This is a genomic window from Aeromonas sp. s13 (genome assembly GCF_040907905.1).
Taxonomy (GTDB): Bacteria; Pseudomonadota; Gammaproteobacteria; order Enterobacterales; family Aeromonadaceae; genus Aeromonas; species Aeromonas veronii.
In genome coordinates this window covers 109,447-153,499 of record NZ_JBFOCS010000040.1, presented here as the reverse complement: position 1 = coordinate 153,499, position 44,053 = coordinate 109,447, and the positions used below count along the sequence as shown (strand labels likewise).

Annotated in this window: 43 protein-coding genes and 1 pseudogene (1 of these 44 cut by a window edge); 11 read left to right on the top strand and 33 right to left on the bottom strand. The window is 58.0% G+C overall.

Annotation, left to right across the window (positions count from 1 at the left end):
- Nucleotides 1–17 precede the first annotated feature (17 nt).
- The 3 genes from aceE to ampD form a co-directional block, all read right to left on the bottom strand.
- Nucleotides 18–2,678 carry a pyruvate dehydrogenase (acetyl-transferring), homodimeric type gene (aceE, locus tag AB5Y82_RS07375; RefSeq protein WP_040068936.1) on the bottom strand — a complete coding sequence of 887 codons (2,661 nt, stop codon included), beginning with the start codon at nucleotides 2,676–2,678 and terminating at the stop codon, nucleotides 18–20.
- A gap of 79 nt (nucleotides 2,679–2,757) precedes the next feature.
- Nucleotides 2,758–3,522, bottom strand: coding sequence for a pyruvate dehydrogenase complex transcriptional repressor PdhR (pdhR, locus tag AB5Y82_RS07370; RefSeq protein ID WP_159144446.1), 765 nt, complete (start codon nucleotides 3,520–3,522; stop codon nucleotides 2,758–2,760).
- Between the two features lie 278 nt (nucleotides 3,523–3,800).
- On the bottom strand, nucleotides 3,801–4,376 hold the full coding sequence (gene ampD, locus AB5Y82_RS07365) for a 1,6-anhydro-N-acetylmuramyl-L-alanine amidase AmpD (RefSeq protein WP_069554218.1): 576 nt from the start codon (nucleotides 4,374–4,376) through the stop codon (nucleotides 3,801–3,803).
- A 130-nt stretch (nucleotides 4,377–4,506) separates the two neighbouring features.
- On the opposite strand from ampD, the gene AB5Y82_RS07360 reads away from it, so the two are divergent.
- The 9 genes from AB5Y82_RS07360 to yacG all read left to right on the top strand — a co-directional run bounded on the left by AB5Y82_RS07360 (nucleotide 4,507) and on the right by yacG (nucleotide 12,329).
- The gene (locus AB5Y82_RS07360; protein WP_040068932.1) at nucleotides 4,507–4,977 is read left to right on the top strand and encodes a TIGR02281 family clan AA aspartic protease; all 471 of its coding nucleotides are present in this window, start codon (nucleotides 4,507–4,509) and stop codon (nucleotides 4,975–4,977) included.
- Between the two features lie 3 nt (nucleotides 4,978–4,980).
- The gene (gene nadC / locus AB5Y82_RS07355) at nucleotides 4,981–5,856 is read left to right on the top strand and encodes a carboxylating nicotinate-nucleotide diphosphorylase (RefSeq protein ID WP_042053539.1); all 876 of its coding nucleotides are present in this window, start codon (nucleotides 4,981–4,983) and stop codon (nucleotides 5,854–5,856) included.
- A 327-nt stretch (nucleotides 5,857–6,183) separates the two neighbouring features.
- On the top strand, nucleotides 6,184–6,609 hold the full coding sequence (gene tapA, locus AB5Y82_RS07350; protein ID WP_082182205.1) for a type IVa pilus major pilin TapA: 426 nt from the start codon (nucleotides 6,184–6,186) through the stop codon (nucleotides 6,607–6,609).
- 9 nt (nucleotides 6,610–6,618) lie between these two features.
- A complete protein-coding gene (gene tapB / locus AB5Y82_RS07345; protein WP_005336134.1) occupies nucleotides 6,619–8,325 on the top strand; it encodes a PilB family type IVa pilus assembly ATPase TapB in 1,707 nt (568 codons plus the stop codon).
- A 236-nt stretch (nucleotides 8,326–8,561) separates the two neighbouring features.
- Nucleotides 8,562–9,803, top strand: coding sequence for a type II secretion system F family protein (locus tag AB5Y82_RS07340; protein ID WP_005336136.1), 1,242 nt, complete (start codon nucleotides 8,562–8,564; stop codon nucleotides 9,801–9,803).
- Between the two features lie 61 nt (nucleotides 9,804–9,864).
- Entirely contained in the window at nucleotides 9,865–10,737 is an 873-nt protein-coding gene (locus AB5Y82_RS07335; RefSeq protein WP_368173807.1) for an A24 family peptidase, read from the top strand.
- Between the two features lie 13 nt (nucleotides 10,738–10,750).
- The gene (gene coaE, locus AB5Y82_RS07330; RefSeq protein WP_368173806.1) at nucleotides 10,751–11,365 is read left to right on the top strand and encodes a dephospho-CoA kinase; all 615 of its coding nucleotides are present in this window, start codon (nucleotides 10,751–10,753) and stop codon (nucleotides 11,363–11,365) included.
- Between the two features lie 37 nt (nucleotides 11,366–11,402).
- Nucleotides 11,403–12,125 (top strand): cell division protein ZapD, encoded by a 723-nt coding sequence (zapD, locus tag AB5Y82_RS07325; protein WP_005336141.1) that lies wholly within the window; start codon nucleotides 11,403–11,405, stop codon nucleotides 12,123–12,125.
- A 9-nt stretch (nucleotides 12,126–12,134) separates the two neighbouring features.
- Entirely contained in the window at nucleotides 12,135–12,329 is a 195-nt protein-coding gene (gene yacG / locus AB5Y82_RS07320) for a DNA gyrase inhibitor YacG (protein WP_005336142.1), read from the top strand.
- 76 nt (nucleotides 12,330–12,405) lie between these two features.
- Here yacG and mutT read toward each other — a convergent pair whose 3' ends face one another.
- The 18 genes from mutT to mraZ all read right to left on the bottom strand — a co-directional run bounded on the left by mutT (nucleotide 12,406) and on the right by mraZ (nucleotide 33,598).
- Entirely contained in the window at nucleotides 12,406–12,810 is a 405-nt protein-coding gene (gene mutT, locus AB5Y82_RS07315) for an 8-oxo-dGTP diphosphatase MutT (protein ID WP_368173805.1), read from the bottom strand.
- A 184-nt stretch (nucleotides 12,811–12,994) separates the two neighbouring features.
- A complete protein-coding gene (gene secA, locus AB5Y82_RS07310; protein ID WP_368173804.1) occupies nucleotides 12,995–15,715 on the bottom strand; it encodes a preprotein translocase subunit SecA in 2,721 nt (906 codons plus the stop codon).
- A 59-nt stretch (nucleotides 15,716–15,774) separates the two neighbouring features.
- Nucleotides 15,775–16,680 carry a M23 family metallopeptidase gene (locus AB5Y82_RS07305; RefSeq protein WP_005355107.1) on the bottom strand — a complete coding sequence of 302 codons (906 nt, stop codon included), beginning with the start codon at nucleotides 16,678–16,680 and terminating at the stop codon, nucleotides 15,775–15,777.
- A gap of 140 nt (nucleotides 16,681–16,820) precedes the next feature.
- A complete protein-coding gene (lpxC, locus tag AB5Y82_RS07300) occupies nucleotides 16,821–17,744 on the bottom strand; it encodes a UDP-3-O-acyl-N-acetylglucosamine deacetylase (RefSeq protein WP_005336146.1) in 924 nt (307 codons plus the stop codon).
- 99 nt (nucleotides 17,745–17,843) lie between these two features.
- Nucleotides 17,844–18,995 (bottom strand): cell division protein FtsZ, encoded by a 1,152-nt coding sequence (ftsZ, locus tag AB5Y82_RS07295; RefSeq protein WP_005336147.1) that lies wholly within the window; start codon nucleotides 18,993–18,995, stop codon nucleotides 17,844–17,846.
- A 39-nt stretch (nucleotides 18,996–19,034) separates the two neighbouring features.
- Nucleotides 19,035–20,294 (bottom strand): cell division protein FtsA, encoded by a 1,260-nt coding sequence (ftsA, locus tag AB5Y82_RS07290; RefSeq protein ID WP_005336148.1) that lies wholly within the window; start codon nucleotides 20,292–20,294, stop codon nucleotides 19,035–19,037.
- The gene (locus tag AB5Y82_RS07285; protein ID WP_005336149.1) at nucleotides 20,275–21,027 is read right to left on the bottom strand and encodes a cell division protein FtsQ/DivIB; all 753 of its coding nucleotides are present in this window, start codon (nucleotides 21,025–21,027) and stop codon (nucleotides 20,275–20,277) included. Before AB5Y82_RS07285 ends, ftsA begins: the two co-directional genes overlap by 20 nt.
- Before the next feature lie 97 nt (nucleotides 21,028–21,124).
- On the bottom strand, nucleotides 21,125–22,579 hold the full coding sequence (gene murC / locus AB5Y82_RS07280; RefSeq protein WP_005336150.1) for a UDP-N-acetylmuramate--L-alanine ligase: 1,455 nt from the start codon (nucleotides 22,577–22,579) through the stop codon (nucleotides 21,125–21,127).
- Nucleotides 22,580–22,690: 111 nt separating this feature from the next.
- Complete coding sequence (gene murG, locus AB5Y82_RS07275) at nucleotides 22,691–23,773, bottom strand: undecaprenyldiphospho-muramoylpentapeptide beta-N-acetylglucosaminyltransferase (protein WP_058057545.1); 1,083 nt, start codon at nucleotides 23,771–23,773, stop codon at nucleotides 22,691–22,693.
- The gene (gene ftsW, locus AB5Y82_RS07270) at nucleotides 23,773–24,954 is read right to left on the bottom strand and encodes a cell division protein FtsW (protein WP_005336154.1); all 1,182 of its coding nucleotides are present in this window, start codon (nucleotides 24,952–24,954) and stop codon (nucleotides 23,773–23,775) included. Before ftsW ends, murG begins: the two co-directional genes overlap by 1 nt.
- Nucleotides 24,951–26,234 carry a UDP-N-acetylmuramoyl-L-alanine--D-glutamate ligase gene (gene murD / locus AB5Y82_RS07265; RefSeq protein WP_100652531.1) on the bottom strand — a complete coding sequence of 428 codons (1,284 nt, stop codon included), beginning with the start codon at nucleotides 26,232–26,234 and terminating at the stop codon, nucleotides 24,951–24,953. The genes ftsW and murD overlap by 4 nt, the downstream gene beginning before the upstream one ends.
- Before the next feature lie 4 nt (nucleotides 26,235–26,238).
- Nucleotides 26,239–27,321, bottom strand: a complete 1,083-nt coding sequence (gene mraY, locus AB5Y82_RS07260) for a phospho-N-acetylmuramoyl-pentapeptide-transferase (protein WP_005356635.1) — start codon at nucleotides 27,319–27,321, stop codon at nucleotides 26,239–26,241.
- Entirely contained in the window at nucleotides 27,315–28,670 is a 1,356-nt protein-coding gene (gene murF / locus AB5Y82_RS07255) for a UDP-N-acetylmuramoyl-tripeptide--D-alanyl-D-alanine ligase (RefSeq protein WP_368173803.1), read from the bottom strand. Before murF ends, mraY begins: the two co-directional genes overlap by 7 nt.
- Nucleotides 28,667–30,199 (bottom strand): UDP-N-acetylmuramoyl-L-alanyl-D-glutamate--2,6-diaminopimelate ligase, encoded by a 1,533-nt coding sequence (gene murE, locus AB5Y82_RS07250; RefSeq protein WP_111899841.1) that lies wholly within the window; start codon nucleotides 30,197–30,199, stop codon nucleotides 28,667–28,669. The genes murF and murE overlap by 4 nt, the downstream gene beginning before the upstream one ends.
- Complete coding sequence (locus AB5Y82_RS07245) at nucleotides 30,132–31,886, bottom strand: peptidoglycan glycosyltransferase FtsI (RefSeq protein WP_019444792.1); 1,755 nt, start codon at nucleotides 31,884–31,886, stop codon at nucleotides 30,132–30,134. The genes murE and AB5Y82_RS07245 overlap by 68 nt, the downstream gene beginning before the upstream one ends.
- Nucleotides 31,883–32,197, bottom strand: a complete 315-nt coding sequence (ftsL, locus tag AB5Y82_RS07240; RefSeq protein ID WP_005336166.1) for a cell division protein FtsL — start codon at nucleotides 32,195–32,197, stop codon at nucleotides 31,883–31,885. Before ftsL ends, AB5Y82_RS07245 begins: the two co-directional genes overlap by 4 nt.
- 3 nt (nucleotides 32,198–32,200) lie before the next feature.
- The gene (rsmH, locus tag AB5Y82_RS07235; RefSeq protein WP_111899840.1) at nucleotides 32,201–33,139 is read right to left on the bottom strand and encodes a 16S rRNA (cytosine(1402)-N(4))-methyltransferase RsmH; all 939 of its coding nucleotides are present in this window, start codon (nucleotides 33,137–33,139) and stop codon (nucleotides 32,201–32,203) included.
- Nucleotides 33,140–33,598, bottom strand: a complete 459-nt coding sequence (mraZ, locus tag AB5Y82_RS07230; protein ID WP_013723406.1) for a division/cell wall cluster transcriptional repressor MraZ — start codon at nucleotides 33,596–33,598, stop codon at nucleotides 33,140–33,142.
- Nucleotides 33,599–33,712: 114 nt separating this feature from the next.
- On the opposite strand from mraZ, the gene AB5Y82_RS07225 reads away from it, so the two are divergent.
- Entirely contained in the window at nucleotides 33,713–34,162 is a 450-nt protein-coding gene (locus tag AB5Y82_RS07225) for a hypothetical protein (RefSeq protein ID WP_159144453.1), read from the top strand.
- Nucleotides 34,163–34,242: 80 nt separating this feature from the next.
- Nucleotides 34,243–35,250, top strand: coding sequence for a lytic transglycosylase domain-containing protein (locus AB5Y82_RS07220; protein ID WP_234888385.1), 1,008 nt, complete (start codon nucleotides 34,243–34,245; stop codon nucleotides 35,248–35,250).
- Here AB5Y82_RS07220 and AB5Y82_RS07215 read toward each other — a convergent pair.
- The 12 genes and pseudogenes from AB5Y82_RS07215 to AB5Y82_RS07160 all read right to left on the bottom strand — a co-directional run.
- Nucleotides 35,183–35,644 (bottom strand): hypothetical protein, encoded by a 462-nt coding sequence (locus AB5Y82_RS07215; RefSeq protein WP_076493178.1) that lies wholly within the window; start codon nucleotides 35,642–35,644, stop codon nucleotides 35,183–35,185. The genes AB5Y82_RS07220 and AB5Y82_RS07215 overlap by 68 nt on opposite strands.
- Before the next feature lie 6 nt (nucleotides 35,645–35,650).
- Nucleotides 35,651–36,577: a lateral flagellar motor protein LafU gene (gene lafU / locus AB5Y82_RS07210; RefSeq protein ID WP_111899839.1), complete on the bottom strand. Its 927-nt coding sequence runs from the start codon at nucleotides 36,575–36,577 to the stop codon at nucleotides 35,651–35,653.
- Entirely contained in the window at nucleotides 36,577–37,434 is an 858-nt protein-coding gene (gene lafT / locus AB5Y82_RS07205) for a lateral flagellar motor stator protein LafT (protein WP_019444796.1), read from the bottom strand. Before lafT ends, lafU begins: the two co-directional genes overlap by 1 nt.
- A 50-nt stretch (nucleotides 37,435–37,484) precedes the next feature.
- On the bottom strand, nucleotides 37,485–38,201 hold the full coding sequence (gene lafS, locus AB5Y82_RS07200; RefSeq protein ID WP_026034857.1) for a lateral flagellar system RNA polymerase sigma factor LafS: 717 nt from the start codon (nucleotides 38,199–38,201) through the stop codon (nucleotides 37,485–37,487).
- 7 nt (nucleotides 38,202–38,208) lie between these two features.
- Nucleotides 38,209–38,631 carry a lateral flagellar basal body-associated protein LafF gene (gene lafF, locus AB5Y82_RS07195; protein WP_272865864.1) on the bottom strand — a complete coding sequence of 141 codons (423 nt, stop codon included), beginning with the start codon at nucleotides 38,629–38,631 and terminating at the stop codon, nucleotides 38,209–38,211.
- 71 nt (nucleotides 38,632–38,702) lie between these two features.
- A complete protein-coding gene (locus AB5Y82_RS07190) occupies nucleotides 38,703–39,785 on the bottom strand; it encodes a flagellar hook-length control protein FliK (RefSeq protein ID WP_111899837.1) in 1,083 nt (360 codons plus the stop codon).
- Complete coding sequence (locus AB5Y82_RS07185) at nucleotides 39,776–40,177, bottom strand: hypothetical protein (RefSeq protein WP_019444800.1); 402 nt, start codon at nucleotides 40,175–40,177, stop codon at nucleotides 39,776–39,778. Before AB5Y82_RS07185 ends, AB5Y82_RS07190 begins: the two co-directional genes overlap by 10 nt.
- A 59-nt stretch (nucleotides 40,178–40,236) precedes the next feature.
- Entirely contained in the window at nucleotides 40,237–40,629 is a 393-nt protein-coding gene (gene lafC / locus AB5Y82_RS07180) for a lateral flagellar export chaperone LafC (protein ID WP_005336195.1), read from the bottom strand.
- 48 nt (nucleotides 40,630–40,677) lie between these two features.
- Entirely contained in the window at nucleotides 40,678–41,964 is a 1,287-nt protein-coding gene (lafB, locus tag AB5Y82_RS07175; RefSeq protein ID WP_368173802.1) for a lateral flagellar capping protein LafB, read from the bottom strand.
- Nucleotides 41,965–42,085: 121 nt separating this feature from the next.
- Nucleotides 42,086–42,328: a flagellin gene (locus tag AB5Y82_RS07170; RefSeq protein ID WP_232297811.1), complete on the bottom strand. Its 243-nt coding sequence runs from the start codon at nucleotides 42,326–42,328 to the stop codon at nucleotides 42,086–42,088.
- Nucleotides 42,329–42,766: 438 nt separating this feature from the next.
- A pseudogene (locus AB5Y82_RS07165) lies at nucleotides 42,767–43,252 on the bottom strand (Lateral flagellin); the annotation flags it as partial.
- A 252-nt stretch (nucleotides 43,253–43,504) separates the two neighbouring features.
- Nucleotides 43,505–44,053, bottom strand: the 3' portion of a protein-coding gene (locus tag AB5Y82_RS07160) for a hypothetical protein (RefSeq protein WP_139494816.1). Its footprint extends 456 nt past the window's final position; 549 of the gene's 1,005 nt are visible here — the last part of the coding sequence; its start codon lies off the right edge, out of view; its stop codon occupies nucleotides 43,505–43,507.

Below are 44,053 nucleotides of genomic sequence, written 5' to 3'. Positions count from 1 at the left end.
CGCGACCCTTGATCCACTTACGCGTACAGCGGGTTGACCTTGTCGGCATCGATGCCGTACTTGGCGATGGCGTCGGCCACAACCTGCTTGTCTACCTCGCCGCGCTTGGCCAGTTCGGTCAGAGCAGCGACCACCACGTAGAACTCGTTCACTTCGAAGTGACGACGCAGGTTGGCACGGCTGTCGGAACGGCCATAACCGTCGGTACCCAGCACGCGGTAGTTCTCGGTCGGAACGAAGGCGCGAACCTGATCGGCGAAGGACTTCATGTAGTCGGTCGCAGCGATGGTGGCTTCGGAACCCAGTACCTGAGCGATGTAGGGAACACGCGCTTCAGAGGTCGGGTGCAGCATGTTCCAGCGATCCGCGTCCTGACCGTCACGAGCCAGCTCGTTGAAGGAGGTGACGCTGAACACATCGGAACCGATGCCGTACTCGCTGGCCAGGATCTGGGCAGCCTTGCGCACGTGACCCAGGATGGAACCACAACCCAGCAGCTGAACTTTCGCCTTGGCACCGGCGACGGATTCCAGCTTGTAGATACCCTTGCGGATGCCTTCCTCGGCGCCTTCCGGCATGGCCGGCATGGCATAGTTCTCGTTCAGGGTGGTGATGTAGTAGAACACGTTCTCCGGGTTCTCACCGTACATGCGGCGCAGGCCGTCCTGTACGATCACCGCCACTTCATAGGCGTAGGACGGGTCGTAGGAGATGCAGTTCGGGATGGTGTTCGCCAGGATGTGGCTGTGACCATCTTCGTGCTGCAGACCTTCGCCGTTCAGGGTAGTACGACCGGAGGTTGCACCCAGCAGGAAGCCACGGGCTTGCTGGTCACCGGCTGCCCACGCCATGTCGCCGATCCGCTGGAAGCCGAACATGGAGTAGTAGATGTAGAACGGGATCATCGGGCAGTCGTTGGTGCTGTAAGAGGTCGCAGCAGCCAGCCAGGAGGACATGGCGCCCAGCTCGTTGATACCGTCTTGCAGAACCTGACCCTGCTTGTCTTCCTTGTAGTAGGAGACGATGTCGCGGTCTTGCGGGGTGTACTGCTGACCGTGCGGGCTGTAGATACCGATCTGGCGGAACAGACCTTCCATACCGAAGGTACGGGCTTCGTCGGCCAGGATCGGAACGATACGCTTGCCGATGGACTTGTCTTTCAGCATCACGTTCAGGGAACGCACGAACGCCATGGTGGTGGAGATTTCGCGCGCCTGCTCACCCAGCAGCGGGCCGAAGGCATCCAGTGCCGGGATTTCCAGCTTGGTGGTGCTTTCGCGCAGACGGGTCGGCACATAGCCTTTCAGGGCGGTGCGACGGTCGTGCAGGTATTTGTGCTCGGCAGAACCGGCTTCGATCTTCAGATAAGGCAGATCGGCCAGCTGCTCGTCGGCCACCGGCAGGTTGAAGCGGTCACGCAGGTGACGCACGGAGTCCAGCTCCATCTTCTTGACCTGGTGAGCGATGTTCTTGCCTTCGGCCGCTTCACCCATGCCGTAACCCTTGATGGTCTTGGCCAGAATAACGGTCGGCTTGCCCTTGGTCTGGGTCGCCTTGTTGAATGCAGCGAACAGTTTGCGAGGATCGTGACCACCGCGGTTCAGAGCAAAGATCTCCTCGTCGGTCATGTCTTTGACCAGCGCGGCAGTTTCCGGGTAACGGTTGAAGAAGTGCTCGCGGATGTAGCCACCGTCGCGGGACTTCATGGTCTGGTAGTCACCGTCAACGGTCTCGTTCATCAGCTGGATCAGCTTGCCGGAAGTGTCTTTCTTCAGCAGCTCATCCCACTTGCGACCCCAGATCACCTTGGTCACGTCCCAACCGGCGCCAGCGAACAGGCCTTCCAGCTCGTTGATGACCTTGCCGTTACCGACAACCGGACCATCCAGACGCTGCAGGTTGCAGTTGACCACGAACACCAGGTTGTCGAGCTTTTCACGCACGGCAACGGTCAGGGCACCTTTGGCTTCCGGCTCGTCCATCTCGCCGTCACCCAGGAAGGCGTAAACGGTCTGCTCTGAGCAATCCTTGATACCACGGTCGGTCAGGTACTTCAGGAAGCGAGCCTGATAGATGGCGGCGATGGGGCCCAGACCCATGGATACGGTCGGGAACTGCCAGAAGTCCGGCATCAGTTTCGGGTGCGGATAGGAAGGGATACCCTTGCCATCCACTTCCTGACGGAAGTTGTCCAGCTGCTCTTCGGTCAGACGACCTTCAGCAAAGGCGCGAGCATAGATGCCCGGGGAGATATGACCCTGGAAGTAAACCAGATCGCCACCATCCTTCTCGTTGCGAGCACGGAAGAAGTGGTTGAAGCAGACATCATAGATGGTCGCAGAAGAAGCGAAGGAAGACATGTGACCACCCAGGTCCAGGTCTTTCTTGGACGCGCGCAGCACGATCATCATGGCGTTCCAGCGGATGATGGCGCGAATGCGGCGTTCCATCTCCAGGTCACCCGGGTAGTCCGGCTCGTCGCTGGACGGGATGGTGTTGATGTAATCGCGATTTGCCTTGGCAGCCACGTCCACACCGCTTACGCGGGCTTTCTCGGCCAACTGTTCAAGGATGAACTGAGCGCGTTGCGGACCCTCTTCACGCAGCAGGGATTCCAGAGAGGCAAGCCACTCCAGCGTTTCTATCGGGTCCACATCGTTCTTCAGGATATCAGACATGGCTGGTTCCTATGTTGTTGTGATTGCACGGCATTGCACGGCGAAGGGCGCAAGCATTCGACAATAAAGCCTTGTGGGATTAGTTTTCCTGCTGACGGATCCGACGCATGGATCGCTGGATCCGGCTGTCTTCCCTCTGCATATCCAACAAGGTGTCCTCGATAAAGGCCAGATGCTCATGACAAGCTGTTCTGGCCCGCTCCGGAGCCCCCGAAAGAATAGCCTCGATCAGATTCGCGCGATGGCGACGTATCTTGGCTACCACTCCCGGGCGGCGATTCAAAATCTCGTTATTCTGCAGAATGTTCTGTTCGAGCATCGGGCTCATGGCCCGTAGCAGGTGCAGCAGCACCACGTTGTGGGACGCCTCGGCCACAGCCAGATAAAACTGGGTCACGGCTGCCGATTCGGCCACCAGCGAGCCCAGCTGGCCCGCCTCTTCGATGGTGGTTTGCACCTGACGAATACGCTCGAAATCAGACCCGGTTCCCCGCAAGGCCGCGTAGTAGGCACAGATGCCTTCCAGCGCGTGGCGAAACTCCAGCAGGTCATACCGGGCTTCCGGGTGGGTACTGAGCAGTTCGAACAGAGGATCGGCGATCCCCTTGCTCAGGGCATTCTGCACATAAGTGCCGCCGCCCTGACGGCGATAAAGCAATCCGCGCGCTTCCAGTCGCTGGATGGCTTCGCGCAAGGAGGGGCGCGATACCTGAAACTGGATGGCGAGTTCCCGCTCAGGAGGCAATTTCTGCCCCGGCTGCAGGCTGCCTTCCAGAATCATCTGTTCCAGCTCGGCGACAATGGAGTCGGCCAACTTGGGTTGCGTAATCTTGCGATAGGGCATGAGGCTACTTTGTTAAATTGGTATTACCAATTTTATGGATGGGGCGAAAATTAGCAGAGGCCTTTTGAAAAGTCCACTCAAAAGATGATCTGAGTCAAGAATCACCCCCACCACTTAAGGGGTAAAGCAGGGGAAACATGATTTAGCTCATAGAAAATGGTCTGACCAATATTCTTGACCACGCTCACAAATAACATTTGCGCAACCAGAGACAAAAATGGCCTGCCAGATAGGCAAGCCATTGATTTTAAAATCCAAACTAAATTTGAATATTTACTTTAGCTGTTTAGTAGTTGCCGGTAGTAATCCCACTGGAAACTGGCTCCGGGATCCGTCTTGCGCCCTGGCGCGATATCGCAATGGCCGACAATTTTTTCGTGGGTGATAGCCGGATAGCGCTCCGAAATGGCTCGAGTGAGCCCTGCCAATGCCCGGTATTGAGCCTCGGTGTAGGGGATTTCGTCAGTCCCTTCCAGCTCGATGCCGATGGAGAAGTCATTGCATGCCTCCCTCCCCTGCCAGCTCGAGACACCTGCATGCCAGGCGCGCGCGCCAAACGGCACATACTGCACCAGCTCGCCATCACGGCGGATCAGGCAGTGTGCCGAAACCCGCAGCTGATGGATACCGGCAAAATAGGGATGAGCCTCGGGGTCGAGTCGCCCCATAAAGAGATCGTCGATAAAGGGGCCACCAAACTCCCCCGGCGGCAGGCTGATGCCATGCACCACCAGCAGGGAGATATCATCCGGCGCTGCCCGTTCGTTGTGATGGGGAGAAGGCACCCGGCGCGCCTGCTGGCACCAGCCAGCGGCATCGATAGAGAAACAAGGTTGCGAAGCGAGTTGAGTCATCGGCTACTCGAGTTGGCTGATAAATGGCGAGAAAACGAAGATACCTGATAGGCAAGCCGGCACCAACTCACTGAATCAACGGGAAATGGTATGTTAGGCTGAGTCATCTTCCGCTCGATATGGATGGGGTATGCAGCACACGGCACGCTGGATGTGGTTACTGGCCTGGCTCTCTTTGATGGGCCTGCTGACCCTCTATTTTCACTCCCGCAACCAACCAAGCGTCACCGCCAGCGGCGAGCTGTTGCTGCGAGCCGACCAGAGCGGCCACTATCGTCTGGAGGGTGCCATCAACGGCCAGCCGGTGCAACTGCTGCTCGATACCGGCGCCACTCGCATCACCATCCCGCAGCAGGTTGCCGAGCGGCTCGGCCTGACCGCTCATGGCAGCAGCCAGGTCAATACCGCTGCGGGGCAGATACGGGTCGGCAACGGCACCATCGAAACGCTGGCGATGGGGCCATTGACCTTGTACGATCTGGCCATCTTTATCAATCCGGCGGCAGACGGTGACGAAGTGCTGGTTGGCATGAACGCCCTCGGTCGGCTGGAGCTGGTTCAAAAGGAGCGGCAACTGCTGCTCAGACCCTTGCAGGAATAAGGCATGTTTCAACAGGATGTCAGCCGCGCCGTGCGCGCCGCACTACTCGAAGATCTGGGCGATGCCCTCACCGCGCTGGACCAACCGGACGCCAGCGCCGATATCACCGCACAACTGATCCCGGCCGACCGGATGGCCAGCGCCCGGGTTATCACCCGTGAAGCCGGCGTATTCTGCGGCCAGCCTTGGGTGGATGAAGTCTTCCTGCAACTGAAGGCCCAGCTCGGTGGCGAAGTGAAGGTGGAGTGGAAGGTGCAGGATGGGGAAGTGCTCTCCCCCAATCAGGAGCTTTTTCGCCTCCATGGCCCTGCCCGCCTGCTGCTGACTGGCGAGCGCAATGCGCTGAACTTTGTCCAGACCCTCTCCGGCGTCGCTACCCTCACCGCCCGCTATGTGGCAGAGCTGGAGGGCACCGACTGCCGTCTGCTCGACACCCGCAAGACCATCCCAGGACTGCGCACCGCCCAGAAGTACGCGGTCACCTGCGGCGGTGGCAAGAATCACCGCATCGGCCTCTACGACGCTTACCTCATCAAAGAGAACCATATCCTCGCCTGTGGCGGCATTGCCGAGGCGATTAATGAAGCTCGCCATCTCAATCCGGGCAAACCGGTGGAGGTGGAAGTGGAATCACTGGCAGAACTCGAACAGGCGCTGGCGGCAAAGGCCGATATCGTGATGCTCGACAACTTCGACGTGACCATGATGCGCGAAGCCGTCGCCATCAATCAGGGCCGCGCCAAGCTGGAAGTCTCCGGCAATGTGACGCTGGACACTCTGGCCGAGTTTGCGGCCACCGGCGTCGATTTTATCTCGGTCGGGGCGCTCACCAAGCATGTGCGGGCGCTCGATCTCTCCATGCGCTTTATCCAACAATGAGATTCATCCCGCAGGCCTGAGCAAATACTCGACCTAACCGGATAAACAACTTGCAAAAGGCGCCATGGGCGCCTTTTCTTTATGCAGGATCCCTCAGCAAAGGAGTGTAATGACGGACCCGCTTTCACCCGTAACAAAGAGTCATAAGAAGCCACTTATTTTATGACTCGCATCAAGTTTTTGGTAAATGACATGAAAGTGGTTAACAAAGGCAGCAATCTCTGTTGCCACCCCTGACAGCTCGGATAAGATACTGACGTTCGGACGATTTTCTACCGACACTTCCCAGGAACCAAGGATAAAAGGATATTTTCCATGAAGAGCGAAATGAAGAAACAATCGGGTTTTACCCTTATTGAACTGATGATCGTGGTCGCGATCGTGGCCATTCTGGCGGCAGTAGCACTGCCGGCGTACCAGACCTACACCAAAAAAGCTAAGTTTACTGAAGTAGTGGCGGCTACTGGAGCTTATAAAACTGCAATTGAAATTTGTGCGCAAACAACAGGTGCAGCCTCGGGAGCACTAAGCACCTGTGATGCGGGGTCCAATGGTGTACCCTCCAATCTTACAGCTGGGACAGGAGAGGTTAAAAGTGTTGAGGTAAGTGATACAACCAACGCTATAACCGCAACCGGTAAAGAAGCTACTTTTGGTACTGGCATGACATATATCTTAACACCGAGTGTTGAGACTGATGGCAAAGTAACATGGGCAGCATCTGGGGCCTGCAAAACGAGTGGCCTCTGCTAAAGCTATAGCATGACCTCTAGTCCTAATAGCGGCCTGGCGTTAAGCCTGGCCGCCTCTTCACTGATCAGTGAAGAGGATTCCCAGCGCTATCTGAGCCAGGCCAAGGCCCAGCGCAAACCCTTTGTGACATTTCTGATAGAGAACGAGATCCTCGACAGCAAGGCGCTCGCCGATTTTTGCGAGCTGGAGTATGGGGTACCTCTGCTGGATCTTGCCGCCTTCGACTTGGCCGAGATCCCGCAGAAGTACCTCAATCAGAAGCTGATTGAGAAGCACCACGTCCTCCCTATCTACACTCAGGGCCACACCCTCTATATCGCCATGTCGGATCCGACCAATGTCTCGGCGTTGGAGGACTTTGGCTTCAGCTTCGGGCTACATACCGAAGCGCTGCTGGTGGAGGAGAACAAGCTCACCGCCGCCATCGGCAAGCTGCTGGAGAGCGAAAATGACGCCCTCGGCATGGAGGATATCGACGAGTCCGAGATTTCGGATCTCGAGGTCTCCGACGAGAACAGCCGGCTGGACGAGAGCGTCAATACCGCCGATGACGATGCCCCCATCGTCAAGTACATCAACAAGATCCTGATGGATGCCATCAAGCGCGGCGCCTCCGACCTGCACTTCGAGCCCTATGAGTTCAAGTATCGGGTGCGCTTTCGCATCGACGGCATTCTGCATGAAATCGCTACGCCGCCGGTCAACCTCTCCAACCGCTTCTCCGCCCGCCTCAAGGTCATGGCGCGGCTCGATATTGCCGAGCGGAGGCTGCCACAGGATGGCCGCATCAAGCTGAAGCTGTCGCGCAACAAGTCGATGGATATGCGGGTCAACACCCTGCCCACCATGTGGGGGGAGAAGATCGTTATCCGTCTGCTCGACTCCTCGGCGGCACGCCTCAATATCGAGCAACTCGGCTTTGATGACCGGCAGAAGGCGCAGTACCTGCGCGCCCTCTCCAAGCCACAGGGGATGATCCTGGTGACTGGCCCCACCGGCTCGGGTAAAACGGTCTCGCTCTATACCGGCCTCAATATTCTCAACACCACCGAGGTCAATATCTCTACCGCCGAAGATCCGGTGGAGATCAACCTGCCCGGCGTCAATCAGGTGCAGGTCAATCCCAAGGCGGGGCTCACCTTTGCCAGCGCCCTGCGCTCCTTCTTGCGGCAAGACCCGGATGTGGTGATGGTGGGTGAAATTCGCGATCTCGAAACCGCCGAAATCGCCATCAAGGCGGCACAGACCGGCCACCTGGTGCTCTCCACCCTGCATACCAACTCCGCCGCAGAGACCCTGACCCGGATGATGAACATGGGGGTTCCGGCCTTCAACATCGCCTCCTCGGTCACCCTGATCATGGCCCAGCGGTTGGCCCGTAAACTGTGCGACCACTGCAAGGCGCCGGAAGTGGTGCCGGAAGCCGAACTGCTGGAGCTGGGCTTTACGCCGCAGCAGCTGGCAGCCGGACTGCGACTGTTCAAACCGGTCGGTTGCAAAGAGTGTTCCGGCGGCTACAAGGGGCGGGTCGGTATCTACGAAATCATGCTGATGTCGGAGAACATCGCCAAATTGATCATGCAGGGGGCTAACTCGCTGCAAATCGCGGCAATTGCCCAGAAGGAGGGGATGCGTACCCTGCGTACCTCGGGGCTGGAGAAAGCCCGACTCGGGGTCACCAGTCTGGCCGAGGTCAACCGGGTCACAACCAACTGATCCGTGTGACGGCACAACCCGCCGGTTTGGTTGGCAGAACGCATCATTCTGCCCACAAACTCGGTATGGATGGCAACCCGAACGACAGAATAATCAAGCATTAAAGTGACCGGGCTGGCGCCAAGAAGGCACCCCCTATCAGTACCCCGCAGGCATCAAGCCAGCCGGGCACCTTGACCAGGTTGGTGACGTGCAAAGCCAGGCTCTGACAACCAACCCCATTGCAGGATGCAAAGATGGCAACCCTAACGAAAAAGAACAATGCCCCCAAGAAAGTCTTCGCCTTCCGCTGGCACGGGGTTAATCGCAAGGGGCAGAAGGTCTCCGGCGAGCTGCAGGCCGACAGTATCAACACCGTCAAGACCGAACTGCGCAAGCAGGGAGTCAACGTCACCAAGGTAGCCAAGAAATCCCAGGGGCTCTTCTCCAAGGGCGGCGCCAAGATCAAACCGATGGATATCGCCATCGTCTCACGCCAAATAACTACCATGCTCTCCGCCGGTGTACCGCTGGTGCAGAGCCTGCAGATCATCGCCCGCAGTCACGAGAAAGCCTCGATGCGCGAGCTGATGGGGCAGATTGCCGCCGATGTGGAGACAGGCACCCCCATGTCGGAGGCACTGCGCCGCCATCCCCTCTACTTTGATGATCTCTATTGCGATCTGGTGGAAGCCGGTGAGCAATCCGGTGCGCTGGAGACCATCTACGACCGTATCGCCACCTATCGGGAAAAGTCGGAAGCGCTCAAATCGAAGATCAAGAAGGCGATGTTCTACCCCACCATGGTCATTCTGGTCGCCATTGTGGTCACCTCCATCCTGCTGCTGTTCGTCATTCCGCAGTTCGAGGATATCTTCAAGAGCTTTGGCGCCGAGCTGCCGGTGTTCACCCAGTTTGTTATCGGCATCTCTCGCTTTATGCAGAACTGGTGGTATGTCTTCTTTGGTGGCACCGCCCTTGGCATCTTCCTCTATGTGCGGGCCTGGCGGGCCTCCCAGAAGGTGAAAGACAATACCGACAAGTTCGTCCTCACCATTCCGGTGGTCGGAATGATCCTGCACAAGGCGGCGATGGCTCGCTTTGCACGCACCCTGTCGACCACCTTCTCCGCCGGTATCCCGCTGGTGGATGCGCTGATTTCGGCGGCAGGGGCCTCCGGCAACTATGTCTATCGCACCGCGGTGATGGCGATCCGCAACGAGGTGGTGGCCGGTATGCAGATCAACGTTGCAATGCGCACCGTCGATCTCTTCCCCGACATGGTGATCCAGATGGTGATGATCGGTGAGGAGTCCGGTGCCATCGATGATATGCTCTCCAAGGTCGCCACCATCTTCGAACAGGAGGTGGATGATCTGGTCGATGGCCTCACCAGCCTGCTGGAACCCCTCATCATGGTGGTGCTCGGGGTGCTGGTCGGCGGCATGGTTATCGCCATGTACCTGCCCATCTTCAAGCTTGGCGACGTGGTAGGCTGATTTATCAGGGCATGGCACCACAACCATGCCCTCCCCCTCATTCAATAACTGACGGTTGGTTATGACACTTCTTCTCGAGCTGGCTCACAGCTTGCCCTGGCTCTACTTCTCGCTGGTTTTTCTCTTCTCCCTGATGATCGGCAGCTTCCTTAACGTGGTCATCCACCGCTTGCCCATCATGCTGGAACGGGAGTGGCAGGCCGAATATCGCAGCTACTTCACCCCTGATGAGGAGGCCACTGCGCCAGAGTGCTACAACCTGATGGTGCCGCGCTCCGCATGCCCTCACTGTGGCCACGCCATCACTGCGCTGGAGAACATCCCGCTGTTGAGCTGGATCTGGCTCAAAGGGCGTTGCCGCGACTGTCAGGCCCCCATCTCGGCCCGCTATCCGCTGGTAGAGCTGCTGACCGCCCTGCTCTCGGTGGCCGTTGCCATGGTCATAACGCCGGGCTGGGGTACGTTGGCCGCCCTGTTGCTGACCTGGGTGCTGGTCGCCCTCACCTTTATCGATCTCGACAAGATGTTGCTGCCCGACCAGCTCACCCTGCCACTGCTGTGGGGCGGGCTGCTGTTCAACCTGGCAGGTGGCTTCGTCCCCTTGGCTGATGCCGTGATCGGCGCCATGGCGGGCTATCTGGTGCTCTGGAGCCTCTACTGGGCCTTCAAGCTGCTCACTGGCAAGGAGGGGATGGGCTATGGCGACTTCAAGCTGCTGGCGGCGCTGGGCGCCTGGCTCGGTTGGCAGGCGCTGCCCATAATTCTGCTGCTCTCATCTCTGGTCGGTGCCGTGATCGGCATCAGCCTGATCGCCTTGCACAAACATCATCAGGGCAAGCCCATCCCCTTCGGCCCCTACCTCGCCATTGCGGGCTGGATTGCGCTGCTATGGGGCGATACCATCACCCGCTGGTATCTCTCGACCCTGCTTTGAGCAAGAGGCCCCCATGTATGTAGTTGCTATCACAGGTGGTATCGGCAGCGGCAAGACCACTATCGCCAATCAGTTTGCCGCGCTGGGTATCGAGGTGGTGGATGCCGATGTGATCGCCCGCGAGGTCGTAGAGCCGGGCACCCCGGCCCTTGCCGCCATCGCCGACCATTTTGGCCCGGATGTGATTGATCCGAGCGGCCAACTCGACCGTCGCGCCCTGCGCGAGCGGGTCTTCAGTGACCCGCAGGCCAAGGGGTGGCTCAATGCCCTGCTCCACCCGCTGATTCGCAGCGAAATGCTGCGCCAATGTGCCGCGGCCAGTTCTCCTTACTGCCTGCTGGTGGTGCCGCTGCTGGTGGAGAACAAACTCACTGGCCTCGCCAACCGTGTGTTGGTGGTCGATGTGGATGAAGCCACCCAGATTGAGCGCACCTGTCGCCGTGATGGGGTATCGGCCGAGCAGGCCCGGGCCATCATCGCCGCCCAAGCGAGTCGGGTGGAACGCCTCGCTGCGGCGGATGATGTCATCGAAAACCACAATGGCAGCGAAATGGCGATTAAAACGCGGATTTTGGCACTGCACGAGACATATCTGGCAATTGCCTCTCAACAAGGCCGCCAAGTGTGAGTACACTAGGCCGGTTTATGGCTGGCCAGGATTAGGCATGATTTACGATTTTCCCCTCAATGAAAAAAGCCGGACCTATCTTCGTCTGGAGTCCCTGTTTTCCCAGATCCGCGACAATCTGGAGAGTGAACAATCCTGGGCACATATCGCCTTCTTCAAGGGGCTGTTCGATCTGCAGGAGTTGCTTGAGCGTGGTGACCTGCGCGCCGACCTCATCAAGGATCTGGAACGTCTCGGCCAGCGTCTGAGCCACTGGGCCAGCCTGCCCGACGTCGATCTGGAGCAGATCAAACTGATGCAGCAAGAGAGCAGCCAGCTCTCCCGCAACCTGCTCAATTCGCCACGCCCGGGTGCCCGCCTGAAAGAGGATCGTCTGCTCGGCTCCATCCGCCAGCGCTTCTCCATCCCGGGTGGTCTGTGTGCCTTCGATGTGCCGCAGCTGCACCACTGGCTCGGAACCCCGGCCATCACCCGTCACCAGCAGATGCAGGGCTGGCTGAGCGATATCAACCTGCTGATGAATGCTATCACTCTGCTGCTGCGCCTGTGGCGCGAATCAGGCAGCTTCAGCGAGCAGGTTGCCAGCAATGGTTTCTTCCAGGACACCGCCGAGAGCGCCGAGCTGATCCGCATCAAGCTGCCGGGCAATCTGTTCTGCTACCCGACCCTGAGCGGCCACAAGAACCGCTTCGCCCTGCGCTTTCTGCCTACCGCAGAACAGCCGATTGGCGACGTGCCGTTCCAGCTCGCCTGCTGCTAAGGAGGGCTTATGGTCACCAAGGTAAAGTGTCCGACCTGTCAGAGCGAAGTGGAGTGGGGCCCGCAGAGTCCGTTCCGCCCTTTCTGCAGCAAGCGCTGCCAGCTGATCGATCTCGGCGAATGGGCCGATGAAGAGAAGCGGATCCCGGGGGAGATCAACCCGGACCTGCTGCCGGAGCCGGAAGAGGGTGACCAGTGGCTATAAGCCTCCGGTCACTCACCTCTGCAATATGAAAAAGGGCCGATTGGCCCTTTTTTCATGCTTGTTGATTACTACCGGCTCACACCAGCAGACCTTGAAGCCGAGCTACAATCGGGCCATTGGCATCGGGGAAGTGGTAGTTGTTCAGCTCGGCCACCGGCACCCACAGGCACTCCTGCCCCTCTTTGCCGAACGGCTCACCGCTGAAACGGGTCACCTTCCAGATATCCAGCAACACCTGCTTCTCGGGGTAGTCGTGCTGCAGCTCCATAAAGGGGGCACAATCCAATACCCGGATGCCGATCTCTTCCCACAGCTCCCGATCCAGTGCGGTGAGCAGATCCTCGCCCGACTCGACCTTGCCACCGGGAAACTCCCAGCGATCCCCCTGATGGCGATCGGAGGAGCGTCTGGCGATGAAGATATCGCCCCGTTCATTCTCGATGACGCCAACCGCCACCCAGATCCGTTTTTTCTGTTCCATCTTGGTACCTTTACACGCGATACATGACCGGGCCGTTCGATGAACCCAACCTCCGGCTGGGTAAGCGACCGATGAAGCCTGATATCCGATAATCCTTTGCAAAGTGGCGCTACTACAGTGACTTCGCCACCTTCTGACAAAAACAAGGCGGGCACTTGGCCCGCCTGTTATGGCATAGCGTCGATCAGGTCAACTGACCGTGGCAGTGCTTGTACTTCTTGCCAGAGCCGCACGGGCAGGGATCGTTGCGACCGACTTTCTGCTCGTCACGTACGAAGGTGGTGTGCCCCTCTTCGCCTGCGGCCTGTTCATCGGCCAGCTGGCTCTCGGCAGCGGCGTGGGTATAGGTGCGGGGAGCGGCTTCCGCCTGCTGACGCTGCTGCTCTTCCATCGCTTCCACATCGCGCTCCTGCACCTGAACACGGCTCAGGATGCTGACCACGTCGCGCTTGAGGGTTTCCAGCATCTGGGTGAACAGATCGAAGGATTCGCGCTTGTACTCCTGCTTGGGGTTCTTCTGGGCGTAACCGCGCAGATGGATGCCCTGACGCAGGTGATCCATGGCCGCCAGATGCTCTTTCCACAGACCATCCAGAGTTTGCAGCATCACCGCTTTCTCGAAGTTGCGCAGCACCTCTTTACCGACCAGCTCTTCCTTGTGGGCATAGAGCTTGGTGGCTTCATCCAGAATGCGCTCGCGCAGCTTCTCTTCGTACAGCTTGTCATCTTCCGCCAGCCACTGTTGCAGCGGCAGATCCAGCGCGAAGTCCGCCTTCAGGCGCGCTTCCAAGCCCGGCACATCCCACATCTCTTCCAGAGACTGGGGCGGGATGTATTCGTCGATCACTGCGCCGTAGACGTCGTCACGGATAACGTGAATGGTCTCGGAAATGTCGTTGGTATCCAGCAGCTCGTTGCGCTGCTCGTAGACCACCTTGCGCTGGTCGTTGGCAACGTCATCAAACTCCAGCAAGCTCTTGCGGATGTCGAAGTTGCGACCTTCCACCTTGCGCTGAGCGTTTTCGATCGCCTTGGTGACCCACGGGTGCTCGATGGCTTCGCCCTCTTCCATGCCCAGCTTCTTCATCATGCCGGTCACGCGATCGGAGGCGAAGATCCGCATCAGGGTATCTTCCATGGAGAGGTAGAAACGGGAGGAGCCCGGGTCACCCTGACGACCGGAACGGCCGCGCAGCTGGTTGTCGATACGACGGGATTCGTGACGCTCGGTACCGATAATGTGCAGACCACCGGCGGCCAGCACCGCATCGTGACGCACCTGCCAGGCTGCTTTCAGCTCGGCAATCTGCTCGCAGGTCGGGTTCTCCAGCTTGGCAATCTCTGCCTGCCAGTTACCGCCCAACACAATGTCGGTACCACGACCGGCCATGTTGGTCGCGATGGTAACCGCACCAGTCTGACCTGCCTGGGCAACGATCTCCGCTTCCATGGCGTGGAACTTGGCGTTCAGCACCTTGTGCGGGATCTTCTCCTTGGTCAGGATGCCGGAGAGCAGCTCGGAGTTCTCGATAGAGACGGTACCAACCAGTACAGGCTGGCCCTTGGCCACACACTGACGGATATCTTCGATGATGGCGGCATACTTCTCATTGGCGGTCAGGTAGACCAGATCGCCCATGTCTTTGCGCACCATCGGCTTGTTGGTCGGGATAACCACGGTATCCAGGCCATAAATCTGCTGGAATTCAAAGGCTTCGGTATCCGCAGTACCGGTCATGCCCGCCAGCTTGTTGTAGAGACGGAAGTAGTTCTGGAAGGTGATGGATGCCAGCGTCTGGTTCTCGTTCTGGATCTTCACCCCTTCCTTCGCTTCAACGGCCTGATGCAGACCATCGGACCAGCGACGACCCGGCATGGTACGGCCGGTGTGCTCGTCGACGATGACGATCTCGTCTTTCTGGACGATGTAGTCGACGTTGCGCTCGAACAGGGTGTGAGCACGCAAACCCGCATTGACGTGGTGCAGCAGGCTGATGTTGGAGGCGGAGAACAGGGAGTCGTTCTCGTCCAACAGCCCCTCTTTCTTGAGCAGCTCTTCCACGAAGATCTGACCGTTTTCGGTCAGCAGGGCCTGACGGTTCTTCTCGTCCACCGTGTAGTGACCGTCACCGGTGTACTCTTCGGTGTCTTCCTTGTCCTGCTTGACCAGCAGCGGGATCAGCTTGTTGACGCGGATATAGAGCTCGGAGCTGTCTTCGGCCGGACCGGAGATGATGAGCGGAGTCCGGGCTTCATCGATAAGCACCGAGTCCACCTCATCCACCAGCGCGTAGTTGAGCGGGCGCTGTACGCGCTGCTCCGGCGAGAACGCCATGTTGTCGCGCAGGTAGTCGAAACCGAATTCGTTGTTGGTACCGTAGGTGATGTCTGCGGCATAGGCGTCACGCTTCTGGGATGCGTCCATACCGGGCACGTTGCAATCGACGGTCATGCCGAGGAAGGCAAACAGCGGGCGGTTCGCCTCCGCATCACGCTTGGCCAAATAGTCGTTCACCGTCACGACGTGCACACCGCGGCCGCTCAGGGCGTTCAGGTAAGCTGGCAAAGTCGCCGTAAGAGTCTTACCTTCACCGGTTTTCATTTCCGCGATGCGGTTGGAGTTCAGCACCATGCCGCCGATCAGCTGCACGTCGAAGTGGCGCATGCCAAACACCCGCTTGGAGGCTTCACGCACGGTCGCGAACGCTTCCGGCAGCAACTGCTCCAGGGTCTCACCCTGCTCGATACGCTGACGATATTCAGCCGTTTTGGCCTGCAACTCGGCATCGGACAGAGCCTCGAACTGCGGCTCCATGGCATTGATCTGTTTTACAATTTTGCGCAAAGCCTTGAGCGTTCTGTCGTTCCGGCTGCCGATAATCTTGGTAAGCAGTGTGCTAATCATGGGTACCAACTATTTCTGGTTATAAAAGCGTTCCGTCACTGGAACCTGAAGAAAAAAACCTAACCCCGTCTGGCACTGAGAAAGCGTGCGGGGTTGACCTGACGACCATCTTTCAACACTTCGTAATGCAGATGGACCCCGGTCGCGCGACCGGTGCGTCCCATCAAGGCAATCTTCTGACCCTGATCAACCAGGGTGCCCACCTCGACCAGCAACTTGGAGTTGTGGGCATAGCGGGTGACCAGGCCATTGCCGTGATTAATCTCCACCATATTGCCAAATTCCGGATGACGGCCCGCCCAGCTGACAATGCCGGGCCCGGTGGCCAGAATCGGGGTTCCGGGTTTGCCACGGAAATCGACCCCTTTGTGCATCTTGGCACGCCCGTTGAACGGATCGACCCGTCCACCAAACCCGGACGAGACCCAAACTCGCTCCTGTTTGACTGGCGTGCCGGAAATAAAACCGGCATCGGTGATATGGTGATTCATGATGAAAGATTCAAGTACCGACAGCTGCTCTTCGCGGCTGCTGAGCTGCTGGCTGAGGTGTTTCATCGAGGCCTGCAGCTCGTTGAGGCTCACTTCCAGCTCTTCATCATAAGAAGGGCCGCCCATGGGGGGCAGCTCTTTGAAATTGAACTCGTCGGGATCGAGATCGGCCTGCTCGGTCAATCGTTCGCCGAGGGCATTGAGACGGCCAAGCTGGCCCTGCATGGTGCCTACCTGGGCAGCCAGCATTGCCAACTGTTCACGGGCTTCGTCGCCACTCTGGTCAACGGACTGTTGCTCGGCAACGGCAAGCGCCACTTCCAGCGCCTCCATTTTCTGGTGCCAGCTCTGCCAGAGCCAGCCGCCACCAAGGGCCAACAGGGAGAAGAGAATACCGCCGACCCAGGCCAGACGTTGTTTGGGCAGGTGCAACTTGCGTCGCTGCTTGCCGTGGAGGATCAGGGTAATGCTCATAGAAATCAGTCTGCTCGGTCAGGTGCGGCCAGGAGCCTGCACGGGAAATAAAACCGGGAGATAATCGGTATTAAAGGATGGAGTAAACAAATGACGGAACGTCGGTGCGGAGAGAGGACCGACGTTCCGTTGCACAGCTATCAGGCCAGAACCAGACCGTTATCGTAGTAAGCGATAGGCGCTTTGTCGCCCTCACCCTCGAAGGTCACCAGTTCCCAAGCCTCCTGCTCGGCCAGCAAGGCACGCAGCAGCTTGTTGTTCAGGGCATGCCCGGTCTTGTAGGCACGGAACTCACCGATGATGCTGCGGTTACACATATAGAGGTCACCGATCGCGTCCAGCATCTTGTGCTTGACGAACTCGTCCTCATAACGCAAACCGTCTTCGTTCAGCACCCGATAATCGTCCAGTACCACGGCGTTTTCCAGGCTTCCGCCCAGCGCCAGGTTCTGGGAACGCAGGTACTCGATATCACGCATGAACCCGAAGGTACGGGCACGGCTGATCTCTTTCACGAAGGAGGCACCGGAGAAATCCAGTACGCAGCGCTGATTGCGCCCTTCAAAGACCGGATGCTGGAAATCGATCTCGAGATCCATCTTGAAGCCGTTGCGATAGGGGTGGAATTCCGCCCACTTGTCGCCGTCTTCAACCCGGATGCTCTTCTTGATCCGCACAAACTGCTTGGCAGCATTCTGCTCACGGATCCCGACTTCCTGCAGCAGGTAGATAAAGGGATGCGCACTACCATCCATCACCGGGATCTCGGGCGCATCAACCTCAACGTAGAGGTTGTCGATCCCCATCCCGGCCAGCGCGGCGGAGAGGTGCTCAATGGTAGAGACACGGACACCGGCTTCGTTGACCAGAGCGGTACAGAGCACGGTATCGCGCACCTGATCGGCATTGGCTGGCAGCTCCACCACAGGATTCAGGTCGGTACGCAAGTAAACGATTCCTGTGTTCACAGGCGCCGGACGGAACGTCATGGTGACTTTCCGGCCCGAATGCAGGCCGACACCAGTCGCCTGTACACTCGTTTTCAAGGTTCTTTGTCTAATCATGGGTGTACCCTAAACAGCTTAAAATCCGGACCAGATGGTCGTTGGCAGGCCATCTTAGCACATTCCTTGAACAACAAACAAACGAGAGCCATAAGAGGCTTAGTCAGCTTGCTTGCGCAGGAACGCCGGAATATCCAGATAATCCGGTTCACGACGGGCTTGCGGCTCGGCGTTGACCACCTTGGCCGGGGCTTCGTCCATCACGCGGCCTTGCATCATGTCGCTAACCAGCGGCTGACGCACCGGGCGCTCTTGCACCTGGCTGCTCTTGACTAGCGTGATGTCCGGCTTGCGCTCGGCACCGATACCGGTAGCAACTACGGTCACACGCAGTTCATCGTGCATTTCCGGATCGATTACGGTACCCACAACTACAGTGGCGTTCTCGGAAGCGAAGGCCTTGACCGCGTTACCCACGGTTTCGAACTCTTCGATGGTCATGTCCATACCGGCGGTGATGTTGACCAGGATGCCACGGGCACCAGCCAGATCCACGTCTTCCAGTAGCGGGCTGGAGATAGCCTTCTCGGCCGCTTCTTCAGCACGGTCATCACCGGAAGCGGAACCGGTACCCATCATGGCGGTACCCATTTCACGCATCACAGTACGCACGTCCGCGAAGTCGACGTTGATCAAGCCCGGACGGGTGATCAGCTCGGCAATGCCCTGTACCGCGCCAAGCAGTACATCGTTGGCCGCCTTGAAGGCGTCCAGCAGGGAGATACCGCGACCCAGCACCTTCAGCAACTTGTCGTTGGGGATGGTGATCAGGGAGTCGACGTTCTTGGAGAGCTCTTCGATACCGTGCGCGGCGAAGCCCATCCGCTTCTTCCCTTCGAAGGAGAACGGCTTGGTCACCACAGCAACGGTCAGGATGCCCATCTCACGTGCCACTTCTGCCACGATCGGCGCAGCACCGGTACCGGTACCACCACCCATACCGGCGGCGATAAACACCATGTCGGAACCGGTCAGCAGCTCACGCAGCGCTTCGCGATCTTCCATGGCCGCATCACGACCCACTTCCGGATTGGCTCCGGCACCCAGACCCTTGGTGATGCCACCGCCGATCTGCAGGGTAGTGTTGGCGCTAGAGTTACGCAGTGCCTGGGCATCGGTGTTGACGGTAATGAACTCAACACCCTCAATATTTTGACGAACCATGTGTTCGACAGCGTTACCGCCGCCGCCACCTACACCGATCACTTTAATGACGGCTTCGTCAGTGTGGCTATCCATAAATTCAAACATGTTGTCTCTCCGCTTTATTTGCCTGACTCAGCAAAATTCTTAGAACTCGCCACGCAGCCAGTTGCTAACCCGTTTGACCAGGCCACCGACGCTTGCCTTGGCGGCATATTCTTTGTTGCTACCTGTGGCTTGATGGGTGCGGCCATATTGCAGCAACCCGACCGCAGTCGAGTACACCGGTGCCTGCACGTAATCACTCAAACCACGTATATTCATGGGCTCTCCCACCCGGACCTGGCTCTGGAAGATCTGCTCTGCACACTCCACAATGCCTTCAATCTGGGCAGCGCCGCCGGTCAAGACCACACCGGCTGCCAGCTGATGCTTGACCCCCTGCGCTTTCAACTCGCTTTGTACCCTCACCAGCTCATCATTCACCATGGAGAGCAACTCGGTGTAACGGGGCTCAATCACTTCAGCCAGTGTCTGCCGTTGCAGGCTGCGCGCCGGGCGACCGCCGACACTGGGTACTTCAATATTGTCTTCCTTGCTGACCAGACGACCGAGGGCGCAACCGTAGCGCACCTTGATCGCTTCCGCGTCGAGCGGCGGCGTGCCGAAGGCGTAGGCGATGTCGCTGGTCACAGTGCTGCCAGCATACGGGATCACCTTGGTGTGGCGCAGGGCACCGCCGGTAAACAGCGACATATCCATGGTGCCGCCACCGATGTCCACCACGCAGACACCCAGCTCTTTCTCGTCTTCGGTCAACACCGCATAGCTGGAGGCCAGCGCGGAGAAGATCAGTTGATCGACTCGCAGACCCACTTTCTCGACACACTTCTCGATGTTGCGGGCCATGTCGTTATGGCAGGTGATCAGGTGAACCTTGGCTGCCATCCGCACACCGGAGAGGCCAACCGGATTCTTGATCCCTTCCTGATAATCGATGGCAAACTCCTGAGGCAGCACATGCAGCACCCGCAACTCGTCGGAGAGGCGAACCGACTTGGCGGTGTGGATCACGTTGTCCACATCCTCCTGGGTCACCTCTTCATCGGAGATGGGCACCATACCGGTCTCGTTGCGGCAGTCAATATGCTTGCCGGACAACCCCAGATAGACCGAGCTGATCTGGCAATCTGCCATCATCTCGGCCTCTTCCACCGCGCGGCGCAGTGACTTGACCACGGAGTCGAGGTCATTGACCCCGCCCTTCTCCATTCCGCGAGAAGCGTGACTGCCCATACCGATGACGTTCAGTTCACCGTCCGGCAATACTTCCCCGACCAGAACCGCCACCTTGGTTGTGCCGATATCCAGTCCGACAATCAAATTCCTATCTGCGGTGTTGGTCATGCACTTTCTCTTCGCTCTTCTTCCAGCCAACTGCCATTCCGGTGTCATATCGAAGATCCACGTAGGCGACTTGCGCACGGGGTTCGATAACCGGGAAGGCATCGATAAACCGCTGCAACCGGAGCGCAATGTCATTGCGTCCCAGGAACAGCTTGATATTGCCATCCAGGGTCAGTTCCCAGGCATGGCGGGGGGTCAGATTCACCCCCAGCAACTTGTATCCCTTGGCAGCCAGTTGCGACTCGTACTGCCGACTCTCTTTCAACACCCGGGCGGCCTGATCATCCGGCCCTGACAGCTGCAATAGCGGCGTCTTGACCCGATCCGGGGCACTGAATACCTTGCCCTTGGTGTTGACGAAGCGGTTGCCATTCCAGCGCGCCGCCACATCTTGTTCTGTGAGGTAGATCTTGATCTTGTTCGGCCACTTCTTTCGTACCGAGACCGAGGCCACCCATGGCAAGGCATTGAGCCGTGCCTGCAATTCGTTGACGTCCAATTCGAAGAAGTTGCGCAGCTCGGCGCCATCCAGCACGGCCATCCGCAGCTCTTCGGTTTGCAAATACTGGTGTTGCCCCTGCAGCAACAGCTCGCTCATGGGCAACCGGTTGGCATCTGTCAGCCAACCTTTAACATCCAGCGCCGTCCGGTAGCAGCCCCATATCACCAGCAGGAAAAATGCTACCCCTGCGATGAAGCCACCCTTGGTGCGCCCCTGTGCCCTTGCCTCCACCCGATCGATCCCCGTGTAACGCGCTAAACCGGCCTTTGACAGACCGGTTCGCCATTATATAGGCCCCGGCTTGGCGGTCAAAATACTCATTGGGCCCTCAGGCGCCAGATTTCATGCTATCTATGCTCAATTTCATCTCTCCGAGACGACGGGCCAGTGCCCCGACGTTCCCGGCGCCTTGAGTCAGCACCAAATCCCCCTCGCCGATCAAGTCGGCCAGCACGGCTGGCACGTCATCTGGCGTGGCGACGAAGATGGGTTCCAGGTTGCCACGCGAGCGAATGGAGCGGCACAGTGCCCGTCCATCAGCGCCCGGGATCGGCTCCTCACCGGCAGCATAAACCTCCAGCATCACCAGCACGTCTACCTTCGAGAGCACATCGGCGAAGTCCTCGTAGAGGTCGCGGGTGCGGGTATAACGGTGCGGCTGGAACACCATCACCAGACGCTTCTCGGGCCAACCGGCACGGGCAGCATTGATCGTGACCTTCACTTCGCTCGGGTGGTGACCGTAATCGTCCACCAGCATCGCCTTGCCGCGACCGGTTTCAAACTCGCCATACTGCTGGAAGCGACGGCCAACACCTTCAAACTTGGCCAGTGCAGAGATGATGGCCTCATCGCTGACACCGTCCTCTGTCGCGACAGCTATCGCCGCTGCGGCGTTCAATGCGTTGTGAATACCCGGCAAATTGAGGGTCACCTGCAGCTCACCCGCCTCTTTGCGGCGAACACGGAAGCAGCTGTGGTTGGTGGTCTGGACAAAATCCAGCACCTGCACGTCGGCATCATCAGAGAGGCCGTAGGTCAGAGTCGGGCGGGCAATCTCGGGCAACATGCCACGGATCACCGGATCATCGATGCAGACCACCGCCAGTCCGTAGAAGGGCAGATTGTGCAGAAACTCGATGAAGGTGGCCTTCAGCTTGGAGAAATCACCGCCGTAGGTATCCATGTGATCCGCTTCGATGTTGGTCACGATAGAGACCATCGGCTGCAGATGCAGGAAAGAGGCGTCGCTCTCGTCCGCCTCAGCGATCAGGTAGCGGCTGCTGCCCAGTCGGGCATTGGTACCGGCACTGTTGAGCAGACCACCGATGACGAAGGTCGGATCGCGGTCGGCTTCGGCATAGATGCTCGCCACCAGACTGGTGGTGGTGGTCTTGCCGTGGGTACCGGCGATGGCGATACCGTGGCGGAAACGCATCAGCTCGGCCAGCATCTCGGCACGGCGCACCACCGGGATCCGCAGTTCGCGGGCAGCCAGCAGCTCCGGGTTGTCCTGCTTGATGGCAGTAGAGACCACCACCACGCTGGCACCCTCAACGTGTTCGGCACTGTGGCCGACGAAGATGTGCGCGCCCAGTCCGGCCAACCGCTCGGTCACGGCGTTGCGAGCCAGATCAGAACCCGTTACCTGATACCCTTCGTTGGCAAGCACTTCGGCGATACCGCCCATACCGGCACCACCGATGCCGATAAAGTGGATGCGACGCACGCGGCGCATTTCGGGGATCACAGTACGCAGTTTTGCCAGTTCAACCTTGGTCATAATCGTCTCTTTAGTCTGCCGCAGGCCATGTGCCGTCAAAGCGCGGCTGCACGGCGGCATCAATACATACAAGTACAAGGCTGCCCGGAGTCACCGCTGCAACCTTGCTCATCAATCTTTACCACGCTGCCCGGTTGCGAGCTGTTTGCACTCATCTGCAACCCGCTCGGCCGCATCGGTGATGGCGACGCGGCGAGCCGCTTTCGCCATGTTAAACAGGGTCTCCCTGCGACCAGCCAGCCAGGTCAGGCGCGCCGCCAGTGAGGCGGTATTCAGCTCGGACTGGGGCAGAAACTCGGCCGCTCCGCCGTCGACCAGGGTCAGGGCGTTACGGGTCTGGTGATCATCCACCGCATGGGGCAGCGGCACGAAAATGGCAGCTACACCGGCGGCAGCCACTTCGGAAACAGTCAGCGCACCGGCACGGCAGACCACCAGGTCGGCCCAGGCGTAGGCGCTGGCCATATCCTTGATAAATTCGCTCACCTCGGCATTTATGCCGTGCTGGGCATAGGCAGCAGACACTGTCTCGGCATTGCCCTTGCCACACTGGTGACGCACTTCAATGGGCACGCCGGATGCTGCCACCGCAGCAGGTACCTGCTCGTTGAGCACCCGCGCCCCCAGACTGCCGCCGACGATCAGCAGATGCAGTGGCTCATCCCCGCTGCGCAGTTGCGGATCCGGCAGAGCGACCACTTCGGGACGCACCGGATTACCGACCACGGCGGTGCGACGGCTCGGCGCGAAGGCGCCCGGAAATGCCATCAACACCCGCCTGGCGATACGGGCCAGCAACTTGTTGGTCATGCCGGCAGCGGCATTCTGCTCATGGAGCAGCAGCGGGATGCCGGAGAACCAGGCCGCCACGCCACCCGGGCCGGAAGCAAAACCGCCCATGCCGAGCACCACATCAGGGCGAACGGTCTTGAGCACCTGACGCGCCTGCAGGATCGATTTGACGATGCGATAGGGCGCCACCAGCAGTCGTTTGATGCCGTTGCCACGCACCCCCTGAATATCGATGAAGGAGATGGGATAACCGTGGGCGGGCACCAGCTCCGCCTCCATCCGGTCGGCAGTGCCGAGCCAGTGGACAGTCCAGCCCTGGGCCTTCAGGCGATCGGCCACGGCCAGACCGGGGAACACATGCCCACCGGTACCACCCGCCATCACCAACAGAGTCTTGCTCACTAAACCTCCCGCACGCGCGCCTGGGCTGTCGCCTGACGCAACTCAAAATCGATTCGAATCAACATGCTCACCGCCACCGACATGATGATGAGACTGGAACCACCGTAACTGACCAGCGGCAGGGTCAAGCCCTTGGTTGGCATCATGCCACTGGCCGCGCCGACGTTGACGAAGGTCTGGAAGCTGAACCAGATGCCGATGCCGATCGCCAGATAACCGTCATAGAGCCGCTCTGCCACCAACGCACGATGCCCCAGCTTGAGCGCCTTGACCGCCAACGCAAAAATCAGGAACAGGGCGCCCAGCACCCCGACGTAACCCAGCTCTTCACCGAGGATCGCAAACACGAAGTCGGTGTGCGCTTCCGGCAGGTATTCCATCTTCTGGATAGAGTTGCCAAGCCCTTCGCCAAACCAGCTGCCACGACCAAACGCCATTAGCGACTGGGTCAACTGGTAGCCGCTGCCGAATGGATCGGCCCAGGGATCCATAAAGGAGGTCACCCGCCGCATCCGGTAGGGCTCGACGATGATCAGCATCACCACCGAGCCGAGGCCCGCGCCGATCAGGGTCAAAAACTGCCCCAGTCGGGCACCGGCCAGAAACAGCATGCCGAACGAGGTAACGAACATCACCACGGTGGAACCCAGGTCAGGCTGCAACAGCAGCAAGACCGCCAGCACCCCGAACACTGCCAGCGGTTTCAGGAAGCCGATCCAGGCTTCGCGCACTTCGCTCTGGCGCCGCACCAGATAACCGGCCAGATAGACAAACAGCGCCAGCTTGCCAAACTCGGCAGGCTGCAGGTTGAAGGGGCCAAGCGGCAACCAGCGCACCGCACCGTTAACGTTGCGGCCCACCAGTAGCACCAGCACCAGCATCAAGATCGCCAGCAGCAGCATGGGGCCGTTGTGCTGTTGCCAGCGCGCCATCGGCACCTGCAACACAAACCAGGAGATACCGAGCGCCATCACCAGAAACAGGGCGTGACGCTTCACAAACATGAAGGGGTCATCTCCCAGCGCAATCCCTTCGGGGATCGACGCCGAGGCCACGATGACAACCCCGACCGCCATCAGGGAGAGCGCCAGCAGTACCAGCTGCCGATCGTAGAGACCGGCAGGGCGTGCCGGTAACAACCAGCGCTGGAACAGACCTGCTGCTGCGCGAAGGGCGTTCATAGTGCCAGCACCATCTCGGTGAAGCGATCGCCGCGCACCTCGAACGACTTGAACTGATCGAGGCTGGCACAGGCTGGCGCCAGCAGCACCCAGTCACCGGGCTTGGCATCGGCCGCCGCTTTGGCAACCGCAGCGGCCAGGTCGGCCACCCGTTCGGTCTGCTCGCCCAGTGCCAGCAGCACCTCGGCATCCTGACCGAAGCAGTACATGTGATCGATCTGGTTGCCCAGCAGCGCCTGGATCGGGCCAAAATCCTGCCCCTTGCCCTGACCACCGGCCAGCAACAGCAGGCGCCCCTTGACCGACTCGCGCACACCGGCAACGGCAGCCAGCGTGGCTCCCACGTTGGTGGCCTTGGAGTCGTTGATCCAGCGCACCCCGTTCACCTCGCGTACGAAGCGGGCACGGTGTGGCAAGCCCTCGAAACGACGCAGCACGGTAAGCTGAGCCGCACGAGGAATGCCGACCGCATCGCACAGCGCCATGGCGGCCAGCGCGTTGGCCTGATTGTGGGCACCGACGATCTTCATCTCGTCTACCGCCAGCAGTGGTTCACCGTGCAGGGTCAGCCAGTGGCGGCCATCCAGCAGGCAACGGCCATAGCCATTGCAATCGAGACCAAAGCTCTGCCACACCTGACCCACATCGGGCAGGGTCTGGGCATCGTCACGATTGACCAGAATGTGTTTGGAGTGCTGATGGATCTCCATCTTGGCGGCGCGATAGTCGGCCATGCCCTGATAACGATCCATGTGATCTTCTGAGAGGTTCAGCACCACGGAGGCGGCAGCACGCAAACTGTGAGTAGTTTCCAACTGGAAGCTGGAAAGCTCCAGCACGCAGAGATCCATCGGCTGCTTGAGCAGCTCCAGCGCAGGCGTGCCGATATTGCCGCCCACACCGACATTGAGACCGGCTTCGGCAATCATCTCGCCCACCAGGGTAGTAACCGTGCTCTTGCCGTTCGAGCCGGTGATGGCGATGACCGGGGTCTGGGTCTCGCGCACAAACAGCTCGATATCACCGACGATCTGCACGCCACACTCGGCAGCGGCTTTCAGTTCGGGGGTCGCCAGCGCGATACCCGGGCTCGCGACGATCATGTGCGCCTGCTTGAGCAGCGCCTCGTCGAGACCGTGAATGAGCTCTACCTCAAGCGGCAGTTGATCCTTGCCGGGCGGGTTGGCACGGGTATCCATCACCAATGGCGTCACGCCACGGCCGAGGAAGTAATCGACACAGGATAGTCCGGTTTTGCCCAATCCGATGATGATGACCATGGCCTTACCTCACCTTCAGGGTGGCAAGACCCAGCAGCACCAGCACGAGGGTGATGATCCAGAAGCGCACGATGACGCGCGGCTCCGGCCAGCCCTTCTTCTCGTAGTGGTGATGGATCGGCGCCATGCGGAAGATCCGCACGCCGCGCAGCTTGTATGAACCCACCTGCAGGATCACCGAGACGGTCTCCATCACGAAGACGCCGCCCATGATCACCAACAGGAACTCCTGACGGACCAGCACGGCGATGGTGCCAAGCGCGCCGCCCAGCGCCAGGGAACCGACGTCCCCCATAAAGACCTGGGCCGGATAGGTGTTGAACCAGAGGAAACCAAGACCCGCCCCGACGATGGCAGTACAGACGATCACCAGCTCGGAGGTATAGGGCACGTAGGGAATGTGCAGGTAGCTGGCAAAGTTGACGTTACCGGTAGCCCAGGCGATCAGGGCAAAGCCCCCCGCCACCATCACGGTCGGCATGATGGCCAGGCCGTCGAGACCGTCGGTCAGGTTGACCGCATTGGAGGTACCGACGATGACAAAGTAGGTCAGCACGATAAACATCAGGCCAAGCTGCGGCATCACATCCTTGAGGAAAGGCACCACCAGCTGGGTCTGCCCCTCATGGGTTGCAGTCGCATAGAGGAACACCGCCACCGCCAGCGCTACCGCTGATTGCCAGAAATACTTCCAGCGCGCGATCAGGCCGTCGGTATTCTTGCGCACCACCTTGAGGTAGTCGTCGGCAAAGCCGATGGCGCCATAGGCACCCAGCACAAACAACACCAGCCAGACATAGGGATTGTCGAGGCGGCACCAGAGCAGCACAGACGTGAAAATCGCCGCAATGATCATCAGGCCACCCATGGTCGGGGTGCCCCGCTTGCTGAGGTGGGACTCGGGACCGTCGTTGCGGATTACCTGACCAAACTTCAGGATCTGCAGACGGCGGATCAGCCGCGGCCCCATCCAGAGGGCAACCCCCAGTCCGGTGATGATCGACAGGATGGCGCGAAACGTCAGGTAGGAGAAGACGTTGAAGAAGGTGAAGTGCGGGGTGAGCAGTTCGGCCAGCCAGACTAGCATGTGGCTGACTCCTGATGGCCTTTGACCATCTCGACGATATCTTCCATGCGGGAGCCACGGGCGCCCTTGACCAGAATCGAAATTTCCTGATGTGTATTTATCATTTGCGCAAGCACTTCAAACAACGACGCCTTGTTATCGAAATGTCGGCCAGCCGCGGCATCTGCGGTGTGGCGACTCTCTTCCCCCACTGTCAGCACGGCATCCAGACCGCGCTCGCGGGCATGACGGCCAACCCGGGCGTGTTGCTCGGCAGACTCCTCACCCAGTTCCCGCATATCACCGAACACCAGCACCTTGAAGCCGCCCATGGCGGTCAGGGCATCGATGCCCGCCAGCACGGATTCCACGCTGGCATTGTAGGTATCATCCACCAGGGTCAGACCGCCCCAGCGCTGGACGCAGAAGCGCCCCTTGACCGGTGCCATCTGCTCCAGCCCCGCCTTGACACAGGCGAGGGATGCGCCGAGGGCCAGACAGCCCGCGGCGGCAGCCAACGCATTGGCCACGTTGTGGCGACCCGGGATCGCCAGAGTCAGGCTCAGCTCACCCTGCGGGGTCACCATCACGAACTCGGCGCAGCCTCGCTCGTTGAGCACAAGGTTGCGCGCGTGGAACGGCTGGCTCTGATCTTCGATGGAGAAGGCGCACTGAATGCCGCGTTCCCGCCACTTCGGCCAGAATTCGTTGTCGGCATTGACGATGGCGGTGCCGCCCTCGCTCAGCCCCTCAAAAATTTCGCTCTTGGCGTGGAACACCCCTTCCAGCGAGCCGAACCCCTCCAGATGGGCCGCCGCCACGTTGTTGATGATGGCGGCATCGGGTTTGGCCAGTGAAGTAGTCCAGGCGATTTCGCCCGGATGGTTGGCACCCAGCTCCATCACCGCAAACTTGTGTTGCGGTTCGAGGCGCAGCAGGGTGAGCGGCACGCCCACCTCGTTGTTGAAGTTGCCAGCGGTGGCCAGCACTTCCCCTTCGTTGCGCAGGATGGCGGTTGCCATCTCCTTCACCGTGGTCTTGCCGCAGCTGCCGGTAATGGCCAGCACTTTCGGGTTGATGCGCTCGCGCACCAGTTTGCCGAGGCGACCCAGTCCCTTCAGACTGTCGGTCACCACCAGCTGGGGGATGGCCAGCGGCAGCTCACGCTCGACCAGCAGGGCAGAGGCCCCCGCCTGAACGGCCTGTTCGCAAAAATCGTGGGCATCGAAGCGCTCGCCGCGCAGAGCAACGAACAGGGCACCGGCACCCAGGGTGCGGGTGTCGGTACTGACTGCGGTGATCTCGCCATCTTCACCAATCAGACGGGCATCGAGTACCTGCGCCAGCTCGGCAAGCCTGAGGGTCATCATTTGAATGACTCCAATAATGTGTGCAAAGCGGCGGCGACGGTTTCCCGGTCGCTATAGTGCCGCTTGTCGGTTCCAATGATCTGATAATCCTCGTGACCCTTACCGGCCACCAGGATGATGTCCTGTTTGCTCGCCTGACCGATGGCCAGCGCAATCGCCTTGACCCGGTCGTGCTCCACCTGCACCGCAGCAGGATCGCGAAGACCCGCCACCATGTCGGCCATGATCCGGGTCGGCTCCTCGGTACGGGGATTGTCGTCGGTCAGGATCACGCGATCCGCATACTGCTCGGCCATGGCAGCCATCATGGGGCGCTTGCCGCGATCGCGGTCGCCACCACAGCCAATCAAGCACCAGAGCAGCCCTGTGCAATGCACCCGCAGGGCCTGCAATGCCTTCTCCAGCGCATCCGGGGTGTGGGCGTAATCGACCACCGCCAGCGGCGTATCACCACCGCCAAAACACTCCATGCGACCGGTTACCGGCTGCAATTTCGGGGCCGTTGCCAGTAGCTCATGGAAGTCATAGCCGAGCACCAGCATCACGCCCATCGCGGCCAGCACATTGCTGACGTTGAAGCGCCCGAGCAAGGGGGCGGATAATACACCATTCCCCCAGCTGGAGTTAATCTGCGCGCGAAAACCTTGCTGGTGAAAATCGAGCTGCTGCGCCGTTAATTGACGGCCAGAATGGTTTTCGATCGGGCCATTAACGCTGAACGCCACCGCTGCCGGGTATTTTTCGAGCCACTTGGCACCCAGCGCGTCATCGCGGTTGATCACCGCATTCGACTCATCGACCAGCTGCAACAGCTGCTCCTTGGCGGCGCCATAGGCTTCCATGGTGCCGTGATAATCGAGGTGATCCCGGCTCAGGTTGGTGAAAACGGCAACGGCAAACGGCAGTGCGGCAACACGATGCTGCACCAGACCATGGCTGGAGACCTCCATCGCCACCAGATCCGCGCCCTGTTCTTGCAGCGCAGCCAGATTGGCTTGCACCTGCACGGCGCTGCCGGTGGTATTTTCCGCTTCGATCAAATTGCCAAACAGGCCGTTGCCGATGGTGCCCATCACACCCGCCTTGCCACCCAGCAGGGTGCGCCAGTTGGCGACCAGCAGCGCCGTAGTGCTCTTGCCATTGGTGCCGGTGATCCCGACCAGATCCAGTTTTTTGGCTGGTTGATCGTAGAAATAACCTGCAAGAGCAGAGAGGTGAGCGGGCAGATCCCGCATCCCAATACAGGGAACCGGAGTCGATGGTGGGATAAATTCACCATCCTCCTCAAACACAACAGCGGTCGCTCCCTGAGCCACCGCCTGTTCGATAAACCGTCTGCCATCCACTTGATGACCGCGAATGGCCACGAAGAGCGAGCCGGGGCCAACCCGCCGGCTATCCAGCTGGATATCGGTCAGGGTGAGCGCCGGCGCCTGGATACCGAAGGGGCGCAGTAATGCATCAAGTGCGCGGGACAAGAGAAGCCTCCGTACGGGCAAGTTTGGTGGGCACCGCTGGCGGCACCGCATCGGGACGAATATTGAAGAGCTGCAGCACCCCGCCCATGGCCTCTGCAAACGGTGGGGTCGCCACGGCGCCGCCATAATAGGCGCTGCCTTTTGGCTCGTTGATCACCACCACCATGACGAAACGGGGATCACTGGCGGGTGCGAAACCGGCAAACCAGGCCATGTAATCCTTGCCATAGCCACCGGCGACGGCGACCTTGGCGGTACCACTCTTGCCACCGACCCGATAGCCCGGGATCTTGGCTTTTGGAATGGCGTTGTCGACCACATACTCCAGCGCCTGCAACATGGCAGCGGCGTTGTTGTGATCGATAACCTGCTCACCCTTGGGCGGCGTAGTCACCTTGACGATGGAGAGCGGCACCCGTTTGCCCTTGTTGGCCAGGGTGGCGTAGGCGGAAGCCAGCTGCAGCGGGGTGACTCGCAGACCATAACCGAACGAGAGGGTTGCTCGCTCGATATCGGACCAGCGACGACGCTGGGGCAGCATGCCGCTGCTCTCGCCCATCAGCCCGCTGCCGGTATCCATGCCGAAACCGAACATGCTGAGGGTATTGATCATCTCCTGCGCCGGCATCCTCAGCGCGATACGCGACATACCTATGTTGGAGGAGTAGCGCAGGATGTCGTAGAGGTTGGTCGCCTTGTGGATACTGACGTCCTTGATCTGCTTGGCACCGATAAAGAGCGGACCACCGGGAATGAAATCTTTCCAGCTGGTGACACCTGCCTGCAAGGCACTGAGCAAAATCAATGGCTTGACGGTCGAACCCGGCTCGTAGGTATCGGTCACCACCCGGTTGCGTACCCGGAAGCTCTGATACTGGCCGCGGTTGTTCGGGTTATAGGAGGGGGTGTTGACCATGGCGAGTACTTCACCGGTCTTGATATCCAGCATCACCATGGAGCCGGAGGTCGCCTTGTTCTCGTCGGTTGCCCGCTTGAGGGCACGGTAGGCCAGAGCCTGCACCCGCTGATCGATACTAAGCTGCAGATCGTTGGCGTTCTTGCCCTCTTTGACGATGCCAAGCCGCTCGATGACGCGACCTTGACGATCCTTTCGTACCCGCATTTCGCCGGGTGTCGCCGTCAGCCACTCGTTGTAGCTGCGCTCAATCCCTTCAATACCGCTGCCATCGATGTTGGTCACCCCCACCAGATGGGCGCTGATCTCGCCGGTCGGATAGAAGCGGCGCGCTTCGGGGCGCAGGTAGATGCCACCCAGCTTGAGCCCCTTGATATATTCCGCCACCGCAGGAGTAACCTGACGCTGCAGATAGACGAAGCGTTTGCTGGGGTTGGCGATGCGGTGTTTGAGGGTATTGATGTCGAGCTTGAGCACGGCGGAGAGAGCCAGCCAGGCTCGCTCATTATTGATGGCACCAGATTCATGCACCGTCTTGGGATCGGCCCAGACAGCTTCGACCGGCACAGAAACCGCCAGCTGCTCGCCGTTGCGATCGGTGATCATGCCGCGCACCGCCTGGGTAGAGGTGGTACGCAGGGAACGCATGTCCCCTTCCTGACGCAGACGATCCGGATTGATCACCTGGATCCAGGCCAGACGCAGGATCAGACCCACAAACGCGATGCCGATAAACACCGCAAGCGTGCGAAAGCGCCACGGATAGATCGATGGCGCTTTGACATTCGCTTTGGCAGCTTTGGCTGTAGCCTTGCGTTTCATGGTTGGGTAATTACCTTCTCGGTGGTCACCAGCGGACGACCCATCTGCAACTTGTCCATCGCCAGACTCGCCACCCGGGAGTGTTCAGCCAGGGTGCCCTGCTCCAGCAGCAGGTGGCGCCATTCGATATTGAGGCGATCCTCTTCCGCCATCAGATCGTTCTGCTTGGCCGTCAGACCACGGGTCATGTTGGTCACCAGGATCACGGCAAACGCGGTCACCAGCACGGCGACCGACAGAAAAATCTGCAGCTTGTGCCGCCAGAGATCGGCAACGATCTCCTTGGCCAGATGAACACGCACTTCGCTCATCGCTTACTCCGCCAGCCGTTCGGCAACCCGCAGCACCGAGCTGCGTGACCGGCTGTTTTCAGATACTTCATGATCAGAAGGCTTGAGTGCCTTGCCGACCGACTTCAATTTGCGACCGCCAGCCAGCTGGGCCTCGGTCAACGGAATGCCATAAGGCACTTCCGGCCCCTTCTCGTGCTTGCGGATGAAATGCTTTACCAATCGATCTTCCAGAGAATGGAAGCTGATCACCGACAGACGGCCATGTGGTGCCAGCACTTCCAGTGCACCGTTGAGCGCGGTTTCGATCTCGTCCAGCTCGCTGTTGATATAGATGCGAATGGCCTGGAAGCTGCGGGTTGCCGCATGCTTGCCCTTCTCCTTGCTCGGATTGACCCGGGCAATCATCTCCGCCAGTTGACGGGTACGCACATAAGGTTCGGTCATGCGGTCGTGCACAATGGCACGGGCGATCTTCTTGGCAAAACGCTCCTCACCGAAGGTCTTCAGCACCCAGGCGATGTCATCCACATCGGCCTTGGCCAGCCACTCGGCGGCGCTCTGGCCGGAGGTGGGGTCCATCCGCATATCGAGCGGACCATCTTTCATAAAGCTGAAGCCCCGCTCGGCATCATCCAGCTGGGGTGAAGAGACCCCCAGATCCAGCAGGAAGCCATCCACCTTGCCCAGCAAACCGCGCTCATCCAGATAGGAGGCGATGCCGGAGAAGGGGCCGTGCACGATTTCGAAACGGGGATCCTGGATCTTGGCTGCTTCTGCGATCGCCTGGGGATCGCGGTCGATGGCGATCAGGCGGCCATTGGGGCCAAGGTGCTGCAGGATCAGACGAGAATGACCACCACGGCCAAAAGTACCGTCGACGTAGACACCGTCCGGCTTGATGGCCAGACCTTCAACGGCTTCGTGCAGCAGCACTGTGATGTGTTCAGCGGCTTGGGTCATTTATAAAGAGAAATCCTGTAGTCGTGGTGAGCTTGCCCAATCGTCCCCGGGCAGACCCAAGATGTCGTCATTGACCTGTTGTTGCCAGCGGGCTTCATCCCACAGCTCAAACTTGTTGAGCTGGCCCACCAGCATGATTTTCTTGTCAAGCCCCGCATGGTTGCGCAGTGGCTGGCTGAGCAGCAGACGGCCATTGCCATCCAGCTCGCATTCAGTTGCATGTCCCAGCAGCAGTCGCTGCAAGCGGCGCTCTTGCGGATTCATGCTGGAGAGAGTCTTGAGCTTGCGCTCGACCTCTTCCCATTCATTCAGGGGATAAAGCAGCAAACAGGGATGGGCAATATCGATGGTGCAGACCAGCTGGCCGTCGCTTTCGTCGCGCAGCCAATCACGGAATTTGGTCGGAATTGCCAGTCGCCCTTTACTGTCCAGGCTGATGGCATGAGCGCCACGCAACAAATTGCAGTCCCTAAAGGTGAGTGAGCAGGCAGATTGCCCCTCTAAAAACCACTTTGATCCACTTTTCCCCACCTTGAAGTTTAAGGACGTGCAGGGGGCTTTTCAAGCAAGGAGATGGGACAGAGGGAACATATTGACGCAGCAATTGCATACCGCGGATTGAGTGGGTTGATTTTCCAAGAGTTATTGCTGAAAAAACAGAAAGTGATTAATAAGCAGCAAGTCGGTGAGCGGTCACTATCTGGGCGATATGATGAAACGGAACAATACCACTGCACAGAGCAAAATACTGACACATATCACTGGATAGATGATGTAACCATCTTTCGAACGGCGAGCACGCAGAGACACCAACTGACAAAGCAACAGATTGTAAATAATCAGCAGGGATGTCAGCAGAATATTGGTGGCAAATGTCAGCTCTTGAGCGTAACCAATGTACAAGCCCATCAGAATGAAATTGGCGAGTATCAGATACAGCAAAAACTTCTGAATCGCTTTACCCGAATTTGGGCTCTTTTTTACTCGTGTTATCATGCTTGCTACGTCCTGGATTACACATGATCAGACGACCTTAAATTCAAAAAACTGTTGAGATATATCATGTTTTTATTATTGCGCGATCCTTGCTCAACAATTGCCCCATGACTCGGCTCGTTTTTTTGCTAATGAGCGGGATGTTAATGATATCAACATCTTGCCATGCTTATCACAATTATCAGTGGCAAGCTGGTTTCCCTGTCCCGATTCAGGGAAAAGGGGTCGACTTGGTCAGCCAGCAGCAACAATTCCTGCTGAAGCAGCGCCCTTATCTCCAACAACGTCTTGCAGAGACACAGCCCGTTATTCGCTGGGTCGCGGAACAGGTTCACGAACGCAAACTGCCGCCCTTGCTTGCCTTTGTTCCTTTACTGGAAAGCAGTTACCGATTGGATGTGGTCTCTTCTGCTGGCGCCGCAGGCCCCTGGCAGCTGATGCCAGATACCGCCACCCGATTTGCCATTCCCATCACCAGCGAATTTGATGGGCGCTATTCACTGCCATTGGCGACAGAGGCTGCCCTGTCCTATCTGGCATGGCTGTATCGCTTCTTTGGCAATGACTGGCTGCTTGCTTTGGCCGCCTACAACGCAGGAGAAGGGCGGGTACTCAATGCGGTTTTAAAAGCGGGGACACGTAATATATGGGAACTGGAGCTTCCGACTGAAACACGCTTTTATGTCGCGCGCTTTGTTGCGCTGGCAAGACTGCTTGATATGGCTGACAGCTATCAGTTTCAACTTCCGCCATGGCACAGCGGCAATGACTTGCAAATATTCCGTCATCCGAACGGCTGCTCACTGCCCGCGTGGGCTCAGGCAAAAGGCGTATCAATGAATGAAGCCAGCCGCTGGAATCCGGCCTGGCAACTCCCTGTCGCGCAAGGGATAACCCATTGCCCTATCGTCTACAGCAAGGGCAAAGCCCCCACCGCCAACCAGAAGAAAGGGGCGACCGCCATTGTCAAAGCGGTCTCACTGGACAGTCTGCATGATCCCCTGTTGCTGAAAGCTGCCAGGGGGCTTGATATGAGTCGAGGCGAGATCAGACTGGAACGCTTACCTGATCCTCTTGGGATTCAGCAGAAGCGGCCGCTGATTGCGGCACCATGAAACAGTGGCGCCAATGGCTCAGTACCGGAGCCAAATCAACCTCTTCCGGATATGACCAGCGAGCACCATAAAAGCAGAGCTGCCGGCCAATGGCGCGACGATGAGTGATGTTGCAATCCAGAGCAATTCGCGGCAACAGGGAGAGCGTCACCGTTTCGGGTAATTCAAATCGAGCCGGAGCAAGGAAGCCGACCCCGCCTGGGCCAATATCTTTGATCACTGCGCGGCCAATGCTCTTGTCAAACAGCAATCCGGAAATCAGCAATCTGGCCGCAATACCACAACTCTGTGACTCGAAAGGCGTTGTTCCATCGTGCAGATACCAGCGCGGTACTTTTCTGCGTGGATCATTGTGCGAGGTATGCAGCGGAAACTCGATCTCAGGGTCGTCCATGGGAAATCATCTCCTTGCGTGGGTGGTTGCCGCTTGCGTTTGGGAGCTGAAAAGTTGCTCCAGATTAGTTTCTGCCTGGGTTGTCATGACCAGCAATTCAATGCGCCGATTACGGCTGCTTTGTGGATTGCGGGTATCTTCCAGCATGGTATCGGCCATCGCGACAACCTGCCCGACCCGTTCAGGTGGCATGCCTCCTGCCAGCAACACCCGTCTTGCCATCATGGCGCGGTCTGACGATAGCTCCCAGTTGCTGTAGTTGTCACCGGCAAACGGTGTGCTGTCGGTATGGCCAGAAATCATGACCCGATTCTCGATACGCTGGAATATGGGTGCCAGCGCCATCAACATATGGCGAAAGAAAGGGCTAATACGGGCACTGCCGCGGCTATACATTTCCCGATCCGCGTCATCACGGATCAGGATCCGCAATCCTTGGGGAACAATTTGAATCTCGAGGTTATTCTTCGCCTGCATCTGCTCAGCAAGATGGTCGATAAAGCTGGCCAGCTGCTTCATCTGGGCTTCCCCCTCAAGTTTACCTATCAACAGCTTTTCATACCCACCGCCCGGACCGTCAGAAAAAATGCTCTGATTACGATCCATATGCTTAGGCATCAGCTGACCCTGCTGATCGAACTTGGGGTTCAACTCATCGATCACGGAGGGATTGCCACCGAGATCGACAGGATAGGGGCTGTTGCGAATATCAAACGGGTTGGCCTCACTGTCCATGATGCTGTAGTCCCGCAGGCGGCTAGCAACGACTTCCCGCTCCTCCTGATTGGACACAGCCAGGATCCAGAGCACCATGAAGAAAGCCATCATGGCCAACGTGAAGTCGGCAAATGCCACCTTCCAGGCGCCTCCCCCTTTGGGGCCGCTGTTACGACGCTGCTGACGCTTGACGATAATCTGTTCGTGATTGCGCATTACATCGCCCTGTTGGTCACCCAATCTTCCAGCTCAAGGAAGCTTGGTTTGACTTCAGGCTCCAGGATCTTGCGACCCGAATCGACGGCAAGCAAAGGAGTTTTGCCACGCAACTGGGCAATCAGGATCGACTTGATGCACATCAACAGGCCGATACGACGCTTGACCATCTCTTCCATGGCATTGCTGATTGGCTCCAGCAAGCAGTAGCAGAGGAAAATACCGATAAAGGTGCCCACCAGCGCCGCCGCCACATGGACACCGATATTGCTCAGGGGGCCGTCCAGTTGCTGCATGGTGATGATGATCCCCATCACCGCAGCAAGAATGCCGAAGCCCGGGCAGGCCTCGCCGGTTTTGTGCAAGGCATGAGCAGGCTTGAGCATGTCCTCTTCAATGGCCATGATCTCCTGCTCCAGCACGGTATCCAGTTCATGGGGGGTGATCTTGCCCATTCCGAGCAGACGCAGGTTATCGATAATGAAACCAAGCAATTGGGGATCTTCCGAAATCTGGGGATACATCAAGAAAACCGAGCTCTGCTGGGGATTTTCAATATGCTCGTCGAGCGCCTTCATCCCCTTGTTGCGTGTCTCTTCAAGCAGTTGATGCATCAGAGTCAGCAGCTCACGATAGACCTCTTTCTCTTCTTTGTTCGCTTTGAAGCACATTTTTATCTGCCGCCACATTTCATGCATCACCTCTTTCGAGTTGCCAAGAAACATGGAGCCTACCGCTGCGCCGATAATGATGATGAGTTCGGCTGGCTGCCACAAGGCAGCGAGGTTCCCCCCGGCCATCATGAAGCCACCCAGCACGCACACTAATATGACGCCGATGCCAATCTGTTTTTGCATGAATGTTCCCGCACGATACAAGAAGGGTCACCAGTAAAGGTGAAGCACTACTATATGGAGTCGACCAATCGCTGCTTTAGCTGAAGTACACATTGTTTGTGCAGCTGACAAACCCGGGATTCGGTTAATCCCAGCACCAGCGCGATCTCTTTCATATTGAGCTCTTGCTGGTAATAGAGGGAAAGCAATAACTGCTCGCGTTTATCCAGAGTGGCCAACACCTTGCTGATGGTCATTGCCATATCGACATCATCAGATTCGGTGGTCGGGGCTTTGCCGCCATTCTCCAGCCACTCTTCCAGACTCTGCAACGCTTCAGCCTGGCTGGCGTAGGACAACTGACGCACCTCATCCACCGAACAGTCGAGCGCAGTAGCAAGTTCTTGCTCTGAGGGGGGGCGCCCCAAACGATTGTGCAGTTCACGCTGCGCCTGATTATGGCCGTGTACCTGCTGTCGCAGTTGGCGGGGTCGCCAGTCCAGACGGCGCAACTCATCGAGCATGGCGCCACGAATCCGTTTGAAGGCATAACTTTCAAACTGGGCATCGGGCTCGCTGCCATAACGGCGCCACGCCTCCAGCAATCCCATCATTCCCACCTGCTCCATATCCTCCTGATCAAAACAGGCACTGACCTGGCTGCGCAGATGACTGGCGGCTCGCTTCACCAAGGGCAGATAGCGAGCAAGAATAGCGGGCTCTCCCGTGCGAGGAAGTTGCGGTGTATCGGCAAACTCTTGTTGAGCATCCCAAACGGAATCTGTCATATCGTGGCTACTGTACCAGCACCTTGGTGATCAGCACTTCATCAAGATAGGGCTTGTAGCCATATCCCTGTACCGTAGTGACCAGCTTGTCGCGCAGAGAGACCTGCAACTTGGAAATATTCTGCAGCTCGACTTTTACGTCATCATGGGAGCGGTGGCTGAAATACTGCACCATGGCATTGCGGATCAGTGGCATCAGTTCATCCAGCTTGGCAACCTGCGCCGGGTTGTAGGTCACCAGTGCCAGCTCCAGCACCAGATAATGAGACTGTTCACCCCCTTCCAGGCTGATGACAAAACGCTCCATCGGCTTGAACAGCGGAGTGCTGCTCAGCTCTGGCTTTGGCTCTGCCAATCCGAGCCAGACTTCGACCACATCGCGTTTAAGCCATGCGCCATAGGCCAGTATGGCCAACAGACACAGAGCCATGACGAATATCATCAACCACTTCATGACACGCCGCATAATGTAAAACCACTCTCGCTATTACGGGTTAAAAATCAGACCAGTGTATTGAGCCAGTCGTGCACCGTATCCCATTGGGAGTCCGGATCATCCTGCCACTGGCGACGGCCAGCCAGGATCTTCTCCTGTTGCCACCGCTCATGCTGTCCCTGTTCACCGCCTTGCCCCACATTGACCTCGACCCCACCGGCATGATGGGGAGCCAGGCTCATCCGCAAGCGCTCCATCGACTGGATCATCGCATCGCGAACCGCCGGATTGGTCACGTTCAACTGGACATTAAGCCGGTCACCATCGAGCTTGACGGTCAACTCCAGTCGCCCGAGCTCTGGCGGATCCAGCCGGATGTGAGCCTGTTTCACCTGTTGATTGACCTGCAGTTCAACCTTGTCCTGAAGCAGGCTAACCAGCTGCTGTCCCCACTGGCTCTGGTTGTCTGACAACCGGACAGGAGCCCACTGATAGTCGGCAGGACGCGGCGGTGCAGCAGCGAGTTGTCCGACAGCCAGCTGGCGAGCATCTGGCAGCCTGTTTTCTACCACTGCGGTATCAGGCACATTTCCAGCATCGAGACCAGCGGCCATAATCGGCAAGGTGAAGCGGCCGGGCAATACACCGGTTTGCCCATTTGATTTGACAAGCAACGTAGAGAGCGCCTGTTCCGCAGCGGCAGAGACCGTTTCACGACGCGGCATCACCTCTTGCTCGGGCAGCGCGGTCGCACTCTCCATCAAGGCACGAAGAGAGGGCGGCAATTTGTTATCCACCATCACCTGCTGGCCGCCGGTGCTACCTTCAGCTCGGAAAAAAGTACGGCTCATACGAAAACCATCAAGATCGGCATCACTCACTCTGACAAAGAGAGGAGGCATATTGGTAAACGCTTGCAGCTGTTCAGCCGGGTCGCCTTCCATCCTTGGCTGTTCGCTCTCTTTTTCCTCTACCGCAACATCGCTGGCAGCCAGCTCGGGCAAGGGCAATACAACCAGAGGGTCAACCGCCTCATCCAGCGGTTGATACAGCTCACCTTCACTGCCGGCTTGGCCGGACAAGCGGTTCAAGGCCGTGACATCAGGCGAATACGCAGCGTCAAAACCGCTAAATTGAATCAATCCCATTGCTCTGTCTCACCGTAGGCGGTCAAGCCTTCACGAATCGAAGAAAGCTGCTGCCACTCCTGTTTACGAACCAGGGTTTCCTGCTCGCAGAGTTGCAATGCCTGTCGATACAAAATTCGGGCTTTATCTCTTGCTGGTTGCAACGCAGCCCAGAGTTGGGGATTCCGGCTAACTTGAGAGACAAATTGTGCAAAACGTCCATCGGTTAGCCTGACTGCATCCCACTGGCCAGCTTGCGCTTGTTGCAGCAAGAGCGTACCCAACCCCAATAACTGACGCTGGCGAGTCTGCAGTTCGGTCTCACGCAACACGGGAGCAATACCTGACATGACGAGCCCCAAAAAGAAGATGAACCAGCCCACAAGCAAGGAGTGGGCCAGACCGAGAACCAAGAAATTTCAATATGTTGGGCGTGAGGAAGAACAGAGAGGAAGGAAGTACTACTTCCGTATTAACGAGGATGACGCGCCATTGCTTCCCAACCCTCTTTCAGCTCTTGCAGGATTTTGCGCACTTCGGCGAACCCCTCAACATTGTTGGAAACGCTGATTTCGAACAATTTTTGACCGCAGTAGTCATAAAGACGATGCAGATTGACCGCCAGTTCGCCCCCCTTATTCATATCAAGCGCACTGTCCAGCCCACCCAGGATCTGCAGACACTTGTTGATGGCCAACCCTTTGCGCTCGAACTGTTTCGCCAAGATATGCCCTTCTGCTCTGGCTATCTCATCAAGCAAGCCATCCATCAACATCAATACCAGCTGATATGGATCGGCACTCGCGGCCTTGGCTTCTGTGGCGGCAAATCGATAGGCATCATAGCCATCTTCAGATTCAAACATGGGTCACTCGCTATTGCAGGTTCAAACCAGTTCATCCAGGGGAAAAGCTTACAGTGCTCCCATGGTCTGCATCATCTGGTTCATGGTGGTGAATTGATTGAGGTAACGCTTGTAAACAGATTCCATCCGTTTATTCAGCGACTCCATTTTATCATCAAGTCGCTTTTGATTGGCTTCCAATGTGCTCTTGCGAGTGGCCATCACACCATTGGTCTTGGAGAAAGGATCGAGCGTCTTGCTCATCCGCTTGAGCAAACCGTCATCCCCCATCAGCGCCTTGCCCAGCAGTTCAGGGTCCTTCTCGAGCGACTTTTTGAAATCAGAGTCACTAAACACCAGCTTGCCCGACTTCTCAGTTTTGATACCAAGCTGAGTCAGGGTCATGCCAGCAGGAAGATTGCGAACCGCGTTGGCCAGCGCACCTTTCAAACCTCGCACCGTGGCATCAGAAGCCAGTACGCCTTTCGCCTTGATATCGGTGGATGTCTCTTTGTTCAACAGATCCAGCAACTCATTGTAACTATCAACAAATTTCTTCAATGAGCCGGTGACGGCTTCATTGTCATAAGCCACTGTCACCTGCATCGGGCCATCGGTTGGCTTTTGCACCTTGGTGAGATCCAGCGTCAGCCCTTCAACTACGTTTTCAATTTTGTTGGTAGGCGACTTGATCTCCAGCGCACCGTCACCAACCCCCATCTTGATGATGGAGTCCTGACCCGGTGTGATCACCTTGCCATTGATAAAAGCCTTGCCTAACGCAGAAGCCGGGTCGCCATCATAGGTGGGGGTAAACACCTTGGCTACTCCGCTCTCTTTGCTGGTCAGCACCAGGTTAACCTTGCCATCCGTGCGGATCAGGCTTGCCTTGACCCCAGGGTTATCCGCCGAATCATTTATCGCAGAAACCAGACTCTGGGCTGTCGCCCCCGCAGGCAAGGTCGCCAAGTCGATAGCAAACGCCTTGCCATCAAGGGTGAACGACACTTTGCCGGTGGTTGGCAATAGCGCCTTTTCATCTGCCAGTTGCACCCCGAACTGATGGGCCTGTGCAAGTTGCTTGACCTCAAAGTTATATTGCCCCGGGGTCGCCTTGCCATTGCTGGTGACCGTCATGATCCCCTCTTGTGAGAGGCTGGCTTTCTGGGCCTGCAACGCCGCCGGCTTGTTCAAATCTTTCAGCAGAGTCTGAAAGCTGGAGAGTTTGGAGTTAATGGATGACAGCGAACTCTGCTGCGCCTTGACATTGGCTAGCTGCCCCTTGAGCAGCTTGTCCATGTTCTTGCGCTCATTGGTCACCATATTCATCGCGGCTGAAGCGGGATCGACCTGCATATATCAACTCCTTCGGTATCAGGGCAAGACTTGCTTGTTGAAAAACGCTGTTTCGCCAGCACTTTTCAACCGGCAAGGGAAAGGAAAGAGGCCGCCACACAGGTAGCGGCCCTTATAGCGATTAACGCAGCAGACCGGTGACCATACCAGTCATCTGGTTTGCCTGACCCAGCACAGACATGCCAGCTTGCATCAGCATCTGGTTCTTGGTCATGTTGGTGCTTTCGGTGGCGAAATCGGCATCCATGATACGGCCCTTGGCGATATCGGTGTTCTCTTTCATGTTGGAGAGGTTGTTAACGGTGTGCTCCAGACGGTTGATATTGGCACCGAAAGCGGAACGTACGCTGGTGATATCCTGCATAAAGGATTCCAGCTCGCCGATGGCAGCCTGGGCATGCTTTTGTGACTTCAGACCGGTTTTCAGAGTCTCGGAATCCAGACCATCACCCACAGTCATTAATTTTGCAGTCGCGCCATCAAACGCTTTGGTAGCCTCATCCATAGCGGTTTTTTTAGGAACGATCGCCGTCTCTTGTGCTTCCAGCGCTTTTTTAGCGTTTGTTACTGCTGCTTGCAATCCACCAGTTTTGGCTGGATCGGTGTTATCCAACAGTGCCTTTTCAGCATCGGTCAGTGTCAGTTGCAGGGCTGGCAACTTATTATTTTCTGTATTGAAGTCGTCGGTAGCGGTTTTAAGCTCCCCCTGCTTGGTAGTAACATCGACTGAAATACCCTGCTCGGCGGCAGTCAGTGTTCTGCCCCCCACCACCTTCTTCAAGGTATCACCGATGGACACGGTCAGACGCTCGCCGTCAGCGCCACCGATCTGGAAGGTCACTTCACCCTTGGCGAACTTGCCGTTTTTGCTATCCAGCAGGTTTTCGCCACCGAAGGTGGTGTTGCTGGCGATATTTTTCAGCTCTTTGGTCAGCTCGCCAAATTCGGCGTTCATGGCGGCAATATCTTTCTCGCTGCTGGTGCCGTTGGCAGCCTGGGTAGCCAGATCCTTCATACGCTGAACGATATTGGTCATCTCGTCCATTGCACCTTCGGCAGTCTGCATCATGGAGATGGCATCCTGGGCATTGCGCATACCGATCTTCTGGCTGTTGGACTGGGATTGCAGGCGAGTAGCGATTTGCAGACCAGCGGCATCGTCAGCGGCAGAGTTGATGCGCAGACCGGTACCCAGACGCTGCATGGCTGTGCTGGCCAGCTTGTTGGTGGTGGTCAGTTGGTTCTGGGTAACCATGGACGCAAAGTTGGTATGAATTGACAGACTCATTTTCGTTTCCTCGAAATAGATGCTGCCACAGGCAGCGTTTGGGTTGACCCCAATGAAGAACGACCACAGCGTCGTGAAAATTAAATCTTTTTTTGCTGAACAGCAGTTTCTCTTGGCCCCCCCCATTCGGATGCGAAGAGTGGGCCCGCGAGCAGACAGCGTCATCACTAACACAAGAGGGCATCACAGAGATAAAAAAAACCGCACAAGTCAGCTTGTGCGGTTTTTTTACGAGGAGACAGCTCAGCACTATCAAGTGAGTAACGCAACCACCCCTTGCCGAGTGACATTGGCCTGCGCCAGCAGACCGGACATGGTGCCCATATAGCCGCCTTGTGAGAGGCGGGCGGCCAGAGAGGATTGCAACTGTGCCAGCTCCTCCTGTTTCAGGTTCTGACTGCGAGCCTTGACCTTGTCCAGTTGCAGCACCATCTTCTGGCGAAACTGTTTCAACTCCCGAACCGATTGCTCAATCTCGCCAAGTACTTTTTGCAGCCGCTGCCGCTCCTGACGGATCTCCCCTTTGACAATCCCTTCGGCCATGTGAGTCAGCGCTCCGGCCCTGGTCTTGAACTGCACCGGGATCGGGTTGCCAGCCGGGATACGAATCCCCTCGCCCCGGATCAGCACCGGCTCATCCAGTTTGCGGCGATGGGGTTCAGCAACGGAGAGTTCCAGCTTGCCCAACTCATTCAGCCGAGCCCGGATATGCTCTTTACGCAGCGCCCGATCGAGTATGGTTGCGACCTCCCCCTCTCGCGCTCCGGCCGGGATGGTCACCTCCACCGCACTACTGCTTTG

Coding starts and splice junctions, on each gene's coding strand:
- coaE (WP_368173806.1), top strand. CDS start 10,751: ATGTATGTAGTTGCTATCACAGGTGGTATCGGCAGCGGCAAGACCACT.
- ftsL (WP_005336166.1), bottom strand. CDS start 32,197: ATGAGCGAAGTGCGTGTTCATCTGGCCAAGGAGATCGTTGCCGATCTC.
- rsmH (WP_111899840.1), bottom strand. CDS start 33,139: ATGACCCAAGCCGCTGAACACATCACAGTGCTGCTGCACGAAGCCGTT.
- murC (WP_005336150.1), bottom strand. CDS start 22,579: ATGACCAAGGTTGAACTGGCAAAACTGCGTACTGTGATCCCCGAAATG.
- lpxC (WP_005336146.1), bottom strand. CDS start 17,744: ATGATTAGACAAAGAACCTTGAAAACGAGTGTACAGGCGACTGGTGTC.
- AB5Y82_RS07215 (WP_076493178.1), bottom strand. CDS start 35,644: ATGGACGACCCTGAGATCGAGTTTCCGCTGCATACCTCGCACAATGAT.
- murD (WP_100652531.1), bottom strand. CDS start 26,234: ATGGTCATCATCATCGGATTGGGCAAAACCGGACTATCCTGTGTCGAT.
- mutT (WP_368173805.1), bottom strand. CDS start 12,810: ATGGAACAGAAAAAACGGATCTGGGTGGCGGTTGGCGTCATCGAGAAT.
- lafU (WP_111899839.1), bottom strand. CDS start 36,577: ATGCGCAATCACGAACAGATTATCGTCAAGCGTCAGCAGCGTCGTAAC.
- lafB (WP_368173802.1), bottom strand. CDS start 41,964: ATGCAGGTCGATCCCGCTTCAGCCGCGATGAATATGGTGACCAATGAG.
- zapD (WP_005336141.1), top strand. CDS start 11,403: ATGATTTACGATTTTCCCCTCAATGAAAAAAGCCGGACCTATCTTCGT.
- pdhR (WP_159144446.1), bottom strand. CDS start 3,522: ATGCCCTATCGCAAGATTACGCAACCCAAGTTGGCCGACTCCATTGTC.
- nadC (WP_042053539.1), top strand. CDS start 4,981: ATGTTTCAACAGGATGTCAGCCGCGCCGTGCGCGCCGCACTACTCGAA.
- yacG (WP_005336142.1), top strand. CDS start 12,135: ATGGTCACCAAGGTAAAGTGTCCGACCTGTCAGAGCGAAGTGGAGTGG.
- aceE (WP_040068936.1), bottom strand. CDS start 2,678: ATGTCTGATATCCTGAAGAACGATGTGGACCCGATAGAAACGCTGGAG.
- AB5Y82_RS07220 (WP_234888385.1), top strand. CDS start 34,243: ATGACTCGGCTCGTTTTTTTGCTAATGAGCGGGATGTTAATGATATCA.
- tapA (WP_082182205.1), top strand. CDS start 6,184: ATGAAGAAACAATCGGGTTTTACCCTTATTGAACTGATGATCGTGGTC.
- mraY (WP_005356635.1), bottom strand. CDS start 27,321: ATGCTAGTCTGGCTGGCCGAACTGCTCACCCCGCACTTCACCTTCTTC.
- AB5Y82_RS07225 (WP_159144453.1), top strand. CDS start 33,713: ATGGGACAGAGGGAACATATTGACGCAGCAATTGCATACCGCGGATTG.
- lafS (WP_026034857.1), bottom strand. CDS start 38,201: ATGACAGATTCCGTTTGGGATGCTCAACAAGAGTTTGCCGATACACCG.
- AB5Y82_RS07335 (WP_368173807.1), top strand. CDS start 9,865: ATGACACTTCTTCTCGAGCTGGCTCACAGCTTGCCCTGGCTCTACTTC.
- lafT (WP_019444796.1), bottom strand. CDS start 37,434: ATGCAAAAACAGATTGGCATCGGCGTCATATTAGTGTGCGTGCTGGGT.
- ftsW (WP_005336154.1), bottom strand. CDS start 24,954: ATGAACGCCCTTCGCGCAGCAGCAGGTCTGTTCCAGCGCTGGTTGTTA.
- murE (WP_111899841.1), bottom strand. CDS start 30,199: ATGCGGTGCCGCCAGCGGTGCCCACCAAACTTGCCCGTACGGAGGCTT.
- tapB (WP_005336134.1), top strand. CDS start 6,619: ATGACCTCTAGTCCTAATAGCGGCCTGGCGTTAAGCCTGGCCGCCTCT.
- AB5Y82_RS07190 (WP_111899837.1), bottom strand. CDS start 39,785: ATGGGATTGATTCAATTTAGCGGTTTTGACGCTGCGTATTCGCCTGAT.
- murF (WP_368173803.1), bottom strand. CDS start 28,670: ATGATGACCCTCAGGCTTGCCGAGCTGGCGCAGGTACTCGATGCCCGT.
- AB5Y82_RS07360 (WP_040068932.1), top strand. CDS start 4,507: ATGCAGCACACGGCACGCTGGATGTGGTTACTGGCCTGGCTCTCTTTG.
- lafF (WP_272865864.1), bottom strand. CDS start 38,631: ATGGCTCTGTGTCTGTTGGCCATACTGGCCTATGGCGCATGGCTTAAA.
- ftsA (WP_005336148.1), bottom strand. CDS start 20,294: ATGACCAACACCGCAGATAGGAATTTGATTGTCGGACTGGATATCGGC.
- ampD (WP_069554218.1), bottom strand. CDS start 4,376: ATGACTCAACTCGCTTCGCAACCTTGTTTCTCTATCGATGCCGCTGGC.
- AB5Y82_RS07340 (WP_005336136.1), top strand. CDS start 8,562: ATGGCAACCCTAACGAAAAAGAACAATGCCCCCAAGAAAGTCTTCGCC.
- secA (WP_368173804.1), bottom strand. CDS start 15,715: ATGATTAGCACACTGCTTACCAAGATTATCGGCAGCCGGAACGACAGA.
- AB5Y82_RS07170 (WP_232297811.1), bottom strand. CDS start 42,328: ATGCAGGATATCACCAGCGTACGTTCCGCTTTCGGTGCCAATATCAAC.
- AB5Y82_RS07305 (WP_005355107.1), bottom strand. CDS start 16,680: ATGAGCATTACCCTGATCCTCCACGGCAAGCAGCGACGCAAGTTGCAC.
- lafC (WP_005336195.1), bottom strand. CDS start 40,629: ATGTTTGAATCTGAAGATGGCTATGATGCCTATCGATTTGCCGCCACA.
- AB5Y82_RS07245 (WP_019444792.1), bottom strand. CDS start 31,886: ATGAAACGCAAGGCTACAGCCAAAGCTGCCAAAGCGAATGTCAAAGCG.
- ftsZ (WP_005336147.1), bottom strand. CDS start 18,995: ATGTTTGAATTTATGGATAGCCACACTGACGAAGCCGTCATTAAAGTG.